Genomic DNA, 57,671 nt, shown 5'->3' on the forward strand with positions numbered 1-57,671 from the left:
GCGCCATGAACGCCCCCTCTGATCCGCAACTGGATTCCCTCCGTATTCCGCCGCACTCGATCGAAGCAGAACAATCCGTTATCGGTGGTCTGCTGCGCGACAATGCAGCGTATGACCGCATCGCCGACTTCATGCATGCGGAGGATTTCTATCGCTATGACCATCGCATCATCTTCGAGCAAATCGTCAAGATGGTTAACGCTTCCAAGCCAGCCGATGTCATTACTGTTTTTGAAACCCTGACCCAGCTCGGCAAGGCCGATGATGTGGGTGGACTCGCTTACCTGAACGCCATGGCGCAAAACACGCCATCGGCCGCGAACATCCGGCGCTACGCCGAGATCGTGCGCGACCGCGGCGTGCTGCGCAAACTCATCACCGTCGCCGACGATATCTCGGGCACGGCCTTCAGCCCGCAAGGCAAGGAAGTCAAGCAGATGCTTGACGAGGCCGAGTCGAAGATCTTCGCCATCGCCGAAGAAGGCGCGCGCGGCGCCCAGGGCTGGACCGCCATCCAGCCCCTGCTGACGCAAGTGGTCGAGCGCATCGACGAACTGTACAGCCGCGACAACCAGAGTGAAATCACGGGCGTGCCCACCGGTTTCATCGACCTCGATCGCATGACCTCCGGTCTGCAGCCGGGCGACCTGGTGATCGTGGCGGGCCGTCCATCGATGGGCAAGACGGCGTTTTCCGTCAACATCGGCGAAAACGTGGCCATCGACAGCGGCTTGCCCGTGGCCGTGTTCTCGATGGAGATGGGCGGCGCCCAGCTGGCCATGCGTATGCTGGGCTCCGTCGGCCAGCTGGACCAGCATCGTCTGCGCACGGGCCGCCTGAACGACGAAGACTGGCCGCGCCTGACGAATGCGATCCAGAAGATGAACGACGCCCAGTTGTACATCGATGAAACGCCGGCGCTCAACTCGATCGAATTGCGCGCCCGCTCGCGCCGCCTGTCGCGTCAATGCGGCAAGCTGGGCCTGATCATCGTCGATTACTTGCAGCTGATGTCGGCCAATACGCCGGGCGACAACCGCGCCACGGAGATTTCCGAGATTTCACGGGGCTTGAAAGGCCTGGCGAAAGAACTCGGCTGTCCCGTGATCGCCCTGTCCCAGCTGAACCGCTCGCTGGAACAACGCCCGAACAAGCGTCCCGTCATGTCCGACTTGCGCGAATCGGGCGCTATCGAGCAGGATGCCGACGTGATCCTGTTCATTTACCGCGACGAGGTGTATAACCCCGACTCGCCGGACAAGGGGACGGCCGAAATCATCATCGGTAAACAACGTAACGGTCCAATCGGCAGCATCCGCCTCACCTTCATGGGGCAGTACACCAAATTTGGCAATTACAGTGGTGGCCTGGCGCTTTACCAAGGCGACTAAGACTCAGCAGCACTGGCAATTCCATCGGCCGCCCCCGACAACGGGGCGGCTTTCTGTAGTAAATAACACGACTCAATGCTTAACGGAGAATGACATGTTTGGACGCTTGATGCCCACTGAGGGCAAGTTTTTTGAATTGTTTAACCAGCACGCGGAACTGTGCGTCAAGGGCGCCAAAGAGATGCTCGGCCTGATGACCAATTTCGACGACCTGGAAAACCGCGTACATGCGATCGAAAGCATCGAGAAACAGGCGGACAAAGTCACCTACGCCACCGTGGAAATGCTGCACAAGACCTTCATCACGCCGATCGACCGCGATGACATCCACCAGCTGATCACGCGCCAGGACGACATTCTGGACTTGCTGGAAGATGCGGCGCAAACCGTTTCGCTGTATGACCTGAAAGCCGTCACGCCGGAAGCCAAGCGCCTGGCCGAACTGGTGCTGGCCTGTACCGAGAAAGTACGCGACGCCGTCGCCATGCTGCACAACATGGACAACTCGCGCAAGATCGTCGCCATCTGCGAAGAGATCGACCGCCTGGAATCGGACGCCGACCACGTGATGCGCGCCGCCATGTCCAAACTGTTCCGCGACGAACCGGACGTGCGCAACCTGATCAAGCTGAAAGCGATCTACGAAATTCTGGAAACCGTGACCGACCGTTGCGAAGATGTGTCCAATATTATCGAAGGCATCATCGTCGAAAACGCGTAAGCGTTGGGCCTGTCCTGAACCAGAATCAGAAAAGAAACTACAATGACCATACAAATCAGCATCTACGTGCTAGGCCTGTTGATCGTCCTCGCGCTGCTGTTTGACTTCATGAACGGCTTCCACGATGCCGCCAACGCGATCGCCACGGTGGTCTCGACGGGCGTATTGAAACCGCAGACCGCGGTTGCCATGGCTGCCACTTTCAACTTCGTCGCCATTTTCGTGTTCCACCAGCTGACCGTGGCCGCCACGGTGGGCAAGGGCACCATCGACCCGGCGGTGATCGACCAGTACGTGATCTTCGGCGCGCTGATGGGCGCCATCTTCTGGAATTTGTTTACCTGGTACTACGGGATTCCTTCGTCGTCCTCGCACGCCCTGATCGGCGGCCTGGTGGGCGCGGCCGTCGCCAAGTCCGGTACGGGCGCGCTGGTCGCGGCCGGCCTGTGGAAAACGGTGGCCTTCATCGTCATCGCACCGGTGCTGGGCTTTGTGTTCGGTTCGATCATGATGCTGCTCGTGTCCTGGATCTTCGTGCGTTCGACGCCGCGCAAGGTCGACAAGTGGTTCCGCCGCCTGCAGCTGGTATCGGCAGCCGCCTACAGCCTGGGCCACGGCGGCAACGATGCGCAAAAAACCATCGGCATCATCTGGATGCTGCTGATCGCTGCCGGCTACTCGAGCGCGGCCGATGCCATGCCGCCGATGTGGGTCATCATCTCGTGCTACACGGCCATCAGCTTCGGCACCCTGTTCGGTGGCTGGCGCATCGTCAAGACCATGGGCCAGAAGATCACCAAGCTGAAACCGGTCGGCGGCTTCTGCGCCGAAACGGGCGGCGCCATCACCCTGTTCGTCTCGACGGCGCTGGGCATTCCCGTCTCGACCACGCACACCATCACGGGCGCCATCGTCGGCGTCGGCTCGTCGCAAAAAATGTCGGCCGTGCGCTGGGGCGTGGCAGGCAATATCGTGTGGGCCTGGATCTTCACGATCCCCGCTTCCGCGTTTGTCGCCGCAGTGGCATGGTGGATTGGCCACCACATCATGTAATGGATAGTCAACGCCAGTAAAAAGGGAGCCTTGCGGCTCCCTTTTTTATGCGCGGGCCAGTTCCACCGTCAGCCCCTCGTAGGCGAGGAACACCTGCAGGCCGGCCAGGCGGTCCGCATAGCGGCTCATCACGTCGGCAAACACGGCTTCCAGCTGTTCGTCGCTGCGCGTCGGTTCGTGGTGGGTGCAGTACAGGCGCCGCGCGCCGCAGCGCAGGGCCAGGTCGAAGGCGGCGTCGAAGGTGCCGTGGCCCCAGCCCTGCTTGCCCGGGTATTCCTCGCGCGTGTACGAGCAATCCATGATCAGCGCTTCGACGCCGGCGATCAAGGCGTCGATGCCCGCCTGGCGCTGCGCATTGCGCGCGGCGCAGTCCGCGTGCTCGGCATGGCCGGGCGGATGCAGGTTGTAGAACGGTTCATGGTCGCCGCTGAAGAACAGCGAGGCGCCGCCGCAGTCGATGCGGTAGCCGAGGTTGACGACGGGGTGGTTCATCTCCGCGCCGCGCACGCGTGCGCCGCCCACCTCGACGGCTTCGCCGGGCGCCAGGGTGCGGTACTCGATGCTGGCCGCCATGGCCGCTTCGCTGACGGGAAAATAGCTGTTTTGCAGCTGCACCGCCATCACGTGCTCGATGCCGCGCCCGCTGATGGCGTCCAGGGCGCCGTGCAGGCGCATGCGGTTGCCCGCCACGAACAGGGGGCTGAACATGGGCAAGCCGTGGATGTGGTCCCAATGGCTGTGCGTGATGAAGACGTGCGCGTCGACGGGCTGGCCCGGCGGCAGTTGCTGCGCCAGCGAGAATATGCCGCTGCCCGCGTCGAGGATGATCAGGCTGTCGTCGTCGGTGCGTACTTCGATGCACGTGGTGTTGCCGCCGTAGCGCGCCGTGCGCGGGCCGGGGGAGGGGATGGAGCCGCGCACGCCCCTGAACGTGAATTTCATTCAGTACCTTGTTACAGTGTAATTATTGTTGATTCTATTCTAATTAATGAAATTGGCGGCAACATTTGTGTGTGTTGCGATACGGAAAGTTATTTCATTTTGTTGCAAGTAAGTAATGTACAGTGCGCAGGGCGGCCGTTACACTGGCGCTTGCCGATTTCCCCATCCTTACCTGATTGCCACCAACATGCCTCAGTTGCACCCTGAGAAAATCGCCCACAGACTGGAGCAATTGACCGAACTCAGCGTCGCGCTGGGCCACGGCCTGGGCGGCGAGGGACACGATATCGGCGCGCTGCTGCAGCGCATCGTGCTGCTGGCAAAAAGCATGAGCGGGGCCGATGGCGCCACCCTGTACCGGCCCGCGCTTGAGGGCCGCCAGCTGGCGTTCGACATCAGCGTCAACGACAGCCTGGGCATCGCGCAGGGCGCCGACATGGGCTTGCCGGGCGTGCCCCTGTTCGACGAGGCGGGCCAGCCCAACCTGGCATCGGTGGCCGCATATGCGGCGAACCTGCGCCGCAGCGTGAACATCGCCGACGTGTACCGCGACGAGGACTTCAATTTTTCCGGCATGCGCGACTTCGACCGCCACCACGGCTACCACACGCAATCGATCCTGACGGTGCCCATGAGCGACCATGAGGGCGATCTGATCGGCGTGCTGCAGCTGGTCAATGCCAAGGATGGCGACACGGGCCAGGTGCGCGCCTTTTCCTCGACCGACCAGCGCTTCATCGAGGCGCTGGCCGCGCAGGCGGGCGTGGCGCTGACCAATCAGCTGCTCATATCGCAGCTGGAAGAGCTGCTCGAATCGCTGGTTACCCTGATCAATATCGGCATCGATGAAAAGTCGCCGTACACGGGGCGGCACTGCCAGTTCGTGCCCGAGCTGACGATGCTGCTGGCCGACGCCGCGCACGCCACGCAAACGGGGCCGCTGGCCGATTTCCGCCTCAGCGACAACGAACGCAAGCAACTGTGGCTGGCCGGCCTGCTGCACGATTGCGGCAAGATCACCACGCCCGTGCACGTGGTCGACAAGGCCACCAAGCTGGAGACGATTTTCGACCGCATCGCCCTGATCGACACGCGCTACGAAGTGCTGCTGCGCGACGCCGAGATTGCCGCCCTGCGCCAGCAGGCGGCGCAGCCGCAGCAGGCGGACGCCATCGGGCAGGCGCTGGAGCGGGAGCTGGCCGCGCTGCGCGCAGAGCGCGACTTCATCCGCAGGGTTAACATCGGCGGCGAGAGCATGGCGCAGGCCGACCAGGAAAGAGTGCGGCAGATCGCCAAGCGCCGCTGGCGCGCGGCGGACGGCCAGCTGCGCGATTTCCTCGACGCCGACGAGACGGAAAACCTGACCATCCGCGCGGGCACCCTGACGGCAGCCGAGCGGGCCATCGTCAACAACCATATCAGCGTGTCGATCCGCATGCTCGAGGCGCTGCCGTGGCCTAAGCACCTGCAGAAGGTGCCCGAATACGCGGGCGGCCACCACGAGCGCATGGACGGCAAGGGCTATCCGCGGGGACTGACGAAGGAGCAGATGTCGGTACCGGCGCGGCTGATGGCCATCGCCGATATTTTCGAGGCCCTGACGGCGCGCGACCGGCCCTATAAAAAGGGCAAGCCGCTGTCCGAATCCTTGCGCATCCTCGGCAACTTCAGCCTGAACGGGCATATCGATCCGGACCTGTTCGACGTTTTCATCCGCAGCAAGGTGTATTTGACCTTCGCTGAAAAACACATGCATCCGAGCCAGATCGATACCGTCGACGAGGCGGCCATTCCGGGCTACACGCCGTGATGCGGGCCTGGCGCGCGGCGCTGGCGCAGACCTTGCGCAAGCATGGGGCGCGCTTTTTGCTGGGCGTGCTCCTGAGCGCGGCGGCCGCCATCGCGTGCCTGGCCGGCAGTGACAATATCGCGCGGCTCGACGCCATGCTGGGCGACTGGCGCATGCGTGCCGAGACGCCGCAGCTGGACCGCCGCATCGTCATCGTCGACATCGACGAGCAAAGCCTGGCCCGGGTGGGCCGCTTCCCGTGGAGCCGCGATATCCAGGCGCGCCTCGTGCGCCAGCTCACCGCGCATTACGACGTCGCCGCGCTGGGCTTCGATATCTCGTTTCCCGAAGCGGACACCAGTTCCGGCTATGCCGTGCTGCAAGGCCTGGCGCGGGGCGAACTGGCTGGCGTGGCCGGCCTGCCGGCGCAGCTGGAAAAACTGCGTCCGGCCATGGACTACGATGGCCTGTTTGCCGAGGCCATGCGCGGCCAGCCCGTGGTGCTCGGCTACAGCGTCTCGGAACAGCAAAGAAAGGGCGTGCTGCCCAAGCCGGCCTTCACCGTGGCCGATTTGAACGGGCGCGCCGTCACGGCCTACGTGGCGCGCGGCTACGAAGCCAATATCGGGCCCCTGCAGGCGGCCGCGCAGGGCGCCGGCATCTTCACGGCGCTCACCGATGCGGACGGCGTGGTGCGTTCCTCGACCCTGTTGCAGCGCATCGGCGACGGCTATTATCCGTCGCTGTCGCTGGCCACGGTGGCCGTCTATCTGCAGGCGCGCGCCATCGCTCCCCGTTTCACGGGCACGGCCGATACCCTGTCGGCGCGCGAGCTGGCCAACGGCGGGCTCGAACACCTCATGCTGTTCACGCCGCGCGGCGCGATGACGATCCCCGTGGGCGAAGCGCTGACCGCCACGGTGCAGTACCGCGGCGCGGGCGGCCCAGCCGGCGGCGCCTTCCGCTATGTGTCGGCGTCCGACGTGCTGGCCGGCACGGTTGCGCCCGCGCTGCTGAAAGGGGCCATCGTGCTGGTGGGTACCACGGCGCCGGGCTTGAACGATATCCGCGCCACGCCCGTGAATGCGGAATACCCGGGCGTGGAAGTGCACGCCAACCTGATCAAGTCCATGCTCGACGGGCGCTTCAAGGCGCGCCCCGACTATGCGCTGGCGTTCGAGCTGGTGCAGATCGTGCTGTTTGGCCTGCTGCTGGCGGGCGCCCTGGCCGTGCTGCCGCCGGCCGGCGTGATGCTGGCCACCGTGGGCGCGCTGGCGGCCGCCATCGCCATCAACCTGTATCTGTACGCCGTGCACGACCTGGTGCTGGGCGGCGCCGTGCTGTTGCTGCTGATCGTCGCGCTGTTCATCGTCAACCTGGCGTGGGGCTACTTTTTCGAGGTGCGCAAGGGCCGCGCGCTGGTGGCGCGCTTCGGCGAATATGTGGCGCCCGAACTGGTGGCCGAGATGGCCGACGATCCGCAGCGCTACACCATGGAAGGCGAGAACCGCGAACTGACGGTGCTGTTTGCCGACGTGCGCGGTTTTACGGCCATTTCCGAGCAACTGGCGCCGGCGGTGCTGCGCGAATACATCAATCTGTACCTGACGGCCATGTCGGAAGATATCCGCGACAGCCATGGCGGCACCCTCGACAAATACATCGGCGACGCCGTGATGGCGTTCTGGGGCGCGCCCGTCGCCTTTGCCGACCACGCCAGCCGGGCCGTGGCCAGCGCCCTGCTGATGCAGCACAGCGCGGCGCGCCTGAACGGGGATTTCGCCGCGCGCGGCTGGCCGGCGCTGCGCATCGGCATCGGCATCAATACGGGCCCCATGCATGTGGGCGACATGGGCTCGCGCATCCGCCGCGCCTATACGGTGATGGGCGACAGCGTCAACCTGGCCGCGCGCCTGGAAGGGGCCAGCAAGCTGTATGGCGTGGGCATCGTCGTGGGCGCCGCCACGCGCGCCGCCGCGCCGGATTTCCTGTACCGCGAACTCGACCGCATAAGAGTGCTGGGCAAGCAGGAAGCGGTGGCCATCTTCGAGCCGCGCTGCCTGCTGGCCGACGCCGGCGAAGCGGAGTTGGCGCAGCTGGAGCGCTGGCACGGGGTGCTGGCCCTGCTGCGCGCGCGCGACTGGGCGGCCGCCAACGTGCAATTGGCGCAGTTGCAGGCGGACTTCCCCGACGATGGACTGTACCGCCAGTACGCGGTGCGCCTGCAGCGTTATCGCAGCGCGCCACCGCCTGCCGACTGGGATGGCGTGACGGAATTGAGCAGCAAGTAAACGTGCTCCTGCTGTCGAAAATATAAGGAATTGCGTCATTGTTCAGCATTGCGGCGCACCGTTTGTTGCGCTGCGATGAAAATCAGGGGAGTAATGTTAGAAATTTCTGACTGGAAACTAAAAGCCGTCTAAAATTTGTCTTCAATCCATTGCCGGACACGCTGGCGCCTGCGGGCGGCGCGCTGGTCCGGTTACACAAGAAATCCTTCACATGACATATCGTTTGGTGCACCTGCTTGCGGGTTCCGCGCTGCTGTTCGCCGTCGGCGCCGCCGGCGCTGCCGTTTCCATGGATGACGCTGCTCCTGCCCTGCAGGAGGACGGCGTGCCGCGCTTCGAAATCCGCCGCTTCGATGTCCAGGGCAATACCCTGCTCACGTCCGCGCAGGTGCAGGCCTTGCTGGCGCCTTTTACGGGTGTACAGCGCGATTTTTCCGACATTGCCCGCGCCGTCGAGGCGCTGGAAGGGGCTTACCGCGCGCGTGGCTACAGCGCCGTGCAGGTGCAGCTGCCCGAGCAGGAACTGGAACGGGGCGTGGTGCGCCTGAACGTGCTGCAAACGCCGCTGGGCAAGGTGGCCATCAGCGGCAATACCCATGTCGACGAAGCCAACGTGCGGCGCGCCTTGCCCGCCCTGCGCGAAGGCGAGACGCCGAACTTGCCGGCCCTGTCGCAAAGCCTGAAGCTGGCCAATGAAAATCCGGCGCGCAAGATCGAAGTGCGCCTGCAGGCCGACGAGCCGGCGGGCGCCATCGACGCCATCGTCGCGGTGGCCGATGAAAAGGCCTGGAAAGCCATGCTCAACGTGGACAACACGGGCAGTGCGCAGACGGGCAAGACGCATGTGGGCGTGGTGCTGCAGCACGCCAACCTGTTCGGCCGCGACCATGTCGCCAGCCTGCAATACACGAGCAGCCTGGAAAAGCCGGACAAGGTGGGCGTGTACGGCGCCGGCTACCACTTGCCGCTGTACGCGCTGGGCGACTCGATGGACTTCTTTGCCAGCTATTCGAACGTCGATTCGGGCAGCGTTTCGGCCGGCATCTTCGACCTGGCCGTCAGCGGCCAGGGCAGCATGGCCGGCATCCGCTACAACCAGAACTTTGCCCGCAGCGACGATTTCGAACCCAAGCTCGTGTACGGCATCGATTACAAGGCTTACCGCAACAGCGTGCAATTGTTCGGCATGGAACTGGGCGCCGACGTCACCGTGCATCCGCTCAGCGTCAGCTACATCGGCAACTGGACCTTGCCCACGGGCGAGACCAGCGTGGCCGTCACGTTCGCGCACAATATTCCCGGTGGCAAGCATGGCGCGCAAGCCGATTTCGACCGCGTGCGCGCGCATGCGAAAGCGGCCTACAACACCGTGCGCCTGAGCGCCAGTTCGGGCCGCGTGCTGGCCGGCGACTGGCAATGGCGCGCGCTGGTCAATGCGCAGGTCACGCCGGACGCGCTGGTGCCGGGCGAGCAGTTCGGCGCCGGCGGCGCCGCGTCCGTGCGGGGCTTTGCCGAACGCGAGGTGGCCAACGATTCGGGCGTCAACCTGAACCTGGAACTGTACACGCCGAACTGGTGCGGCCAGGCGCTGGGCTACCAATGCCGCGCGCTGGCTTTCTACGACACGGCCTGGCTGCGCCGCAACCATGCGCTGCCTGGCGAGAGCGCTTCGCAAGGCATCAGCAGCGGCGGGCTCGGCTTGCGTTTGCTGCTGAGCCGCTACGCCAATCTGCAACTCGATTACGCCCATGTCGTCAATGGCGGCGATACGGGACAGCGGGGCGCCAACCGCCTGCATTTCCGCCTCGCCTTGGCCTACTAGCATCAGGATGAACACCATGCACACTCACGTCCAGCACGCCTCCGTTTTCATCCTGACGCCACCCTTTGCGCCGCCCTCGCGCCGCACGGCGCTGGCGCTGCTGCTCGCCGGCTGCTTCGGCGCGGCGCAGGCCAATCCCGCCTTGCCGCAGGTGGTCAATGGACAGGCCACGTTCAACCAGCAGGGCAATGTGTTCTCGATCACGAACACGCCCAACACCATCATCAACTGGCAGAGCTTTTCCATCCATGCGGGCGAAATCACGCGCTTCATCCAGCAAAACGGCAATAGCGCCGTGCTCAACCGCATCACGGGACAAGACCCCAGCAAGATCCTGGGCAGCCTGGAATCGAACGGCAAGGTATTCCTGATCAATCCGAACGGCATCGTCTTCGGCCAGGGTGCGACAGTGAACGTGAACGGCCTGGTGGCGTCCAGCTTGGGCCTGTCGAACGAGGACTTCCTGGCCGGCAAGCGCCAGTTCACGGCGGGCAGCGTGGCCGGCAGCGTCGGCAATGCGGGCACCATCAACGGGGGCAAGGGCGGGCAAGTGCTGCTGATCGCGCCGAACGTGGAAAACACGGGCATCATCACGGCGCCGAACGGCGAAGTGATCCTGGCGGCCGGGCGCAGCGTGCAGCTGGCCGACCCCGGCAATCCGCAATTGCGCCTGCTGGTTTCGGCGCCAGCCGACCAGGCATTGAACCTGGGCCAGATCATCGCCCAGGGCGGCAGCATCGGCATGGCGGGCGCGCTGGTCAGCCAGCGCGGCGTGCTCAACGCGAACAGCGCCGTCGTCGGCGAGCATGGTCGCATCGTGCTCAAGGCCAGCGGCAAGGCGCTGCTCGAAGGGGGCAGCGTCACCAGCGCCACGGGCGCGGCCGGCAAGGGCGGCGAGATCCAGGTGCTGGGCGAGCAGGTGGGTTTGCTGGGCAATGCGCGCATCGATGCCAGCGGTGCCACGGGCGGCGGCACGGTCTTGCTGGGCGGCGACTACCAGGGCAAGAACGCGGCCGTGCAGAATGCGCGCCAGGTGCTCATCGGCAAGGATGCCACAGTGGCCGCCGATGCCACCGGTAACGGCAACGGCGGCAAGGTCATCGCCTGGGGCAATGAATCGGCGCAAGTGCACGGCAGCATTTCCGCACGCGGCGGCGCCCAGGGCGGCGACGGCGGCTTCGTGGAAACCTCGGGCCATTCCCTGGCCGTGGACGGCATCCGCGTCGATACGAGCGCGCGCCGCGGCAAGCGCGGCAGCTGGCTGCTCGATCCCTACGATATCGACGTGGTGCAGGGCGGCGGCGGCAGCCTCGGCGACGTGGACGAGTTTGCCGAAGGTCCGCCCTCCAGCAGCACCAGCATCGGCGCCGACGTGATTTCCAACGCCAACAGCAACGTGACCTTGCAGGCCCAGCACCGCATCAATTTCAGCAGCGCCGTCAATATGCTCAATCCCGGCATCGGCCTGAGCGCCACGGCGGGCGAGACGATCAATGTGTATGCGGCCATCAGCACCAACGGCGGCAATGTGACCTTGTCGGCCAACGACGCCAGCAGCGGCGGCGCGTATGGTCCCGGTTCGAATATCCACCTGAACGCGCCGATCACGACGAACGGCGGCAATGTGTCGCTGTCCGGCGCCAGCGTGGCGGGCAGTGGCGTGGTCAGCGTCGGCAGCGGCAACCTGTCCCTGCGCGCCAATTTCTCGGGCGGCGAAATCAACCTGACGGGCGGCGGCGCAAGGCTGACGGGCAGCGGCGCCGCCGGCCAGACGGTGACCTTGCAGGCAGACAGCATCAGCCTCGGCGGCACGCTGGATTTCGGCGGCACCGGCGGGCGCGCCAGCGTGGCGATCAAGCCCCTGAGCAGTTCGCGCCTCATCGACCTGGGCAGCAAGTCCGGCGGCGCCCTGGGCCTGGACGCGGCCGAGCTGGCCGGCATCTCGGCGTCCTCGCTGAGCATCGGCGACGGCAGCAACACGGGTGGCATGCGCATTTCGAATGCGATCAATCTGGCGGGCGACCTGCGCCTCAATTCAGCTTCCCCCATCACGGCCACGGGCGCCGTCACGGTCGGCGGCCTGTTTGCCCTCGACGGCGGCGCGTGGACGCAAAATGCCTCCGGCCTGGCCGCTTTCTCGGCCAGCCGCTTCGCCATCGCGCCGGGCGCCAGCTTCCTGCGCGTGAGCGGCGGCGACGGCAGCACGGCCGCGCCTTACCAGATCGTCGATATCTACGGCTTGCAAGGCATCGGCAGCCTGGGGCTGGGCAACAACTACCGGCTGATGGGCAATATCGACGCCAGCGGCACCGCCAGCTGGAACCAGGGCGCCGGTTTTGCGCCCATCGCCGGCGGCGACGGCGCAGGGTATGCGGGCATGTTCGACGGCGGCGGTTTTGCCATCAACGGCCTGTACATCAATGCCCTGAATCCGACCGTCAGCTCCGGCGTGGGCCTGTTCGGCAAGGTGCAGGGGGGGACGGTGCGCAAGCTGGACCTGCAGAATGGCAGCGTGGCGGGGGTGAACAATGTCGGCGCGCTGGTCGGCCTGAATGTGGGCGGAACGCTGGACACCGTGCGCAGCAGCGCCGCGGTCAGCGGCGCCAGCGCCGTCGGCGGCCTGGTCGGCAGCAACGGCGGCACGCTGCGCAATGCCGGCGCCAGCGGCAACGTCGCGGGCATCAATGCGGTCGATGGCGGCAGCATCGGCGGGCTGGTGGGGACAAACCTGGCCGGCGCCAGTATCGATGCCGCCTACGCCACGGGCGATGTGACGGGCGCGCGCGACAAGGTCGGTGGCCTGGTGGGGAACAATGACGGCGCCATTGCGCAGTCCTACGCCACGGGCAGCGCCCGCGGCGCGGCCAATATCGGTGGCCTGGCGGGACGCAATGGCGGCAGCATCAGCGACGCCTACGCCACCGGCGCCGTCGGCGTGTCGGCCGATGGCGACCCGGCGGTGCCCCGCGCAAACTTGGGCGGGCTGATCGGCTGGAGCGTGGCGGGCAGCAGCGCCAGCCACGTCTACAGCAGTGGCGCCGTGGCCGGCAGCGGCTTTGCGGGCGGCACGGTGGGCGGGCTGGTGGGCCGCGCCGATGTGGGCGCGGGCATCGCATTCGGTTTCTGGAACTATGAGACGGCCGGCATCCAGATGGACCAGGGCGGCGCCAGCGGCCGCACCACGGCGCAGATGCAGCAGCAGGGCAGCTTCAACGATTTCAATTTCAGCAGCGTCTGGCGCATCTACGATGGCTATACGACGCCGATGCTGAAGGCGCTCCTGAAGCCGCTGCAAGTGAACGTGTCGGACAATGCCAGCGGCAAGGTCTACGATGGCCAGCTGGCCGCCTTCCTGGGCACGATAGGCTACGTGGGATTGCTCGATGGCGACACGGGCGTCAATGGCAGCCTCGGCTATGGGAGCAATGCACGCAATGTGGGCACCTACGGCCTGTCGGGGTTGTGGTCGACCAAGTACGACATCACCCTGGGCGGCACGACCACCTATGCCATCACGCCGCGCATCCTGACGGTGGGCATCGGCGGCAATGGCAAGGTGTATGACGGCAACCTGGGCTATGACGGCGCCACCTTTGTGCTGGGCAATGTGGTCGCGGGCGATAACATCAGCATCAGCGGCAGCGCCGCCTTCCTCGACAAGAACGCGGGCAGCGGCAAGGCCGTGCATGCCAGCGGCCTGGCCCTGGGCGGCAATGAACTGGGCAACTACAGCCTGGCCGCAAGCACGCAGGACGGCACGGCGGACATCACGGCACGCGTGCTCAACTATGGCGTCACGGGCGCGCAAAGCCGCGTCTACGACGGCACGCTGCGAGCGGTCCTGGAGGGCTATTTTGAAGATCTGGTGGCGGGCGACCAGGTCGGCATGGCCGGCTTGCTGGGCAGCTTCCGCGACAAGAACGTGGGCAGCGGCAAGAGCGTCGACTACCAGGTGGCGACGGGCCACCTGACGGGCGCCGATGCGGGCAATTATGTGCTCAACGACTACACGGGCAGCACGACGGCCGATATCACGGCGCGCGTCCTGAACGTGAGCTTTAGCGGCGTCAACAAGACGTATGACGGCACGACGACCGCGCAAGTCGGCTTTGGCGACGACCGCATCCAGGGCGACGCCTTGAGCGTGAGCGGCAATGGCGCGTTTGGCAACAAGAATGCGGGAAGCGGCAAGGCCGTGAGTGTGACGAACGTGGCGTTGAGCGGCGGCGATGCGGGCAATTATGTGTTGAACAGCAATGCGGGCAGCACCACGGCCGATATCACGGCGCGCACCTTGCACGTGAGCTTCAACGGCGTCAACAAGACCTATGACGGCACGACGGGTGCGCAAGTCGGCTTCGGCGACGACCGGGTCAGCGGCGACAGCCTGACGGTGGCGGGCAGCGCCGCGTTTGGCGACAAGAACGCGGGGGCGGGAAAAACCGTTGCCGTGACGAATGTGGGACTCGATGGCGCCGATGCGGGCAATTATGTGTTGAGCGCTCATTCCGGCAGCACCACGGCCGACATCGGCGCGCGCACCTTGCACGTGAGCTTTAACGGCGTCAACAAGACCTATGACGGCACGACGGCCGCGCAGGTCGGCTTCGGCGACGACCGCATCCAAGGCGACAGCCTGACGGTGGCGGGCAGCGCCGCGTTTGGCAACAAGAACGCGGGGGCAGGAAAAACCGTCGCCGTGACGAATGTGGGCCTCGATGGCGCCGATGCGGGCAACTATGTGCTGAGCGCCCGCTCCGGCAGCACCACGGCCGACATCGGCGCGCGCGCGCTGAACCTGTCCGGCGTGGCGGGCAACAAGGTCTACGATGGCACGACGGGTGCCAGCCTGGTCCTCGGCGATGACCGTGTTGCCGGCGACAGCTTGACGGCTTCGGCGGTGGCCAACTTTGCGGACAAGAACGTGGGCACCGCCAAGGCCGTGCAGCTGAGCGGCGCGGCCTTGGCGGGCGCCGATGCGGGCAATTACTTTATCGTCTTGCCCACAGGCTTGCTGGCCAGCATTAGGCCCGCCAGCCTGACCCTGGCCGGCCTGAGCGCGGCCGGCAAGGTGTATGACGGTACGGTTTTCGCGACGGTCAGCGCGTCGGCAAACGGCGTGCTGGGCCAGGATGTGGTCAGCGTGGTGGGCGGCAGCGGCAGCTTTGCCGACAAGAACGCGGGCGCGGGCAAGCTCGTGACGGCCAGCGGCTTCCGCCTGGCGGGCGCCGATGCGGGCAACTATACCCTGGAAACGACGGGCGGCACGACGCAGGCAGCGATCGCCCAGAAGCAGATGTCCACGTGGATCGGCAGCGGCAACGGCTTGTGGAGCGACGCCGCCAACTGGGACGGCGGCGTGGTGCCGGAAGGCGCGAACGTGCTTGCTGTCGACTTCAGCAACAGCAAGGGCATCGTGACCTACAGCGCGGCGGCCGGCAATACCGTCCTGAAAAACCTGAACTCGGCATCGGGTTTGCTGTTGACGGGCGGCAGCCTGACTCTCGGCGAAAGCGCGCTCGACCGCTCCGTGCTGGGCGGCCTGGCCGGCCTGGAAATCAACGGCGGCAGCCTGCTGCTGAACGGCAGCCTGTCGGCCGACCGTTATGCGCAAGGCGGCGGAGTGTTGAGCGGCAACGGTAACTTGCTCGTCGCCAACAGCTTCCGCCAGACGGCCGGCGCCATCCGGCTGGCGGGCCAGCTGGCCATCACGCAGGCGAGCGGCGATTTGCGCTTTGCCAGCCTGGCGGCCAGCGAGGTGAAATTGAGTGCCTTGAACGGCGCCATAGGCCAGGACGGTGCGCTGCTTGCCGGCAGCCTGGCTGCGCAGGCGCAAAACGGCATCGTGCTGGGCAATGCGGGCAACCAGGTGGGCAGTTTTACTGCCAGCAACAGCGCAGGGGGCGGCATTGCGCTGAACAATACCTCGGCGCCGGGCAGCCTGGTCCTGGGAACCTTGGTCACGGGGGCGGGCAATATCGCCATCGACAACACGGGCGCCATCGCCGCTGGCAATATCAATGCGAACGGCGGCAACGTGAGCGTGACGGCGCACAGCCCCGTCACCGTCAACGGCAAGATCCAGGGCAACGATATTGCGCTCAATGCCAGCACGGACGTGGTGCTGGGCAATGGCGCGCAGCTGGCAGCGGCGCGCGACATCAGCCTGGCGGCTGGCGGCGACGTCCGCCTCGAAGGCAATGCCCAGGTTCTCGGCGGCGGCAATTTCAGCGTCAGCGCGGGCGCCAACGTGCGCTTTGCGGACACGGCAAGTGTCACCTTGCCGGCAGCGTCCGGCATGAGCGTACTGGCGAAAGCGGGCAGCATCACGGGCGCGCCGGGCGTGCGCATCAACCGCCAGCGCACCGGCGCGACCTTGCTGGCGCCGAATGGCGCGGTGAACATGGCGGACGCCATCTTCCTGCCGGCGACCACCGTCGACAAGCCCGTCATCGATGCCAGCGCCAGCGCCGCCATCGTTGACGCCTTGCGCATCATCAAGCAGGCCGACCGTACCGACGACCCGCTCGCTTCCGCGTCGCCAGCCAAGGATGATGACAAGAAGAAAGACAGCAAGGATGTTGCCGATGCCACAGATAAACCCACAGGATACAAATACGATGATGCCGCTAAAAAAATGTACTGCAATTAAGGCCTTGTTGTGGCTGGCCCTGATGTGCGCGGGCGCGCATGCCTGGGCGGGACAGGTGGCGGGCACGGTGATGCAGCTGAGTGGTCCGCTGATGGCCAAGAAGGCCGATGGCAAGGTGAAAATCCTGGCCATCAAGTCCGAAGTCGAGCAGGGCGATACCTTGCTGACAGAAAAGGAGACCTATGCCTTGATCAAGCTGATCGACAATAGCGAAATCACCCTGAAGCCGAATACCAGTTTCGTGATCGAGCAATTCAGCTATGTGGCCGAACAGCCCGATGGCGACCACGCCATCTTCAGCCTGCTCAAGGGGGGCTTGCGTTCCGTCACGGGCTTGCTGGGCAAGCGCAACAAGGAGCGTTTCGAGATGAAGACGCCGGCCGCCACCATCGGCATCCGCGGCACGACGTTTGTTGCCACCTATGTGCCGGCCTCGGCACCGACACCGGCACCGTCGGTGCCCACTGTGCCGCTACCGGGAGGGGGGGCGAGGGCGCCGGGCCTGTATGTCCAGGTGCTCGATGGCCTGATTCATGTGACCAATCCGGGCGGGACGCAAAATTTTGCTGCCGGGCAATTTGGTTTTACGCCCAGCTTCAAGCAGCCGCCCGTGATGCTGCCGGCCAATCCCGGCATCCCGTTCACGCCGCCGCCGGCGTTTTCGGCATCGCCGCTATCGAGCACGGGCGCCGCCAGCGGCAAGCCGGCCGCCATCGATTGCGTCGTGCGTTAAGCATCGCCAAACAAGCCCGGCACACCGTGCAAATAGGGCTTGACCTTCCCATCATGGGATAGCAGATCCTGACCCTATTCGTTACTCTTTCGTACAGGATCTGCCATGCACCAGACCACACTCGCTCCCGCCAATTCCAGTCCTCCTCCGCCGCCTTCTGCCGGTGCCGCGCATGCGCAGGCGCTGGCCATCGAAGGCATGAGCTGCGCCTCGTGCGTGGGCCGCGTGGAAAAGGCCCTGGCCGCCGTGCCCGGCGTGACCCAGGCCAGCGTCAACCTGGCCACGGAAATGGCCAAAGTCACGTCCAGCACGCCGATTCCCCTGGCCACCCTGCAGGCGGCAGTGGAAAAGGCCGGCTACACGGTGGCGCAGCGCGAGGTCGACCTCGATATCGCCGGCATGACGTGCGCCTCTTGCGTGGGGCGGGTGGAAAAAGCCTTGCTGAAGGTGCCGGGCGTGCTGGCCGCCAGCGTCAACCTGGCCACGGAAAGCGCGCGCATCACGGTGACGGGCGGCTTGGAAGCGGGCGCCCTGATCGCCGCCATCGGCAAGGCCGGCTATGACGCCACGGCACCCGCCGCCAGCCAGGCCAGCGCGCCCGCCGTGCTGCCCAACCGAGACGGCTTGAAAGTGGCGCTGGCCGCCATCCTCGCCTTTCCCCTGATGCTGCCCATGCTGCTCGAATGGGCGGGCATCCATCTGATGCTGCCCGGTGCTCTGCAATTCGCGCTGGCAACACCCGTGCAATTCTATTTTGGCGCGCGTTTCTACAAGGCGGGCTGGAAGGCGGCGCGCGCGGGCAGCGGCAATATGGACTTGCTGGTGGCGCTGGGCACGAGCGCCGCGTACGGCTTGTCCGTCTACCAGTGGCTGACGGCGGGCGAGATGCTGCCGCATCTGTACTTCGAAGCGTCGGCCGTCGTCATCACCCTGGTGTTGCTGGGCAAATGGCTGGAAAGCCGCGCCAAGCGCCAGACGGCCTCGGCCATTCGCGCGCTGCAAGTCTTGCGCCCGGAATCGGCCCGCGTGCGCCGCGATGGCATCGAGCTGGACTTGCCCGTGGAACAGGTCAAGGTGGGCGACCTGGTGGTGATCCGTCCCGGCGAACGGGTGGCCGTCGATGGCGTGGTGGTGGAAGGCGCCAGCCAGATCAACGAGTCGCTGATCACGGGTGAAAGCTTGCCTGTCGATAAGCATGTGGGCGACAAGGTCACGGGCGGCGCCATCAATGCGGACGGCTTGCTGCTGGTGCGCACGCAAGCCGTGGGCGGCGAGACGACCTTGTCGCGCATCATCCGCCTGGTGGAAGATGCGCAGGCGGCCAAGGCGCCCATCCAGCACCTGGTCGACAAGGTCAGCGCGATTTTCGTGCCCGTGGTGCTGGTGCTGGCGCTGCTGACCATGCTGGGCTGGTGGTTCGCCACGGGCGAGCTGGAAAACGCCATCATCAATGCCGTGGCCGTGCTCGTCATTGCCTGCCCCTGCGCGCTGGGCCTGGCCACGCCGACGGCCATCATGGCGGGCACGGGTGTTGCCGCCCGTTACGGCATCCTGATCAAGGATGCGGAAGCGCTGGAAGTGGCGCACGCCGTCAATACCGTCGTGTTCGACAAGACGGGCACCCTGACGGTGGGAAAACCTGCGCTGGCGGCCCTGCATGCGCACGGCATCGAGGAAACACGGCTGCTGCAACTGGCGGCCAGCATCCAGCGTGGCAGCGAGCACAGCCTGGCTACGGCCGTACTCGATGCTGCTGCCCTGCGCCACATCGAACCGTTGCCCGCCACGGCCCTGTCGGCCTTGCCTGGCCGGGGATTGGCGGCCAGTGTGGATGGTCTGGAATTGAAGCTGGGCAGCACGCGGCTGATGCAGGAGTTGCAGGTGGACATGACGCCGCTGGCGGCCCAGGCCTTGTCCCTGGAAGCCACGGGCAACACGATCTCGTGGCTGGCGACGGGCACGCAATTGCTGGGCCTGTTCGCCTTTTCCGACCAGGTCAAGCCCAACGCGCAGCAGGCGATTGCCCATCTGCACAGCCTGGGCATCCGCACGGTGATGCTGACGGGGGATAATCAGGGCAGCGCGGACGCCGTCGGCAAGGCCCTGGGCATCGACACGGTGGCAGCGAAAATGCTGCCGGCCGATAAAACCGCTAAAATCATCGCCTTGAAAGGCGAGGGCGCGAAGGTGGCCATGGTGGGCGACGGCATCAACGATGCGCCCGCGCTGGCGGCCGCCGACGTGGGCATCGCCATGTCGACGGGCACGGACGTGGCCATGCATGCGGCCGGCATTACCCTGATGCGCGGCGATCCGGCCCTGGTGGCGGACGCCATCGATATCTCGCGCCGCACGTACAGCAAGATACGGCAGAATCTGTTCTGGGCCTTCATTTATAACCTGATCGGCATTCCGCTGGCCGCGTTCGGCCTGCTCAACCCCATGGTGGCGGGCGCGGCGATGGCCTTCAGTTCCGTCAGCGTGATCAGCAATGCCCTGTTGCTGCGCCGCTGGAAGGCGCACAGTCATGCAGGTAGCGCGCAAACCAAGGAGTCATAGGATGAATATCGGCCAGGCAGCCAGCGAAACGGGCGTATCGGCGAAAATGATACGCTACTACGAGAGCATTTCCTTATTAAAACCCAGCGCCCGCAGCGACGCGGGTTACCGCATCTACACGCCGAACGACTTGCACGCCTTGCGCTTCATCAAGCGCGCGCGGGGCCTGGGGTTTTCGCTGGAACAGATCCGCGAGCTGCTGTCGCTGTGGCAAAACGACCAGCGCGCCAGCGCGGACGTGAAAGGCATCGCCCTGGCCCATGTGGCCGATTTGAATCAGCGCATCGCCGAACTGACGGAAATGCGCGATACCCTGGCCCACCTGGCGCAATCGTGCCACGGCGACGACAAGCCCGATTGTCCCATCCTGCAAAGCCTGGGCCTGGCAGGTGAAGCGGACGCGAAAGCATGTTGCCATTGATGTAAATCAACGGAGGTGTGTATGGCCTATGAACTGTACTACTGGCCCACGATCCAGGGACGCGGAGAATTCATCCGCCTGGCGCTGGAAGAGGCGGGTGCCGACTACCGCGACGTCGCCCGCTTGCCCGCACGCCCGGGACAGGGCGTGCCCGCCATGCTGGCCTGCCTCGATGGCGACAGCGTGCCCCATGCCGCCTACGCGCCGCCCGTGCTGCGCGACGGCGACTTGCTGATCGGCCAGACGCCGAACATCCTGCAGTACCTGGGCCGCCGCCTGGGCCTGGCGCCGCGCGCGGAAAGCGGCCGCTTGTGGCTGAACCAGCTGCAACTGACGATGGCCGACTGGCTGACGGAAGTGCACGACACGCACCACCCGCTGTCGATGAATCAATATTACGCAGAGCAAAAGCAGGCGGCCATGCTGCGCAGCGCGGATTTTCGCGAAACACGTTTGCCCAAGTTTCTTGATTATTTCACGCAAGTTTTGCTGAGCAATGGCAGCCGCGGCCAGTATCTGGTGGGTTCAAAACTCACGTATGGCGACCTGTCGCTGTTCCAGATGCTGGCGGGCCTGCGCTATGCGTTTCCGCAAGCCATGGCGCGCCTGGCGCCCCGGTACCCGGCCCTGTGCGCGCTGCACGACGCCGTGGCGGCGCGGCCGAATATCGCCCGCTATCTGCGGTCGAAGCGCCGCATCCCGTTCAACGAGGACGGCATCTTCCGCCATTACCCTGAACTGGACGGGTAAACAAAAACAGCCGGCGCATTGGCCGGCTGTCGTGTTGCTGCTGTTTATTGCGCGCTGGTGACGGGATAACCGGCATCGACGATGGCGGCGCTGATGGCGCCCAGTTCGGCCGGCGATTCCACCGTGACGCGCTTGCTGGCCAGGTCGATCTGCACCTGCGCTTGCGGATCGATGCTGTGCACCGCCTTCGTGACCGAGCCGACGCAATGGCCGCAGCTCATGTTTTCAACTTGTAACTGATACATGGCAAGCATTCCTTCAATGGTTAAGTGCTTCCACTGTAATCCTTGCCCCGGTGGTAAGGTCAAGCGGAAGCGGGATCGCGTACTTACGCGCACGTCAATGGCGCAGGCCATCAATGGAGCAGGTAGTCGTGTGCTTGCATGGGCGGCGGCAGGTTGTCGTCCTGCACGGATTCGCGCAAGCTGATCTCGATGGCGCGGCACATGGCCGACAGGGGCAGGTCGTTGGCGTCTTCGCCGAACGGTTCCTCGATCTCGTCGCCCAGGGCATCGAGGCCAAAGAAAGTGTAGGCGACGATGGCGACGACGAAAGGCGTCATGAAGCCCAGCGAATCGACCAGGCCGAAGGGCAGCAGGAAGCAGTACAGATATGCCGTGCGGTGCAGCAGCAGCGAGTACGAGAACGGAATCGGCGTGCTGCGGATGCGTTCGCACGAGGCGCCTGCCGCCACCATGGCCGAGACCGTGTTATCGATCTGCGTGGCGAGGATGCTGTCGATACGGCCCTGCTGTATGCAGCCGGCCAGGTCGTGGCCCATCTGCAGCATCAGGTAGTCGGACGGATTGGCGGCCTTGCAAGCGGCTTCCCATTCTGCCGGGCGCAGCAGCGGCTGCAACTCGTCCGGCCCGCGCGTGTCGCGCAGCTGGTGGCGCAGCGCGTGGCAAAAGGCGATGGTGCGGTAAATCATGCGCACGCGGACATCGTCCAGGCCCAGCCTGGCGTGGGCCGGCGTGTCGCTGCGTATCATGGTCTGGCATTGGCGCGAGAAATTTCGGCTGCGCAACACCAGTTCGCCCCACAGCTTGCGCGCTTCCCAGTAGCGGTCGTAGGCGGCCGTGTTGCGAAAGCCCAGGAAGATGGCCAGCGGCAAGCCGATCAGGGTGAACGGGATGGTGGTCAGGATGACCTTGTGGTCGAACAGGGTGCCGTGGCACCAGGTCACCAGGGTGGCGATCAGGGTGTTGACGATGAGGGTGGTGCGGATGCGGGGCAGGACGGAGCCGCGCACCACGAGGAACAGCCTTAGCGCCGATGGACGCTCGCGCACGATCATGATGGGCTCCCCGTCGGGGGCTGGGGTGGCGGGAGAAACCGCGCCCTGTTCTTGTTATGGAAAAACCATTGTGTGGAATGGCAGAGTGGCAATTGCCGGGAACAAAAAGCCCGCAGTGTGTGCGGGCTGAGCTGGGTGTGCATGGGACGCAGTGTAGGGGAGACGGCATGAGTATAGGCCGCCGTTCCGCTTCCGGCCAATTCACAGTGATAATGGGTCTTATTCATTTCATGAATGAATATTTCATTTGTAAGTTGATGTGTGAATTCAGTGGCCGGCATCCCGTCCTTGGCGCAGCTTCTTGCGGTGTTCTTCCTGCTGCCGTTTCAATGCGGCACTGGTTGCATAGTCGTTGCGGAACCACGTCCGGTGCTTGCTGCGGCCTGGCCAGCTGCAGTTGAGCACATTTACCACGTCGGCGCAGTCGCAGGCACAGTCGAGCAAGGGGATGTCGCAGTCGTAATACCCCGCCTGAGCCTGGCGGCGCGCACTGCGGCGTGCCGGTGGCGGCAGCGCCAGGTGCTGGCGGTGCCGTTCTCCGCAGGCGCGCAGGCGCCGTTGCAGCAAGGGCAAGCCTGTGCGCAAGCCATGGCGGGCGATGACCCGGTAGCCGTAGGCGGAACAGCTGTCGCGCCCTGTCAGCACGCGGTAGGCACAGGAAAAACCTTTCCATGGCGACAGGTAGCGCCGGTAGGCGCGAATGGCCCACAGGGCCAGGTTCTTGCCGCAAGTGTCGAGCGTGAGAATGATGCATCCTTTGCGATGGCCGTCAGGCAATGCTTCGAGCATACGACAGCTATGCCGAAATGCATAGCGCTGGGCCAGCATGAATTGTCAATGTGATAAATGGATAGAATTGCCCGGTCTGCGTCTGTTAGGCTGAATGAGCGATTTGGAAATATTTCCTAAAGCAAATACGTCATCCCGATAGCCGCCGCCAGGGGAGAGACCAAGCCTGTTTATCCTTCCTGTGAAAGTGATCTGCATGTTTAAAGTTTCCAGCATCTGTCTCGCCACCCTGATCCTGTTGCAAGCGCCTGCCGGCTGGGCCGGCCAGCCGGCGCCCCTGAGCCAGCAGCAGCAAGCGCTGGCCGCGCAAATCGACGCCAGCATCGCGCCGTATTACAAGGCCGGCGATCCCGGCGCCATCGTCATCGTCGTCAAGGATGGCCAGCCGCTGCTGCGCAAGGCGTATGGCCTGGCCAGCGTGCAGGAAGGCACGCCGCTGACGCCGGACATGACGCTGCGCCTGGGGTCGATTTCCAAGCAATTCACGGCCGTCGCCATCCTGCTGCTGGCCGACCAGGGCAAGCTGGCCATTACCGATGACATCACGACCTACCTGCCTGATTACCCGACCCACGGCAGGAAAATCACGATCGGGCAGCTGCTCGCGCACACGTCCGGCATCCACGATTACACGCGCAAGCCGGAATTCGTGCCCAACAGCACGAAAGACTTGAGCGTGGCGCAGATGATCGATTTCTTCAAGAACGATCCGCCCGATTTTGAACCGGGCACGCGGTGGAACTACAGCAGCTCCGGCTATTTCCTGCTGGGCGCGATCATTGAAAAAGCGTCGGGCCAGCCGTATGCCACGTTTGTGGAACAGCAGATCTTCGTGCCGCTGGGCATGAACGATACGGCCTATGAAGGCCACGAGCGCCAGCCTGCCAAGCGCGCGGCCGGGCATAGCCGTTCGGGCGAGGCCTATGTGCCGAACTTGCACCTGAGCATGACGCAGCCGTATGCGGCCGGCGCCCTCGTTTCCACCGTGGACGACCTGGCGCGCTGGGATGCGGCCATTTCGGATGGCAAGCTGCTCAAGGCCGCCACCTGGCAGCTGGCGTTCACGCCGGCCAGGCTGAACGATGGCAAGGCGACCCGTAACGGCCTGGGCTGGAAGGTGGGCACTTGGCAAAACACCCCCGTCATCCACCATAGCGGCGGCATCAATGGGTTTGCCACGTATGCGATGCGCTTGCCGAAGGAAAAAGTCTACGTGGCCGTGCTGGAAAACTCGGACACGGGCCTGGTCGACCCGGACGTGGTGGCCCGCAAGGCGGCCGCCATCGCCGTGGGCCGGCCTTATCCGGAGATCAAGGTCATCACGCTCAAGCCCGCCATCCTCGATGCATATGCGGGCGTGTATGCCATCAATGACAAGGCCGGCTACACGATCCGCAACTTCGAGGGCACCTTGCTGCTGCAGCGCACAGGACGCCCGGCGCAGCGCATGCTGGCCTACTCGCCCAATGGTTTTCTGATTGAAAACACGCTCACCACTGCCGAGTTCGAGCGGGGGCCGAAAGGCGAAGCCCAGCTGATCCTCAACGATGGCGGCGAGTCGAAGTCCGTGCATGAGCGGGCCAGCGCCGTCAAGCCGGCCCGGGCCGTGGTTGCCATGACGCCCGCGCAATTCGACGCCTACGTGGGCCGCTATGCGCTGGCGCCCGAGGTGTACCTGGAAGTGACGCGCGAAGGCGACAAGTTCTTTGCCCAGGTGACGGGTTTCCGCAAGTTGTCCATGCTGCCCATGAGCGAGACGGCCTTCTTCTCGAACGAAGTCGATGCGGAAGTGCGTTTCAGCAAGGGTGCCGATGGCAAGACCGAGCAACTGGTACTGCGCCAGGAAGGGCAGGACATGCCGGCCAAGCGGGTGAATTAAGCGTCTTTTGCAGGCATGAAAAAGCCCCGCCGGCATCGCTGCAGACGGGGCTTTTCAATGACTGAAGCGGCTGGTGCCGCCCGTTACAACTTACAGCACTTCGCTGGCGTGGTCGGCCAGGCGCGAACGCTCGCCGCGGGCCAGGGTGACGTGGCCGCTGTGGGTCCAGCCCTTGAAGCGGTCGACCACGTAGGTCAGGCCACTCGAGCCTTCCGTCAGGTACGGCGTGTCGATCTGGGCGATGTTGCCCAGGCACAGGATCTTCGTGCCGGGACCGGCGCGCGTGACCAGGGTCTTGACCTGTTTCGGCGTCAGGTTTTGCGCTTCGTCGATGATCAGGAACTTGTTGACGAAGGTGCGGCCGCGCATGAAGTTGAGCGACTTGATCTTGATGCGCGAGCGGATCAGGTCTTGCGTTGCCGCACGGCCCCATTCGCCGCCATCGGAGTCGGACTTGTTCAGCACTTCCAGGTTGTCGTCGAAGGCGCCCATCCATGGCGACATTTTTTCTTCTTCCGTGCCTGGCAGGAAACCGATGTCTTCGCCGACCGGCACCGTGACGCGGGTCACGATGATTTCATTGTAGAGCTTGGTTTCCAGCACTTGCGCCAGGCCGGCGGCCAGGGCCAGCAGGGTCTTGCCGGTACCGGCCTGGCCCAGCAGGGTGACGAAGTCGCATTCCGGGTTCATCAGCAGGTTCAGCGCGAAGTTCTGCTCGCGGTTGCGCGCCGTCACGCCCCACACATTGTTCTTCGTGTGGCTGAAGTCGCGCAGGGTTTGCAGCACGGCCGTCTTGCCGTTGATCTGTTTTACCTGGCCGTAGAACGGTGTTTCGCCGTTTTTCGGTTCCAGGTAGATGAACTGGTTGACCAGCAACGATGGAATGAACGGGCCCGTCACGCGGTAGAACGTGGAGCTGTAGCCATTCTTGCTTTCCTGCCACGATTCCATGTCCTTGCCGTGCTTGTTCCAGAAATCGTCCGGCAATTGCACGATGCCCGAGTACAGCAAGTCCGTGTCTTCCAGCACATGGTCGTTGAAGTAATCTTCGGCCGGCAAGCCCAGGGCGCGCGCCTTGATGCGCATGTTGATGTCCTTCGACACCAGCACGACGGGGCGGCCATCCTGTTCCGACTCGAGCGAGCGCACGACGGCCAGGATCTGGTTGTCTGCCTTGCCAACTGGCAAGCCAGCCGGCAGGTCGGCGCTTTGCAGGCGCGTCTGGAAGAACAAGCGGCCCTTGGCATCCTTGTTGCCCAGCTTGGACAGCGGGATGCCGTGCTCGATGGCGTCGTCATCCGTATTGCTGATCAGGGCATCGAGGGTACGCGAGACCTGGCGTGCATTGCGCGCCACTTCCGTCATGCCCTTCTTATGGTTGTCCAGCTCTTCCAGGGTCATCATCGGCAGGTACACATCGTGTTCCTCGAAGCGGAACAGCGACGATGGATCGTGCATCAGCACGTTGGTGTCGAGCACGAACAGCTTGCTGATGCCGCGCTGGTCGGCGGCGCGGCTGGCGGACGACTTGAGCTGCACTTCCACGGCCTTGTGCTTGGCCGGATGCGGCTGCTCGGCCTGCTTGACGGACTTGATCGGCGTGACCTTGCCTTTGGCGGCCGGCGAGGCTTTGGCTGGGGCGGCAGGCGCGGCAGCGGGGGCGGCCGCAGCCGGTGCTGGCTTGGCGACCATCAGGGCTGCCACTTGCTTGATCTTCGTGGCCGCATTGCGGACCGGCTTGGCAACTTCGGCGATCGCCGCTTCAATAATCGGTGCAGCCACTTTCTTGGCTGCCGGGGTTTTGGTGGCCGGGCGCGCTGCGCCTGCGGTTGGGTAATCTTGGGTGGCCAGGATGGTGGCTGGCTTGCTCGGTAATTTTGGCAGTGGCATCAGGATCTCAATCAAAAAATTTCTGGAATGAATCGCCCATGGGCAGCCAGCTTCTGGCGGCACTTCTCATGGGGTGGATGCGGGGGGAACAACAATGCTACAGGACGAATAACTGCCGGAAGGCCGGCGGCATGGCCGGTCATGGACGCCATCGGCGGGCTGCAGGCCCGCCTGGCGGAGTGGGTGGAGGCGCTTCGTTGACTCAAAATGGCGATAGGTACCGTGAACTGGACTGCGGTTGAACTAAGCTCGCTGTAAGCCGGCAACGCGCATGTGATCAAAAAAACCGATCAATTCAGACGCGCCACGAATTCCAGCACTTCTTCCACGTGAGTTGCGACCTTCACGCCTCTCCATTCTTTCACCAATCGGCCCTGGGCGTCAATCACAAACGTGCTGCGTTCGACGCCGCGGACCGTCTTGCCGTACATCTGTTTCATCTTCATGACGTTAAACAGCAGGCAAACGGCTTCGTCCGGGTCGGAAATGAGCTCGAACGGCAGGTCCAGCTTGGCTTTGAAGCTTTCGTGCGAGCGCAGGGAATCGCGGCTGATGCCGTAGATTTCCACGCCGGCGGCGGTAAATTGCGGATAGGCGTCACGGAAGGCGATGTTTTCAGTGGTGCAACCAGGAGTGTTGTCCTTCGGATAGAAAAACAGCACCGTGGCCTTGGCCGGGCGGCCCAGCAATTGAAAGGTCTTGCCGCTGGTCATGGCGGCGCTAAAGTCGGGTATGCTAACGAGGGATTGGCTATCAGCCACAGGTTCTCTCCTGAACGGTGATCATCAGCGCTGTTTTTTAATCTGGCAACGCATCCAGGTGCAACAATACAGCATTCAAGCCGCTTTGCCCTGCACAATCAGGCGTCCGGAACGTCCAGGCAACTCATCCCAGGTAACGGGGCAAACGGGCAAATCCGTATCTTTTATCTTTTCATAATAATCGCCCATCGCTGCAAACTGGTAGCCCTGGGCTTTCCAGCCAGCCAGCAGTTGTTCGAAAATGGGGGCGAGTTTCTGTCCTTCAAGTTCCGCATGCAAGGTATATACGTGATCGCGCGGGTTTTCCGCCGTCAGTGACAGGATATGCGCGGCGACATTGCCGGTGGTGATCAGTTTGCCGTCGATTTCGCAGCCCAGCAGCTCATCGAGGGTGGGCAGGGTGGTGGGCAATTGCACGCAGTTGAGTATCGTGTTGCCATTGCGCACGCGGTGCGGGCCATTCGTCGGATGCAGCATGGCGCCGCGCGCGTCGAGCATGGCGCGGCCATCGGAGGCAAAGCGGTAGCCGGCCGTATCGTGCTCGACAAAGGCGCTGACATTCATTTGCCAGCCGGCCGCGCCGTGCGTGTGCGGCGCCACGCCAAACACCTGCTCGTAGCGGTTGGCGGCCTTGCGCATCATGTTGATGGTCCAGGCAGCGTTGCGCCTAGCCACATTGTCTTGCCACAGGGTGTGATCCCAGGTGTGGATGCCGCACTCGAAACCGGCATCGCGCACGGCGCGCATTTGCGCCGCGCAGAGCTTGCCGATATCGGGTCCCGGCAACAGGGTGCCGTACATCAATGTTTTCAAGCCATAGTGCTCGACCACCGAAGTGCGCGACACCTTGCTGAAAAAACCGGGCTTCAAGGCGCGCCGCAAGGCCCACCCCGTGTGGTCGGGGCCCAGCGAGAACAGAAAGGTGGCCTTGGCCTGGTGCGCGGCCAGCATGCGCACCAGATTGCCCATGCCTTCGCGGGTGCCGCGATAGGTATCGACGTCGATCTTCAGGGTCAGGAACGGCTTGCTCAACATTAATCCATCAAGGCTTTGGCTTGGGCTACCTGGCTGCGGTAGGCGTCAAAGATATTGCGCAGGGAATCGGCCATGGTGGTAGTCGGCGCCCAGCCCAGTTCTTCGCAGGTATTCGTGATTTTCGGCACGCGGTTCTGCACGTCCTGGTAGCCGGCACCATAGTAGGCACCCGACGTCGTTTCCACGATTTTCACGTGTTTCGCGCCTTCGGCGTATTCCGGGTACTCGGCAGCCAGGGTCAGCATCATGCCGGCCAGGTCGCGGATCGAGTAATTGTTGACCGGATTGCCAATGTTGTAGATCTTGCCGCTGGCGATGCCATTCTTGTTGGCAATGATGCGGATCAATGCATCGATGCCGTCGTCGATATAGGTGAACGCGCGTTTCTGTGCGCCGCCGTCGACCAGCGAGATGTTTTCGCCGCGCACGATGTGGCCGAAGAATTGCGTCACCACGCGCGAGGAACCTTCTTTTGGCGTGTGGATCGAGTCCAGGCCGGCGCCGATCCAGTTGAACGGACGGAACAGGGTGAAGTTCAAGCCTTCCATGCCGTAGCCCCAGATCACGCGGTCCATCAGCTGCTTGGCGTTCGAATAGATCCAGCGCGGCTTGTTGATCGGGCCGCAGATCAGTTCCGAATTTTCCGGATCGAATTCTTCGTCGTGGCACATGCCATACACTTCCGAAGTCGACGGGAAGACCAGGTGCTTGCCGTATTTGGCGGCCGAGCGGACGATAGGCAGGTTGGCTTCGAAGTCCAGTTCGAACACGCGCAGCGGCTGCTTGACGTAGGTTGATGGCGTGGCGATGGCCACTAGCGGCAGGATCACATCGCATTTCTTGATGTGGTACTCGACCCATTCCTTGTTGATCGTGATGTCGCCTTCGAAGAAGTGCATGCGCGACTTGTAGTTGTCATCTTCCAGCAATTCCGTGATGCGGTCCGTGTTCATGTCCATGCCATACACATGCCAGTCGGTGGTTTCCAGGATGCGCTTGGACAGGTGGTGGCCGATGAAGCCGTTGACGCCTAAGATGAGGACTTTTTTCATATGAGATTCTCTTGTGTGATATCAGTGTGTGCTGACGCGGGCGGTCAGACTTGCTTGCAATTGCTGAGCCGAAACCGGCTCCCCGGCAGCCCTCAGCGCGGAAATGGCCAGCATGCGGCCGTCTCCGCAGACGCCAAAGATGCAATTATCCACTACCGCCAAGCCCGGTGGCAAACTTCCTGCGGAACGCTTGCTCAAACGGGCTTTTTCGATGATGTAAATGACATTATTGACTTCGGTAAAGGCGCCGGGATAGGGAGGCGCCACGGCCCGGTGCAGGTTGTACACCTGCTGCGCGGGTAACTTCCAGTCGACCCGGCCATCTTCCGGCTTGCGGCCGCCAAAATAGCCGCCCTGGCGCAAATCGTTCAACAACCGTGGCGCCGTGCCGTCCAGCAAGGCCGGCAGCACGCCCCACAGCGTTTGTTCCGCTGCCACGGTGACCTTGCCGAAGACTTCGAAAGCCGTGTCGTCGGGCAAGATGGGCACGGCCGTCTGCGCCACGATGGCGCCGGCGTCGGGCTTGACCGTCATTTCATGCAGGGTGGCGCCCGTCTCCGTGGCGCCATGCAGCACGGCCCAGTTGACGGGCGCGCGGCCGCGGAACTGCGGCAGCAGCGAGCCGTGCATATTGTAGGCAGGAGCGACTTCCAAGATGCTAGCGGGCAACATGTGGCGGTAGTAAAAACTGAACAGCATGTCCGGTGTTGCCGCCTGTACCTGCGCCAGCAGCTCGGGCGCGCGCGCGTCCGATGGCGTGATGTAGGGGATGCCTTCTTCCCGGCACAGGCTGGCGACGGATTCGAACCACAGGTTTTCCGTGGGGCTGTCTTCATGCGTGACGACCAGGGCGATGTCGACGCCGCCGGCCAGCAGCACCTTGATGCAGCGCACGCCCACATTGTGGTAGCCGAAGACGACGGCGCGCGGGGCGCCCATCAGCGGCCCACCTGGCGCTTTTCCAGGCGCACATACGACGGCGCCTCGGCTTCCGCCTGGGTCATGCCGTCCTGCAAGATGGTTTGCACCACATAGCGGGGACGGGCACGCACTTGCTGGAAGATGCGTCCCACGTATTCGCCCACCAGGCCGATGCCGAACAGGATCACGCCCATGAAGAAGAAGGCGATAGCAAACAGGGTGAACACGCCTTCGGCTTCCGCGCCCAGCAGGAAGCGGCGTACCAGCAGGAAGATCACCAGCAATGCCGAACCCAGCGACATCGCCATGCCCAGCATGGAAAAGATTTGCAGGGGAATCAGCGAAAAGCCCGTGACCAAGTCGAAATTGAGGCGGATCAGGCTGTACAGCGAGTATTTCGACTCGCCGGCCGACCGTTCCTCGTGCTCGACGGTAATTTCCGTAGGCTTGCGGGCAAACGTGTAGGCCAGGGCGGGTACGAAGGTATTGACTTCGGCGCACTGGTTGACGAGGTCGATGACATTGCGGCCATACGCGCGCAACATATTGCCCTGGTCGGTAATCTTGATGTTGGTGATGCGCTCGCGCAAGCGGTTCATCATCTTCGACGCCAGCGTGCGCCAGGCGGAATCCTGGCGCTTGCGGCGGATCGACCCCACGTAATCGTAGCCTTCGCGCATCTTCGCCACGAGGTTGCCGATTTCTTCGGGCGGATTCTGCAGGTCGGCATCGAGCGTGATCATGATCTGCCCGCGCGAGGCTTCAAAACCGGCCAGGATGGCCATGTGCTGGCCATAATTGCCGTTGAATAAGATCACGCGCGTGACGTCGGGGCGCTGGCGGAACTGTTCCGCCAGGATGGCCACCGAATTGTCGCGGCTGCCGTCATTGACGAAGAGGATCTCGTAGCTGGTCTGCAAGGCGTCCAGGGCCGGGTACAGGCGCGCGAACAGGCTAGCCAGGCCATCCTGCTCGTTGTAGATGGGAATAATAATGGACAGTTCAGGTTTCATCGGCGCGCTGCTCACTTGATGAGGATGGATTTGACGGTGGCGACGGCCCGCTCCACGTCCTGTGTCGTCATGGCGTAGAACATCGGCAAGGTCACGGTCAGGCGGCCGATCTTTTCCGAAACGGGGAACATGCCCTCGGTAAAGCCGCGTTCGCGGTACATGGTAAACAAGTGGATCGGTGCGTAATGATAGCCCGTTCCCACGTTTTGCTGCGCCATTTGCTGCATGAACGCGGCACGCGTGCCGGGGCCATTGTCGGGCAGGATGATCTGGAACAAATGCCAGTTGCTGTTCTCAAAATCCTGCACGGGCAGCTGCGCGCCGCTCAGCGCTTCGAAATCGCTGCCGAATTGCGCGAAATAGTGGCGTGCCAGCGCGCGGCGGTGGGCCGTGATCGCTTCGATATTGGCAAACTGGCCCAGGCCGATGGCAGCCATGATGTCGCTCATGTTGTACTTGCCGCCGAGCACATCGACGTCGATGCCGTCGACGCCGCTGCGCGTGACGCCTTGCAGCCGGTATTTCTCGGCCAGTTTCGCTTCTTCCAGGTTGTTCAGGACCAGCGCGCCGCCTTCGCCCGTGGTGATGTTCTTGTTGGCCTGGAAGCTGAACGAGACGAAGTCGCCAAATGAACCGATGCGCTTGCCTTTCCAGGTGGAGCCGAACGCTTGCGCCGCGTCTTCCACGACTCTCAATTTGTACTTGTCCGCAATCGCGTACAAACGGTCCATGTCGACGGGCAGGCCCGACAGGTAGACGGGAATGATGGCTTTCGTGCGGGGCGTGATGGCCGCTTCCAGCTTGTCGAGGTCGATATTGCGCGTGACGGGGTCGATATCGGCAAACACGGGCGTGGCGCCCACTTCGATGATGACGTTGGCCGTCGCTACCCATGACACGGGCGTGGTGATGACTTCGTCGCCGGGGCCGATGCCGGCGATGCGCAGCGCGATTTCCATGGTGCAGGTACCCGAATTGAAGGTGCGCACGGGGCGTCCGCCGAAATATTCGGACAGCTGGGCTTCGAAGGCTTGCACTTTCGGGCCGCTGGTGATCCAGCCCGAGCGCAGCACCTCGCCGACGGCGGCGATGGTCGCTTCATCGATGGTGGGTTTGGAAAAAGGCAAAAAGGGCAGGGTAGAGGTCATGGGCGCAGTTCTTGGGTCTGTATTTTGTCAGGGTATCGGTATCGCCAAGGCTGCCAGTACGGTCAGGGCCGCCGGCAGGCATGGCTATTTTATATCGTTAGTATGGTGGCGCAGCCCATTCAGCGGTGAAAAATCCTGCTGGTGCGGGGGCGGGGCAAAGCTGGCCGTGGGGCGCGAGCCGTACTGCCTCGCGCCCCAGTTACATATTTATTTGTTGGCAATGACCATGCGGCGCGCATCTTCGGCAATGACACGCATGGGCACGCCACGTTGCTGCAAATCCTTGTAACGGTTCAGGCTGATAATGGCCATGTCGTGCACGCCGGCATTGGCATCGCTGGTCCACTGCGTAATGAAGGGCTCGATGGTCGGCATCGACAGTTCGGGCTGCTGTTTCAGGCCAAACGTGAACTCATCCCAGTAATCGACGAGGATCACGGGCCGCTGCAGATAATAGGTCAGCGACTGTTCATAGATGCCTACCGAGTACAGCTTGGTATCGGCCGTCAGTTCCGCCTGGATCTGCGGCAGCATGTCCGTGCCGGCGCGGTTCTGGCCATACAGTTCGGAGCCGGCCAGGATGCAGTGCGTGGCCAGGAAGCCGGCACCGGCGATCGTCAGCACGGTCATGTCGCGGCGTAACTGGCGCGCATGCAGCAGGGCCAGGGCGCCGCCGGCCAGGGCGAAGAAGCCGGCCGCCATCAGCCAGGGCTGGTAGCCCTTGAGCGCGATCAGGGCTTGCGCATCGCGTGCGCTGGCCTTGCCGAACGCGATCGGTCCGCCGATCAGGATGGCCGCGCCCAGCACGCACAGCAGGCCGGCGGCCAGCATGCGCTGGCGGCGCGAGGCCGATTCCAGGTACAGCGCCACCATCAGCGCCAGCGCGGGGAAGATGGGCACGATGTAGCCGGGCAGCTTCGAGGTCGAATAGCTGAAGAAGAAGAAAATGAAGACGGCCCAGACCAGCAGCATCAAACGGGGCTGGAAAGCGCCATCCTGGCGCTTGAAGGCGGCGGCCAGGCTTTGCGGCAGCACGCCTATCCATGGCAGGATGCCGGGAATCAGCAGGACCAGGAAGTAGTACCAGGCGCCTTCGCGCTTGTGTCCCTTCATCAGGAAGCGCTGGAAGTGCTCGTGGATGAAGAAGAAATGCGGCTGTTCCGGATTGCGCAGGGCGACCAGCACGAACCATGGCGTGGCGATGGCAAAGAAGACGAGCAAGCCCTTGACCAGGTGCAAGCGCGTCCAGATGCGCCAGTCGCGCGCGCACAGCGAATACAGCACCAGCACGGCGCCCGGCAGCACGATGCCGATCAGCCCTTTTGCCAGCACGGCCAGCGCCATGCTGGCCCAGCAGGCCAGCATCCAGTTGCGCCGCTCGCGCGCCGTCGCCTCGTCGCGCTGGGCCACCAGCAGGCTGCCCAGGGTGAGCGTCATCATGCCCGACAGGCCCATGTCCAGCGAATTGATCTGGCCGGAAGCGAGCCAGAACAGGCTCGACGCCAGCACCAGGCCCGCATACAGGCCCACGCGGGGACCGAACACTTTCTTGCCCGCATACGCCGTCATGCATACGCCGATGATGCCGCACAGGCCAGTCCACAGGCGTGCCTGCCATTCGCCCAGGCCGAAGGCGGCAAAGGTCAGCGCATTCATCCACGTTTGCAGCGGCGGTTTTTCAAAGTATTTGATGCCGTTCAGGCGCGTGGTGATCCAGTCGCCCGTGACGAACATTTCGCGCGCCATCTCCGCGTAGCGGCCCTCGTCGGGCGGTACCAGGGTGCGCACGCCCAGCGCATACAGGGTGACGACGATGAAGATGCCCAGCAGGGACCACATCAGCACCCGCGACGAGTGCAGTTCGTTAATGTTGAGCTTCATGCAGCGCTGCCCGCGCCCGGGGCCAGGATCAGGGCCAGGGTGACCTTGCGGCCTTCGCCCATCAGGATGTTGTATGTGCGGCAAGCTGCCTGGCTATCCATGCATTCGACGCCGATGCGGCGCATGGTCAGCGCGGCCGTCAGTTTCGGATGCACGAAACGCTGGCGTTCGCCCGTGCCGAGGATGACCACGTCGGGGGCGTCGGCCAGGATCTGTGCGAAATGCGCCTCGTTCAGCTGCTCGAAACTGGCCACTTCCCACGCGCGTGGCGGCGTTTCCGGCATGACGATCAGGCTGTAGTTGTACGGCTGGGCATTGATCTCGACGCCGTTTTCGTCATAGCCGGTGACAGTCTGGTATTGTTGGGTGCTGCTGGCATGGAGTTTCATGGCGATATCGGGGGGCTGGTCGTGTCGGTTGATCGGTACGCGCGGGGCCAAACTGGGGGCCGCGGCCAAGGGCGTAAGCATGCCATAAATGACAGAAAAGAGCGACTAAAAAGCAACATCCTTTCCAAATCGCAATGTTCGGCGCCACAGCGGCAGTGCGTGCTTGTACCATGGTAATGGGGCAAGATTAAGGGAAGATGAAGAGGGCGCCCGCCCGCTTGCCGTTCAAATGGCCCGGCGTGGCAGAATCGGCGTCAAATGCGGCGGTTCACCATGTTTAATTTGATAAAATGGCCTGTTTTCGGCGAGAATGGTTGTTTTCGCCTTGCAGTCTTTCGCATTGCAGTTTCACGGGTTCACAGTTCTGGCGCGGCTACCATGCTGCAAGCTTGGTTCTCCGCGCCGCATCACGACAGGGATTTATTTTGCGACCGATTCAGAAATCGAATAAATTGGCGGACGTCTGCTATGACATCCGCGGCCCGGTCCTGGAAAAATCCAGGCAAATGGAAGAAGAAGGCCACAAGATCACCAAGCTCAATATCGGCAACCTGGCCGTATTCGGCTTCGATCCGCCCGACGAGATCGTGCGCGACATGATGCTCAACCTGCAGAATGCGGCCGGCTATACGGATTCGAAAGGCATGTTCGCGCCGCGCAAGGCCGTCATGCACTACACGCAGAGCAAGAATATCGCCGGCGTGACCATCGATGACATCTACCTGGGCAACGGCGCCTCGGAACTGATCGTCATGTCGATGAACGCGCTGCTCAACAGCGGCGACGAAGTGCTGGTGCCGGCGCCCGATTACCCGCTGTGGACGGCCGCCGTCAGCCTGTCGGGCGGCAATCCCGTGCATTATGTGTGCGACGAGCAGAACGAGTGGTATCCCGACATCGAGGACATGCGCCGCAAGATCACGCCGCACACCAAGGCCATCGTCGTCATCAACCCGAACAATCCCACGGGCGCGCTGTACCCGGTGTCCGTGCTGCTGCAGATCGTCGAACTGGCGCGCCAGCACCAATTGATCATTTTCGCCGACGAGATCTACGACAAGGTGCTGTACGACGAAGCCGAGCACGTGTCGATCGCCTCGCTGGCCGACGACGTGCTGTTCATCACCATGAACGGCCTGTCGAAGAATTACCGCTCCTGCGGCTACCGCTCCGGCTGGATGGTGGTCTCGGGCGAAAAGCGCCACGCCAAGGATTACATCGAAGGCCTCAACATGCTGGCCTCGATGCGGCTGTGCGCCAACGCGCCGGGGCAGTTTGCCATCCAGACGGCGCTGGGCGGCTACCAGAGCATACAAGACCTGGTGGGGCCGGGCGGGCGCCTGTTGAAACAGCGCGACCTGGCGCACAAGCTGCTGACCGATATTCCGGGCGTCACCTGTGTCAAGCCGAAGGCCGCGCTGTACATGTTCCCGCGCCTGGACCCGGAGATCTACCCGATTGCCGACGACCAGCAGTTTGCCTATGAATTGCTGGCCGAAGCGAAGGTCCTGATCGTGCAGGGCACGGGCTTCAACTGGATCGCGCCCGACCATTTCCGCGTCGTCTTCCTGCCCAATTCCGATGACCTGACCGAGGCCATGGGCCGCATTGCGCGCTTCCTCGAAGGTTACCGCAAGCGTCACAGCCGGGGCTGAGCCGGCCAGTAGCAATATCGATCAACCTGGCGCCGCACAACGGGGCGCCACTTATGAGCAGTCAAGCACACTATGAAATCCATCAAGATCGGCCTGCTGGGCCTGGGCAATGTTGGTTACGGCACGTTCAGCGTCCTGAAGCGCAACCAGGAAGAAATCAAGCGCCGCGCGGGCCGCGGCATCGAAGTCGTCGCCGTCGCCGTGCGCGACGTGGCGCGTGCCGAAGCCCTGGTCGCGGGCGCCTGCAAGGTCGTCAACGACCCGCACCTGATCGTCAACGATCCCGAGATCGACATCGTCGTCGAACTGATCGGCGGCTACGACCTGTCGAAAACCCTGGTGATGCAGGCGATCGCCAACGGCAAGCACGTGGTCACGGCCAACAAGGCGCTGCTGGCCGTGCACGGCAATGAAATCTTCGCCGCCGCCCAGGACAAGGGCGTGATGGTGGCCTTCGAAGCGGCCGTTGCGGGCGGCATCCCCATCATCAAGGCGCTGCGCGAAGGCTTGACGGCCAACCGCATCGAATGGATCGCCGGCATCATCAACGGCACCACCAATTTCATCCTGTCCGAGATGCGCGACAAGGGCCTCGATTTCGCCACCGTGCTGAAACAGGCGCAGGAACTGGGCTACGCGGAAGCCGACCCCACCTTCGACATCGAAGGCGTCGATGCCGCGCACAAGGCCACCATCATGTCGGCCATCGCCTTCGGCATCCCGGTGCAGTTCGACAAGGCCTATGTGGAAGGCATCAGCAACCTCAATGCCGTCGATATCCGCTACGCCGAGCAGCTGGGCTACCGCATCAAGCTGCTGGGCATCACCAAGCGCGCCACCGTCAATGGCGTGGAAGGCATCGAGCTGCGCGTGCATCCGACCCTGATCCCGGCCAAGCGCCTGATCGCCAATGTGGAAGGCGCCATGAATGCGGTGCTGGTGCATGGCGACGCCGTCGGCGCCAGCCTGTACTCGGGCCGCGGTGCGGGCGCCGAGCCGACTGCCTCGTCGGTGATCGCCGACCTGGTCGACATCACGCGCCTGGCCACGGCCGATCCGGAACACCGCGTGCCGCACCTGGCGTTCCAGCCGAACGCGATGACCGACATCGCCATCCTGCCGATGTCGGAAATCACGACCAGCTACTACCTGCGCATGCACGTGGCCGACCAGCCGGGCGTGCTGGCCGACCTGACGCGCATCCTGGCCGAGCGCAGCATCTCGATCGACGCCATGCTGCAAAAAGAGCCGGCCGAAGGCGAGACGCATACGGACATCATCATGCTGACGCACCAGACGCAGGAAAAGAACGTCACGGCCGCCATCGAAAAGATGGAAGCGCTCAACAGCGTGGTGGGCACGGTCACCAAGATCCGCCTGGAAAACCTCAGCTGACCGTTTGCGGCGATCCATGCAAAACGGCGCCCGCGGGCGCCGTTTTTTCATCCGATGACTGCCTTACAGCTGCGGCGCGGCGGGTGCGCCGACGGGGCCCACGTCCATGCCGTCATAGCTGGCCAGCTGGTTTTCCTGGGCGAACGCCATCAGTTCGCCATTGCGCGCGTGCAGGCTGTCGACGCCATGCACTTCGGCTTTTTCCACGTGCAGCACCCACACGGGCGGTGCCGCCGGGTCGTCGAGTTCCGGTTGGTACAGTTCCACGGGACGGTAGCCCTGGATGGCCAGCAGGGAGGCGGCCTGCTCCAGCGGTTCGGACGTGGGATTGGTGAAGTAATAGCCCCACAGCAGCGGCTGGGTCAAGTCCCACGGCGCGTTTTCGGCGATATTGGAGAACAGTTCGCTTACGTCTTCTTTGGTCATCATGGCAGTCTGCCTTCATTAAAATCTCAGGGCGCGATCTTAACATCGGCGCCCATGGCGCGCCATGCGCCCATAAAAAAACCGGCTTTGCAGCCGGTTTTTTTATCCGCCATTCAACCGGCCGGACATTCATTCACGCAAGCGCGAATCAGAACTTGTAGCGCAGGCCGATCGACAGCAGGTCGGCTTTCAGTTTGTCGCCGCCTTCGCTGGCAACTTTGCCGAAGTTTTCGTATTCCGCCACAGCCGACAGGTTTTTGCTGATGTTGTATGCTGCGCCGATACCAAAGATGGCGGACGTCTTGTTTTTCGATTCGCTACCGGTCGCATCGCTGATGCTGATTTTGGTGCGGTTTTGCGATACACCAGCTTTGGCGAACAGCGAGAACTGTTCGTTCAGCGGCAGGGTGCCGGTAGCGGCGGCGTAGAATGCATGGCTTTTTGCTTCCAGCGTCGTGCCGTCAATGGTGCGGTTTACCTTGCCGAAGTCGACGTAGCCGGCTTCTGCGCCGAAGTTTTGCGTGAAATCGTAGCCAGCGTAAGCTTTGTAGCCGGTGTTGCTCTTCTTGTTCGTACCTTCTTGGTCGATCGACAGTTTCAATTCCGAACGGCCGACGTTAGCGCCGATGTATGCGCCTTCAGCTTGGGCGAACAAAGGGAATGCCAGGGCGGCGCCTGCGACTACTGCAAACAATTGCTTTTTCATATTGATCCTAGGTAATTAATGCGGAGAGACTGTCTCGCCGCTTAATGGGAGCCGAATTGTATAGGGATGAATATGTTTATGTAAGGCAATTATTTAAAAAATATTAGAAATAAATCACGTGTTGTTTTTAGGCAACAGCTGCTATCGAAGAACTATCTGTGCGGGCCATCATGCGGCGCCGCCGAAATGCACGCTGACCTTCAATCCGTGGCCATTTGCCGCCGTCGCCAGCGTCAGGCGGGCGCCGTGCAGGGCGGCGATGTCGCGCACGATGGCCAGGCCCAGTCCGGCGCCGCCGGGGTTGCTCTCGAGCGCCGCGCCCACGCGGTAGAACGGCGTGAATACGCGCTCGCGTTCGGCCGGCGGGATGCCGGCGCCGCTGTCTTCCACTTCCAGCACCGTTTCAGTGCCGGCGCCATCCGTTTCCAGCACGCGCACGCGCAGGGTCACGTTGCCGCCGTGCGGCGTGTAGCGCAGCGCATTGTCGACCAGGTTGGCCACCAGTTCGTGCAGCAGCAGGGCCTGGCCATGCACGGGCGCTTCGTCGGGCGCTTCCAGCGACAGGTCGATATGCTTGCCGACGGCGGCCATGGCCATTTCCAGCCCTACCTGCTGCGCCACGTCGCGCAGCGGCACGGTATCCATGGCCAGGCTGTCGCCGCCATGCTCGATGCGGGCCAGGGTCAGCAGGCGGTTGGCCAGCAGCACGGTCGAATCGGTGGTGGCGGCGATCGAGCGCACGATGTCGCGCAGGGCGGCCATGTCGGCCGGCGCACCCGCCTGGCGGTCGCATTCGCGCATGGCCAGTTCGGCCTGGGTTTTCAGCACCGTCAGCGGCGTGCGCAGCTGGTGCGAGGCGTCGGCGATGAAACGGCGTTGGCTGGCGATCAGCTGCTGCAGGCGCGACATGGAGCCGTTCATGGCGCTCACCAGCGGGCGCATTTCGCGGTGCACGAGCGCGGGATCGACGTCGGACAGGTCGGACAGGGTGCGCGTCTCGACTTCCGTTTTCAGGCGCATCAGCGGCTGCAGCACCAGGCGCACGGCAAACCACACGAGGGCGCCCATCACCAGTATCATCGCTGCCTGCCAGCTCAGGGTATCGAACAGGATCTGGTTCGACAGGCCGCGCCGCGCGTCCAGCGTCTCGGCCACCTGGATCAGGGCGATGCCGCGCATCGAATCGTCATACACGGGTTGCAGCAGCGCCGCGATGCGGATCGGCTTGCCGTGGTAGTCGGCGTGGTAGAAGCGCACCAGGGCCGGATAGTTCTGCGAGCGGGGCACGTTCTTCGGCACGGGCGGCAGGTCGCCGTAGCCCGAGACCAGTTCGCCATTGATGCCCGTGACCTTGTAGTAGATGCGGCCCAGGGTGTCGGTCTCGAAGCTGTCGAGCGCCACGTAGGGTACTTCGGCCACCACCTTGCCGCCCACGATGGAGACGCGCTCGGCCAGCGCCCGCGTCGACGCCAGCAGGGAGCGGTCGTAGGCCATGTCGGCCGCGTCGAGCGCGTTGCGGTAGACGAACACGGCGTCCAGCAGCACCAGCATCACCAGCGGGATGAGCAGCCAGCGCAGCAACTGGCTGCGCAGGCTGCCCAGCGGCCGGCCCTGCGTCCAGCGCCGGCGCAGGCGCTCGAGCAGGGGCGGGCGCGGGTGCTGCATGGCGGCGCTCATTTCGGCGCGGCCGGCGCCATGGCGCTGCGCGGCTGCAGCAGGTAGCCGATGCCGCGCAGCGTGGTGATGACGGCGCCGTCGGGCGAGCCGCTTTCCACGCCGTTTTCGAGCTTCTTGCGCACGCGGTGGATGTACAGTTCGATGGCGTCCAGGTTGGCGTCGTCGGCCAGCGCGAAGACTTCGTCGAACAGTTTTTCCTTCGATACGGCGCGCCCGGAGCGCGTGATCAGCGCTTCGAGCACGGCGTGTTCGCGCGGCGTGAGCGCCAGCGCCGCGCCGCCATAGCTGAACATGCGCGTGACGGTATCGAAACTGAGGGCGCCGCAGGTGTGCACGAGCGCTTCGTTGCCCTGGCTGCGGCGCAGCAGGGCTTTCACGCGCGCTTCCAGTTCGGCCAGCTCGAACGGCTTGGCCATGTAGTCGTCGGCGCCCAGGTTCAGGCCCTGTACTTTTTCATCGAGGCCGCCGCGCGCCGTCAGTATCATGACGGGAGTCTTGCCGCGCGTGCCGCCGCGCGCGCGCAGGCGGCGCAGCACGTCCAGGCCGTCCATCTTCGGCAGGGTCAGGTCGAGCAGCACCAATGAGTATTCCTGCGTGTGCAGCAGGGCGTCGGCATCGGCGCCGTTGTGGGCGGTCTCCACCGTCAGGTGCGCGTCGCGCAGGGCCTTTGCCAGCCAGTGCGACAGCTCCAGATGGTCTTCCACTAATAATATGCGCATGGTCTCCGCCATTCGTTTGAATGGATGCAGTGTAAGCCTGCCGGCGCTGCGCCGACAGGGGCGGCAATGAATTTGTTGGTATTGCTTGTGGCTGGCCGGCGACACCTGTCAGTCTGAAAGCGAATTGAAAGGATCGCGCTCATATAGTGTGATCCTGATTCATGAAATTGATCAGGCATATCACTAATAACTATATCTAAGGGAGACACTCTACATGAAGAAAACTGCATTCTCGCTGGCCGCCATGGCGGTCCTCGCCGCTGCCGGCAGCGCCCAGGCCGAATCGAACGTCACCCTGTACGGCCGCCTGGACGCGGGCGTCAGCACCACCAGCAACGCCGGTCCGAACAAAAGCTCGATGACGCAAGTGAGCTCGGGCGGCATGAACACCTCGCGCTGGGGCATCCTGGGCAGCGAAGACCTGGGCGGCGGCCTGAAAGCCGTGTTCAATCTGGAAGGCGGCATCCTGGTCGACACGGGCGCTGCCGACGGCGCGCTGTTCAAGCGCCAGGCCAACGTGGGCCTGGAAGGCGCATTCGGCCGCGTCGTGCTGGGCCGCTCGTTCACCACCGTGTATGACTTCGTGCTGCCGTTCGATCCGATGGCGTATGCGCCGTACTACTCGTGGGCCACTTCGGGCAACGCGTCGGGCCCGAGCAAGTACGGCATGACGACGGCCTTCGACAACATGGTCAAGTACTCGGGCAAGACGGGCGATTTCAGCTACGGCGCATCGTACGGCTTCGGCGAACAGACGACGGGCGCCTCGGACAGCGCCAAGCTGTCGACCGCCGTCACCTACAAGGCGGGACCTGTCAGCCTGCTGGCCACGTATGAACAAGTCAACGGCAACGCCATCGCCGGCGGCGCGCGCGACAAGACCACCGTGTACCACCTGGGCGCCATGTATGACGACGGCCCGTGGAAAGTGCAGGCAGCAGCGCGCGACTACAAGCTCGATCCCGCTGCCGCCGGCAAGGCCGACGTGCGCGGCACCCTGTACTGGGGCGGCGTCAGCTACAAGACCACGCCGGTCATCACCCTGACGGGCGTGATCTACTACCAGGACGTGAAAAACGTGGCCGCCAACCTCGATGCCGATCCGATCATGTACGTGGCGCGCCTGCGCTATGCCCTGTCCAAGCGCACCGACCTGTATGTGGCCGGCGCCTACGCCAAGGCCAAGCACAACCAGCTGGTCAGCCTGTCGCGCGACGATGCCGGTTTCGGCGACACGCAGCGCGGCCTGATCGCCGGCATCCAGCACCGCTTCTAAGCCATGACGATGCTGCGCTCCCTGTTGCTGTCCTTGCTGTGCCTGCTGCCTGCCGTGGCGGGGGCGCAGGCGTCCGCACCGGTCGAGTGCGTGGTGCCGTCCAAACCGGGCGGCGCCATGGACCTGACCTGCAAGCTGGCGAAAAAAGGCCTGGCGCAGGAGGGCGCGGCAGCCGCCCTGGCGCCGATGCGCATCAGTTATCTGCCCGGCGGCATCGGTGCCGTGGCCTGGCATTCGATGGCATCGCAACGGCGCCGCGCGGAGCCGAACACCCTGGTGGCGTTTTCGGGCGGCTCGCTGCTCAATCTGGCCCAGGGCAAGTTCGGCAATGCCAAGGCGGGCGACGTGCGCTGGGTGGCGGCGCTGGGCGCCGACTACGGCATGATCGCCGTGCGCAGCGATTCGCCCTACAAGACGCTGGCCGACCTGATTGCCGCGCTGCGCCAGCATCCGGACAAGGTGCTGATCGGCGTCTCCGGTACCATCGGCAGCCAGGACTGGCTGAAGATGGCGCTGGTGGCGCGCCATGCGGGCATCGATCCGAAAGTGCTGCGCTTCGTCGCACTGGAAGGCGGCGGCGAAGTGTTCACGGCGATGCAGGCCGATTACGTGCAGGTGGTCTCGGGCGACACGTCCGAAGCCACCCTGAACGCCAGCGCCAACCATGCGCGCGTGCTGGCCGTGCTGGCGGAAAAGCGCCTGCCGGGCGTGCTGGCCGGCGTGCCGACGGCGCGCGAGCAGGGCGTCGACGTGGTCTGGCCCATCATCCGCGGCGTGTGGATGGGGCCGCAGGTGCCCGAGGCGGACTACCAGCGCTGGGTCGCCACGTTCGACCGCGCGATGGCCACGCCGCAGTTCGCCGAATGGCGCGCGCAGGCCGGCCTGTATCCGTTCGCCCTGACGGGACCGAAGCTGACCGCGTATGTCAGGAAGGCCGTCGACGAATATGCGCGGCAGGCCACGGAACTTGGACTCATGCGCTGAACGGCATCCCATTTTAAAAAAATCTATTTCACAGACGGAGACAACCCCATGCAAACCAAGACCCTGCTTCAAGCCGCCCTTGCCACCGCGTTTGCCAGCCTGGCCGGCGCCGCTTTCGCGCAAGTGCCGGCCGGCTATCCGGCCGACTACCAGAAGATCATCGATGCGGCCAAGAAGGAAGGCAAGGTCGTGATCTACAGCGCCACCGACAGCAAGGCCGCCGCGCCGCTGATCAAGGATTTCAGCGCCCTGTACCCGGGCATCACGGTCGAATACAACGACATGAATTCCACCGAAGTGTACAACCGCTTCATTTCCGAAGTGGCCGCCGGCGGCAACACGGCCGACGTGATGTGGTCGTCGGCGATGGACTTGCAGATGCGCCTGGCCTCCGATGGCTATGCACTGAAATACAAATCCGTGGAAGCGGCCAAGATTCCCGGCTGGGCCATGTGGGACGACCAGGCGTACGGCACCACGTTCGAGCCGGCCGCCATCGTCTACAACAAGCGACTGCTCGATCCGAAGGAAGTGCCGAAGAACCACGATGATTTCGTCAAGCTGATCGCCACGCCGAAATTCAAGGACAAGGTCACCACCTACGACATCGAGAAATCGGGCGTGGGCTTCATGTTCATGGCGCAGGATGCCAAGGAATACCCGCAATTCCTGGCGCTGCAAAACGCGTTCGGCACGGCCAAGGTGCGCGTGCAGTCGTCGACGGGCACCATGATGGAGCGCATCTCGTCCGGTGAAAACCTGATCGGCTACAACGTGCTCGGCTCCTATGCGCTGGTGCGCGCCAAGACCGATCCGTCGATCGGCGTGGTGCTGCCCAAGGATTACACCCTGATCCTGTCGCGCGTGCAGTTCATCAACAAGAACGCGAAGAACGTCAACGCCAGCAAGCTGTGGCTCGATTACGTGCTGTCGCACCGCGGCCAGACCATCATCGCCAACGGCGCCAAGCTGTTCGCCATCCGCGCCGATGTCACGGGCGAAACGACGTCGGCTGAACTGATCAAGGAAATCGGCGCGGCCAACGTCAAGCCGATTCCCGTGCACCCGATCATCCTGCAATTTTTGGGACCTGCCAAGCGCATGGCCTTCCTGAAGCAATGGAAAGAAACAGCCGGCAAAAAATAACGCCGACTTAGCCGCCCGCGAGCCTGGCTTGCGGGCGCACGCCGCACCCTTCATTCATTGGATTCATCATGCAAACTGCCATCCTGCCGCTGCCTGCACGGTCGCGCTCTCCCTTGTCGCGCCTGAACTGGCCGCGCGGCGTGGTCGTGACGATCACGCTGATCGCCATCTTCCTGCCGCTCTTCCTGATTTTTTACCAGAGCTTTTTGAACGCGCCGTTCTTCATGCCCGTGCGCGAATTCGGCTTTGATTCCTACCGTTTCATCTTCGATGATCCCGATTTCTCCATGGCCTTCAAGAATGGCCTGATGCTGGCCTTCGGCCTGACCGTCATCGCCGTGCCGCTGGGCGGCATGCTGGCCTTCCTGATGGTGCGCACCGACTTGCCGGGCCGCGGCTGGGTCGCGCCCATGCTGCTGGTGCCCATCTTCGTCTCGCCGATGGTGATGGGCTTCGGCTACGTCGTCTCGATGGGCCCCGTGGGCTTTTATTCGATCTGGGCCAAGGAGCTGCTCGGCTTCGTGCCCTGGAATATCTATTCGTTCACCAGCATCGTCATCATCGCCGGCCTGACGCACGTGCCGCACGTCTACCTGTATGCCTCGTCGGCCCTGAAAAGCCTGGGCTCGGACGTGGAAGAAGCGGCCCGCGTGGCCGGCGCCTCGCCCGTCCAGGTGATGCTCAATGTGTCGCTGCCGATGATCATGCCGGCGCTCGCGTATGCGGGCGTGCTGGTATTCTTCCTCGGCTTCGAAGTGTTCGGCCTGGTGCTGGTGCTGGGCGACCCGGAAGGCCACCTGGTGCTGCCGACCTATCTGTACAAATTGACGAACAAGCTGGGCACGCCGTCGTACCACCTGATGGCAGCCGTCGCCGTCTGCCTGGTGATGGTGACCATGCCGCTGGTGATGATACAGCGCTGGCTGCTCAAGTCCGCCAATAAATACGTGTCGATCAAGGGCAAGGGCGCACGCAGCAAGGCCATGCCGCTGGGCCGCTGGAAGTGGCTGGCGTTCGCCTTGCTGGCGGGCTGGCTGATCTTCACCATCATCCTGCCGTTGACGGGCATCGTGCTGCGCTCCTTCGTGCAGTACTGGGGCGAGGGCGTGCACCTGGCCGACGTGCTGACCTTGCAGCATTTCCGCGATATCTTCGACCAGCCCTCGCTGGTGCGCGGCATCGTCAACACCATCCTGATCGGCGTCGTCGGCGGCGCCCTGGCCGTGGGCTGCTACAGCTTCATCGCGCTGGCCATGCACCGCAAGCAGGACGGCATCACGCGCCTGCTCGACTACAGCGTGCTGGTGCCGCGCGCCGTGCCGGGCCTGCTGGCCGGCCTGTCCTTCCTGTGGGTGTTCCTGTTCGTGCCGGCCTGGCTCGACGGCATGCTCAAGGGCATGGACAACGGCGTGGCCCTGTGGCTCAGCGGCCATGTGATCCCCGTGCTGCGCGAACTGCGCTCGACGATCTTCGCCCTGTGGCTCGCATATTCGGTGGTGTGGATGGCCTACGGCATGCGCCTCATTTCCACCGCGCTGCTGCAGGTGGGGCCGGAGCTGGAAGAGGCGGCGCGCGCCGTCGGCGCCAGCCGCGGCCAGGTGACGCGCGACGTGACCCTGCCGCTGATCAAGTACGGTTTGCTGGGCGCCTGGCTGATGGTCTTCCTGATCTTCGAGCGCGAATATTCGACGGGCGTGTACCTGCTCTCGCCGGGCACGGAAGTGATCGGCGCCATGCTGGTGTCGCTGTGGGCAGGCGGTTCGACCGACTTGGTGGCGGCGCTGTCCTTCATCAACATCACCCTGGTGGCCATCGGCCTGGGCATCGCGCTGCGCTTTGGCGTCAAGTTACACAACTGAGTTGCACAACTAAATACAAGAACTGAGACCACATCATGAATGAACTGACCGTCAATGAGCTGTACCTGGACTACGGCACCGGCGCTTCCGCCAACCAGATCCTGAAGGGGGTCTCGATGCACCTGAAAAAGGGCGAAGTGGTCGCCTTGCTGGGGCCTTCGGGCAGCGGCAAGACCACCTTGCTGCGCGCCGTCGCGGGGCTGGAAAGCCCGAAGGCGGGCACCATCCAGATCGGCGAGCGCAATGTCTACGAGGGCGCGAAACACTTCGAGATGCCGGCCGAGCACCGCAACCTGGGCCTGGTGTTCCAGTCGTACGCGCTGTGGCCGCACAAGACGGTGTTCGACAACGTCGCCTATGGCCTCAAATTGCGCAAGATGGGCAGCACGGAAATCGCCGCGCGCATCAAGGAAGTGCTGACGCAGCTGGGCCTGGGGCACCTGGGCGAACGCTATCCGCACCAGTTGTCCGGCGGCCAGCAGCAGCGCGTGGCGATCGCCAGGGCGCTGGTGTACAACCCGCCCGTGATCCTGCTCGACGAACCGCTGTCGAACCTCGACGCCAAGCTGCGCGAGGAAGCGCGCGCCTTCCTGCGCGAACTGATCGTGCGCCTGGGCCTGTCGGCCCTGATGGTGACGCATGACCAGGGCGAGGCGATGGCCATTTCCGACCGCATTTTGCTGCTCAATAACGGCAAGATCGAGCAGCAGGGCACGCCGCAAAGCATGTATGAAACGCCGGACACGCTGTTTACGGCCGAATTCATGGGCAGTAACAACCGCCTGCCCGGCAAGGTGGTGCAGCGCGAAGGCAACCAGGTGCGCCTGCTGGTCGACGGCGCCTCCATGCAGGGCGTGGCGCGCGGCGCCAACGTGGGCACGGAGGTGACGACCATGATACGCGTCGAGGAAGTGAAGATCAGTGCCACGCAGGTGGACAATGCCATCGAGCTGCCGCTACTGACCTGCATGTACCTGGGCGACCGCTGGGAATGCCTGTTCGAGCGCGGCGGCGCCGAGAACATCAGCCTGCGCGCCTATTCGCGCCACAAGCTTGAAGCGGGCAAGTACTGGCTGCATATGCCGGCCGACAAGCTCTGGGTGTTTTAACGGTGCCGTGGTGGCCACGCTGGCGCGCCGTCGGCGCCGCGCTGGCCGCCGGCCTGGCGGGCGCCGCCATCTGCCTGTGGCTGCACACGCCGCTGCCGTGGATGATCGGCCCCCTGTTTGCCACGGCGGGGCTGCGCCTGGCGGGGCGCGAACTGGCTTGCCCCGTGCGCGTGCGCGAGGCGGGCCAGTGGGCCATCGGCACGGCGCTGGGCCTGTATTTCACGGCGCCCGTGCTGGTCGTGCTGCTCGACTACACGCCGTGGATCGCCGGCGCCGTGCTGTTCGCGCTGGCGCTGGGCGCTGCGGGCGCCATGCTGCTGCGGCGCCTGTCCGGCGTCGACCACGCCACCGCCTTTTTTGCCATGGCCGTCGGTGGTGCGTCCGAGATGGCGGTGCAGAGCGAGCGCCATGGCGCCGACGTGGGCAAGGTGGCCGCCGCGCACAGCCTGCGCATGATGCTGGTGGTGGCGACCATCCCGTTCGGCGTGCGCTACTGGGGCAGCCACGGGCTGGAAGCGGGACATGAAAGCTTCGTGCCCGGCGCCGCGCTGGTTGATTATGGCGGGCTGGCGCTGCTGATACTCGTCACCGTATCGGGCGCTCTCGCATGCAAACGGGGCCGGCTGCCCAATGCCTGGGTCATCGGCCCGCTGCTGGCGGCACTGCTGCTGACGGCCTGCGGCATCCATCTGTCGCGCCTGCCCGAGTGGATGATACGCGCGGGCCAGCTGTTCATCGGCATAGCGCTGGGCACGCGCTTCAGCCCCGCCTTCCTCCATGCGGCCCCCCGCTACCTGGCCAGCGTGGCCCTGTGCGCCATGCTCATGCTGTTGCTGGCGGCCGCCTTCGGACTGGGCCTGTCGCACTGGCTGGCCATCCATCCCGGCACGGCCATCCTGGCCACTTCGCCCGGCGGCATCGCGGAGATGTCGCTGACGGCCAAGACCCTGCACCTGGGCGTGCCCATCGTCACGGCCTTTCACGTGGCGCGCATGGTGGTGCTGGTATTGCTGATCGGCCCGCTGTTTCGCCTGCTGCAGCGGTTCTAATTTCCCCGCACCACGATTTCCTGTATCTGCGGCTCGCGCTGGCGCATGAAGCGCACGATGGAGTCCACGGTGACGACGTCGATCTGGCGCGTCATGCGGCGCTCGAACGGATGGTCGTCGAAGGCGATATTGGCGCGGAACATGCGCGCGCCCAGGCGCGTGGCGGCGGGTATGCTGAGCGTTTGCGGCGCATAGCTGGCGCTGCGCAGCCAGCCTTGCGCTTCGGCCCGCGTTTCGATCTTGCCCGGCTCGTTGCTGGCGGCAGCCAAGGTTTCCAGCACCCACTGGTTCGAGTTCTGGTACTTGGTGGAAAACGGGTAGGCCAGCATATTGTAGTGCGGCTCATGCAGGCGCTTCGGCGTGTTGCTGGTCAGCAGGCGCACCAGTTGCTGCTGCGTATCCTGGCCCGGGACCAGGATCAGCGTTTCATACATGAACACGTCATCCATGAAGAAATTGCCCAAGCCTTCGTTGTACAGCGATGATTGCGCCGTGCCGCATTCATTGAGTTCATGCACGACCAGCCAGCGCCCTTTCGGGTGGTCGCGCCAGGCCAGCGCCATGTGCGAATAGCGCAGATTGTATTTCGACAGGTCCTGCCCGGCGCGCGCCACCAGCGCCACCTGCGCGCCCGAGCCATCGAGCGCTTGCAGGGTCTTTTGCGCCAGGTCCATCGACTTGACGAGGGTGGATGCATCCGTTTGCTTTTCCTCGCACGAGCGCCCCGCATGGGCGCCGCCGGCCAGGGCCAGGCTGATGACAATCACGGTCAGGCGTTTCATGGGGTTCACGCTTTCGAATGGTGGAGGATGGCCTGGCCGGCTGCATTCGGCACATAGGCGATGGTCTTGCCCGACAGCACCAGCATGTGGCCCGTGGAGACGGCCACCACGTTGACGACGGTGCCGGCCGCCAGCGACAGGCCTTGCATGGCCTTCTGGCTCAGCTTGACGGAAGCCGTGGCGGCGGAAGACGCGCCCCTGGCTGCGCTCCTCAGCACCAGCACGCTGCCGTCGGCCACATCTTCCACCTTGTCGACGACCACTTCACCGGCGGCGGCCAGTACCGACATGGAACCGACCAGCACGATGGCCGAGGCCATGCTGGCGTTGTCGGACGCGTTGGTGGTGTCGGAATTGGCGGCCTGGGCCAGCGGCGCCAGGGTGGTGGCGCACAGCAGGGCGGTGGCGAGCAGATGTTTCATGGGATGTCTATTCTTCATTGTTGATGGTTACACTTTGGAGTGGTGCAGCAGTGCCTTGCCCAGTTCGTTGGGGATGAAGGCGATGGCCTTGCCGGACAGCACCAGCATATGGCCGGTGGACAGCGCCACCACATTGACCACCGTGCCGGCAGCCAGCGACAGGCCCTTGGCCGCTTGCGTGCTCATCTGGATGGAAGCGCCGCCCGCTTCGGAAGCACCCTTGAGCACGATGACGATGCCTTCGCCTACCGTCTCCACGCTGGCGACCACCACCTGGCCGGATGCGACCAGCATCGACATGGAACCGGCGACAACGATGGCGGAACCCTGGCTCAGGTTTTGCGAGCCTTTCGACAGGTTCTCGGACGCGGCAGCGTGCGCCAGGCCGGGGGCGGCCATGGAGAACGTCAGCAGCGACAGGGACAGGCAGAGGGGCAGCAGGCGTTTCATGTGTTTCTCCTTCAAGTGTGCCAAGTGGCAACGCCATCATTGTAGACTGTGGGCAATTGGTCAATGAAAACGCTACTCGTAGCGGGCAGGCATACCGCAGGTAGCGTATTGTGCTACTTTTTTGCCGCTTGAACCGATGCTATTTTTATAAAGGAAGTGCATGCCGCAAACCCACGCCCTGATCGAAGCCTTGAAACGCCTGCTGAAGGCGCGCGCCGTCACCTATGCCGAGCTGGCCCAGCGCATCGGCGTCTCCGAAGCCAGCGTCAAGCGGATGTTTTCGCAGAAGCAATTTACGCTGCAGCGCCTGGACCAGATCCTGGTGGCCATCGGCAGCGATTTCCAGCAGTTGGCGCAGGCCGTGCAGACGGCGCAGGCCGCGCCCACCCTGATCACGGGGCTGACGTATGCGCAGGAAAAGGAAATCATCGAAGACACCCGGCTGTTCGTGGTGGCCGTCTCCGCCCTGAACTTGCTGCCGCTGGAACAGATCGTTGCCATCTACGACATCAGCGAAGCGCAAGCCGTCAAATATCTGCTGCGGCTCGACAAGATCGGTTTTCTGGAACTGCTGCCGAATAACCGGGTCAAACTGCTGGTGGCGCGCACGTTTGCGTGGATACCGAACGGCCCCATCCACACGTATTTCAAGCAGGAGGCGTATGGCGACTATTTGAATTCCCAATTCGATGGCGAGACGGAATTGCTGCGCCTGGTGAACGTGATGCTGTCGAAGAAGTCCACGGCGGCCTTGCTGGAGCGCCTGAAGCAAGTGGCAGTGGAGTTTTCGCAGCAACACCAGGAAGACGCGCGCCTGCCTGGCGATGAACGCCTGGCCATCAGCTTCATGCTGGCGGCGCGTCCCTGGATGCCGCAGACGTTTAAGGCGCTGCTGCGGCATACGGTTGCGCCAGTCGGCCAGTCGGCCAGTTAGTCAGTCAGCCTAGTCGGCCAGTAAGCTAGTCAGTCAGCAAGCCAGTTAGCAGGCGCTTCCTGGCCGCTAGCCGTGCTGCTTGCCGCCGTCCGTTTTCTCCTGGTCGGCTTGTTCCTGGCCCGCTTGTTCCGGATCCGTTTGCTCCTGTTTCATCTGGGTCAGCAAGCGCCAGGCAAAAAAGCCCAGTACGCCCACGCCCAGCAGCAGGGCGCCCCACAGCGCGGCCAGGCGCCACGGTGCTGCGCCCTGGCTGGCGACGGGCGCGGGCGCCTTGCTTCCGTTGGCCTGGAGCGGTCCCGTGCTGGCCGTTTTGAGGGCCAGCAATTCATCGGCCTGGAAGCCGGGCGCCACCTGCGACAGCGGCTGCGCCACGGCTGCCGCATCGCTCTTGCCGAATGCCAGTTGATAGGGCGGCTTGCCGCTGGCCAGCAATACCATGGTGGCCGGTGTCCAGCCCAGGCGCAAGGCGGGCGCATTGCCGGCGGAGAGCGGGTGTTCAGTCGGCGTCTGCATGACCCACAGCGCCGTCTGCGTCACGGGCATGGCAAGGTCGCCCGAAATCCTTTCCTTGCCATCGAGGCCGATGCGGTAAAACGTGGTGCTCAGCAAGGCATCAAAATACGGGCCTTTTACCGGTTGCGTCTGCTGGCGCAGGTGCAGGCGGTGCCGGGGAACGTAGCTGTTCTGGCGATACACGCCCAGGGTCACGGGCAAGACCACGTTGCTTTGCGTAAATTGCAGGGCGATGCTGTCGGCGGGAATGGCGATGGGCGCGGGATAGCGCCATTCATGGTCCTGCTGGCCGGGCACGCCTTGCAGCACGATGGCGGCGCGCGGCGCGGCGACTTCCGTTTCGCTGACGGCTTGCGCCGCGATCGCCGCAAAGGCCCGCGGTTCGCCCGCTTGCCAGCTCAGGCGTGCATAGCGGAACGCGCGCGGCGCGAAGGCGATGCTGTCGTTGGCCAGGGTTTGCGTGTCGTTGTTGCTGAGCCAATTCAGGGTAGTGGTGCCGATGGCGTCCCATTGCTTCAGGTCGTCGCTTACTTCCAGCAGCACTTGCGCACTGTAATTGTCCGTGCGGGCCGGCGCCGTGAAGCGCAGGGCGGCGATGCGGCTGCCTTGCGCCTGCTTGCCCAGGTCGAGGATCAGCGCCTGCAGCGCGACCGTGCCGGCCGTCGTGCCGGCCCGCGTGCTGACCGACAGCAGCCGGCCATCGTCCGCCGTGTGGATATCGATGCCCTGTACGCCAAGGCTGGACGTGCCCGTCACGGGAAAGATACGCGCGGCAATATTTGTCCGCTGCGTGGCCGATTGCGCGGAAGGCGCGACCATGGCATAGGCCAGGCGCTTGCCGTCGCCGTCGAACAGGCGCACGTCGGCCAGGCTGGCTGAACTGGCGTGCAGGTAGACTTCCCGGGGCAGGGGCAGCTGGACGATGCCTGCGCCAGCGGGCACATGCACGGGCATGCTCCAGCCATAGTCATGTGGCCGGTCCGGCGCCTGGCCCGTTGGCGCGGCCAGCGCGGCACCCATGACCAGCACGCTGCAAAAGAGGAGTGACGATTTCATGCGGCTCCTTGCTGTGGTGCGGCCGGCGCGGCCGGTGCGGCAGCCTTGGGGAAAGGCGCCAGGTAGCCGATCAACACCATCAGCAAGCCCACGCCTACGAAGGACACGATGCGTTCGATGCCGCCCACGTTCGACAGGTCGATGGCGAACAGTTTCAGTACGACCAGCCCCAGCAGCACGGCGCCCAGGCTCCACTGCTGGCGCCGCTGCTGGCGGGCCGCGTGGCGCATCAGCAGCAGGGCCGTGACGCTCCATACCAGCGACAGCATCGCTTGCACGAACTGCGAGGCCAGCATGGCATCGAAGGTGTAGGGCACGCCCAGGTAGTGCGAGACCGTACGCAGCAGCATCAAGTTGAACCAGACATACACGCAGCAGGCGGCCACGGCGGGCAAACGTGCTTGCCACAGGGCGGGCAGGGGGACCTGGCTTGCTGGCAACAAACGGTAGCTGGCTATGGCCAGCAGGATGGCAAAGCCCGTGCTCAGGTCCAGCGGATTGAGCAGCGGCAAATAGGGCAGGGGCGCCATGGCGCCGTCGTCGACGATATTCCACGCGGCGATCAGCAGCAGCGACCACAGCGCGCCCAGCGGTATCAGGGTGCGCTGGTACCACGCCGCAATCGGTGCCACGGGCCAGGCGCCCGTGCGGCAACGGCGGATCAGCCAGGCCAGGGCCAGCATCATGGCCCAGGCCGGCAAGTAGCGGGCCCAGGCGGGGCTGACATTGCCGGCATGGCCCGCCAGCCAGGCGTTCACGTGCATGGCACCCACGGGCCACAGCATCAGCCATGGCGCTGCCGTGCGCAGCGTATGCAGCAGGCGCAGCGCGCGCGCATCGAGTTGCCAGCCCGCTTGCGGCCAGGCCCGCAGCAGGTATTCGCCGGCCGCCAGGGCACTGGCCAGGGCCAGCCAGCTCAAGCCGCCGGGCAGGTAGTCGCGCAGGTACAGCGCCAGCAGCAGGTTGGCGCTCCACAGGCCCAGGCCGAGCCAGGCGGCCACGCTGAACCAGCGCAGCTGCGGCCAGTCCAGGCGCCGCGCCAGGATGGCGAACACGGGTGTCGTGACGCACACGGCAATCAGGTACAGCGCCAGCCAGTGCTCGCCCGCATGCGGCTGCAGGGACAGGTCGCCGTCGATCAGGCGCAGCAGCCAGCTGACGAGCGGCACGAGGATGGCGGCAAACCATAGCAAGCCGCTCCAGGCCAGCAGGGGGCGCGCGACCAGGGCCAGCAGCTCGTCGCCGCCGCGCGCGCGCAGCGCAAGGAAGCGGGCGCTGGCAAAGGCGGCGGCGCCCAGCAGCAGTGCGCTGAGGAAGGAGCCGCCGAACAGGCTGGCCGGATGCTGGTCCCAGAACCAGCTGGCGCGGCTGAGCATGATCATGCCGGCCAGTACCTGCACGGCCAGCAGCAGCGCGCGCGGCGCATGCCATTGCTCGCGCCGCGCCAGCCACGCCAGCAGCGCGGCCACGGCCAGCGCGCTGACGGTGAGCAGGTTCAGCTGCGTGGCGGCTTCCGTGCGCAGCAGGATTTCGCTCCAGATGCCGCCCAGCAGCCAGGCCGTGGCGGCCGTCAGGAACAGCACGGACAGGCCGCTCATGAACTCGGGATGCAAGTGGCTGCCGTGGCGGCGGAAATTGTAGGCCATCACCAGCGCGGCGGCGGCCAGCAGCGCGCAGCCCAGCCAGATGTTGGCGTGCAGGGCCGCTGCCGTATCGAGTTCCACCATGGCGCCGAGGAAGGCAAGCCAGGCGGCTCCCTGGACCAGCAGGCCGAAAGCCCAGGCCAGGGTCTGGCGCTGGCGCAAGCCGACCCAGACGATGCCCGCGCCTTCCAGCGCCCAAGCGGCCGATGTCCAGCGGCCGTCGAGGGCGAACGGGATGGCCAGGGTGCCGAAGACGATGCCCAGCGCGAGGAAGGCTTCGGCCAGCAGCTTGAAGCCATTCCTGCGCCACAGCGCCACGGCCAGTCCCGTGTAGCACAGGCCGGCAATCAGCGCGGAAAACGCCAGGCCGAAGTCAAAGTGCCGCACCAGGCCGTACTGCAGGCCCATGGCCGCCAGCGGCGTGCCGAAGACGAGGGTGCCATCCACGTAGTGCTTGAGGCGCGGCGCCTGGCGCGCGCAGTAGGCGATGGCGATGCCGACATAGAACAGCACGAACAGGATCAGGAACAGCTGCGTCGACAGGTAGTGCTCGGGCGTGTAGCGCAGCAGGCCCCAGGTGGTGGCGACGACAAAGGTGAAGCCAAAGCTCAGCACATTCAGGACGCGCCAGGCGCGTCGCAGGGCGATGGCGAAGACGCCCGCATTGAGCAGCGCGTAATAGCTGAACAGGCCGATATGGTTGCCGCTGCCCGTCGACACGAGCAAGGGCACGGCAAAGCCGCCCACGATGCCGAAGACGGCCAGCCAGACGGCGTTCTGCAGCACGGCCAGCAGGCAGGTGAACGCCGTCAGCACGAACAGCATGGCAAACGCCAGGCCGGCCGGGATCAGCTCATACAGGCGGAAGGCGCCAAACGTCACCAGCATCAATATCGCCAGCGCCGTGCCCTGCAGCGGCAGGCTGATGCCGGGGCGTTTGAGGCGGATGCGCCAGGCCCAGGCCAGCAGGGCGATGTCGGCCAGCGCAATGCCGGCCAGGCGCAGTTCGATGGGCACGGTCACCTGCGCCGACACATACTTGAGCAGGAAGCTGACGCCGAGGAAGAGGATCAGCAAGCCCAGCTTGGCCACCAGGTTGCCCGTGAATAGCCAGTTCTTCGCCTTGGCAACGAGGCCATCGGGGCGGGCGATCCAGGACGGGGTATTCGGCGCGGCAGGGGCGGGCCTGGCGGGCGGCGGCGCCGATGGCGCCGGGGCGGAGGGGGCGGCTGGCGCGGCCTTTGCCAGTGCGACGGGCTCGCTCACGGCCGCTTGCGGCACGGGAGCGGCAGGCGGCGCCGGCGCAGGCACCGGCGGGGCAACCGCAACAGGCGCCGGTACTGGTATTGGCAATGGTGCCGGCAGCGGCGCCGCGCTCACTACGGCGGGCGCGGCAGCAGCGGGCGCTTCGCCTGGGCCTTCCAGCGCCCGCAGGCGCTGCTGGATGCCGTCGACTTCCTTGCGCAGGCGCGCCGTCAGCAATTCCAGATCCGCCACCTTGCGGCGGTATTGCAGCACCAGCACGAAGGCGGTAATGAGCAAGCCTAGGATGAACAGCGTGATCAATCCAAACATGGGGCAGCTTTCCTGAAAGGGCAGGGCGAAGGCGCCCGATGTATGCGCACATTACCTTATTATCAAGAAACAAGCGATTTCTCTCGTGTCGGGGCAAGTGCCAGGAAGTGTGTCCGGAGGCAAGGCAGGCATGGGACAGGAGCGGGCTTTTCATATTGATGCCAAGCAAGATGACGACATTCAGATTGTCGTGCGCAAGATAGTGCTGTATTTTAGCAATTCCTTAATAGCCAGTCCCCATGCCATGAGTCAAAGCAGCCAGTTTTCCTTATTGTCGCAGCGCCGTTTCGGGCCCTTCTTCTGGACCCAGTTCTTTGGCGCCTTCAACGACAATCTGTTCAAGACGGCCCTGATGGTGATCCTCGCCTACGATGCGCTGAGCTGGACCACGCTCGACCCGTCCACCATCACCAACCTGATCCCCGGCCTTTTCATCCTGCCCTACGTCGTGTTTTCGGCTACGGCGGGCCAGCTGGCCGACAAGTTTGAAAAGGCGGGCCTGGCCCGTTTCGTCAAATGGATGGAACTGGCCATCATGGCCGTGGCGGCCGCCGGCTGGATGACGCATACGCTGTGGCTGCTGGTGGCTGCCGTGGTGGGCATGGGCGTGCACTCGACCCTGTTCGGTCCCGTCAAGTATGCGTACCTGCCGCAGCAGCTCAAGCCTGAAGAATTGGTTGGCGGCAATGGCTTGATCGAGATGGGCACGTTTGTCGGCATTCTATTGGGTGAAATTCTCGGCGCCGTCCTGATCGTGCACAAGCCGCTGGGCGTGGAACTGGTGGCGGGCGCGACCATCGCCGTGGCCGTGTTCGGCCTGATCGCCAGCTACCGCGTGCCGCGCACGCCCGCGCCCGAGCCGGACTTGAAGGTGAGCCTGAACTTCGTGGCCGAATCGTTCCGCAACCTGAATTTCTCGCGCAAGAACCGTCCCGTCTTCCTGGCCATGCTGGGCAACTCCTGGTTCTGGTTTTACGGCGCCCTGATCCTGGCCCAGTTCCCCGTGTATTCGAAGGATTTCCTACATGGCGACCACAGCGTGTTCGTGCTGCTGCTGACCGTGTTTTCCGTCGGCATCGGCACGGGTTCTTTGCTGTGCGAACGCTTGTCCGGCCA

44 protein-coding genes (1 of these 44 only partly in view) are annotated in these 57,671 nt (G+C 64.0%); 22 read left to right on the top strand and 22 right to left on the bottom strand.

The window, feature by feature from the left end:
• The first annotated feature begins 5 nt into the window (after positions 1-5).
• The 3 genes from VPH41_RS05855 (at position 6) to VPH41_RS05865 (ending at position 3,165) form a co-directional block, all read left to right on the top strand.
• On the top strand, positions 6-1,391 hold the full coding sequence (locus tag VPH41_RS05855; RefSeq protein WP_034750488.1) for a replicative DNA helicase: 1,386 nt from the start codon (positions 6-8) through the stop codon (positions 1,389-1,391).
• A gap of 94 nt (positions 1,392-1,485) precedes the next feature.
• On the top strand, positions 1,486-2,112 hold the full coding sequence (locus VPH41_RS05860; protein WP_010400015.1) for a DUF47 domain-containing protein: 627 nt from the start codon (positions 1,486-1,488) through the stop codon (positions 2,110-2,112).
• Between the two features lie 42 nt (positions 2,113-2,154).
• Complete coding sequence (locus VPH41_RS05865) at positions 2,155-3,165, top strand: inorganic phosphate transporter (protein WP_034783457.1); 1,011 nt, start codon at positions 2,155-2,157, stop codon at positions 3,163-3,165.
• Between the two features lie 45 nt (positions 3,166-3,210).
• Here the strand turns inward: VPH41_RS05865 and VPH41_RS05870 are convergent, their stop codons facing one another.
• Positions 3,211-4,107 (bottom strand): MBL fold metallo-hydrolase, encoded by an 897-nt coding sequence (locus VPH41_RS05870; RefSeq protein ID WP_328569267.1) that lies wholly within the window; start codon positions 4,105-4,107, stop codon positions 3,211-3,213.
• 187 nt (positions 4,108-4,294) lie between these two features.
• Between VPH41_RS05870 and VPH41_RS05875 the strand changes: the two genes are divergently transcribed.
• From VPH41_RS05875 to VPH41_RS05910, 8 genes are all read left to right on the top strand, one after another.
• Positions 4,295-5,917 carry a GAF and HD-GYP domain-containing protein gene (locus VPH41_RS05875; protein ID WP_328569268.1) on the top strand — a complete coding sequence of 541 codons (1,623 nt, stop codon included), beginning with the start codon at positions 4,295-4,297 and terminating at the stop codon, positions 5,915-5,917.
• Complete coding sequence (locus VPH41_RS05880) at positions 5,917-8,187, top strand: CHASE2 domain-containing protein (protein ID WP_328569621.1); 2,271 nt, start codon at positions 5,917-5,919, stop codon at positions 8,185-8,187. Before VPH41_RS05875 ends, VPH41_RS05880 begins: the two co-directional genes overlap by 1 nt.
• Positions 8,188-8,398: 211 nt before the next feature.
• The gene (locus VPH41_RS05885; RefSeq protein WP_328569269.1) at positions 8,399-10,009 is read left to right on the top strand and encodes a ShlB/FhaC/HecB family hemolysin secretion/activation protein; all 1,611 of its coding nucleotides are present in this window, start codon (positions 8,399-8,401) and stop codon (positions 10,007-10,009) included.
• A 16-nt stretch (positions 10,010-10,025) separates the two neighbouring features.
• Positions 10,026-16,661 carry a YDG domain-containing protein gene (locus VPH41_RS05890; RefSeq protein WP_328569270.1) on the top strand — a complete coding sequence of 2,212 codons (6,636 nt, stop codon included), beginning with the start codon at positions 10,026-10,028 and terminating at the stop codon, positions 16,659-16,661.
• Between the two features lie 4 nt (positions 16,662-16,665).
• Complete coding sequence (locus tag VPH41_RS05895; protein WP_328569271.1) at positions 16,666-17,394, top strand: FecR family protein; 729 nt, start codon at positions 16,666-16,668, stop codon at positions 17,392-17,394.
• Positions 17,395-17,499: 105 nt separating this feature from the next.
• On the top strand, positions 17,500-19,953 hold the full coding sequence (locus tag VPH41_RS05900; RefSeq protein WP_328569272.1) for a heavy metal translocating P-type ATPase: 2,454 nt from the start codon (positions 17,500-17,502) through the stop codon (positions 19,951-19,953).
• A gap of 1 nt (position 19,954) precedes the next feature.
• Positions 19,955-20,374 (top strand): Cu(I)-responsive transcriptional regulator, encoded by a 420-nt coding sequence (gene cueR / locus VPH41_RS05905; RefSeq protein ID WP_152281201.1) that lies wholly within the window; start codon positions 19,955-19,957, stop codon positions 20,372-20,374.
• A 21-nt stretch (positions 20,375-20,395) separates the two neighbouring features.
• A complete protein-coding gene (locus VPH41_RS05910; RefSeq protein WP_328569273.1) occupies positions 20,396-21,124 on the top strand; it encodes a glutathione S-transferase in 729 nt (242 codons plus the stop codon).
• A 44-nt stretch (positions 21,125-21,168) separates the two neighbouring features.
• Here VPH41_RS05910 and VPH41_RS05915 read toward each other — a convergent pair whose 3' ends face one another.
• The 3 genes from VPH41_RS05915 to yidD form a co-directional block, all read right to left on the bottom strand.
• Positions 21,169-21,369, bottom strand: coding sequence for a heavy-metal-associated domain-containing protein (locus tag VPH41_RS05915; protein WP_152256893.1), 201 nt, complete (start codon positions 21,367-21,369; stop codon positions 21,169-21,171).
• 110 nt (positions 21,370-21,479) lie between these two features.
• Positions 21,480-22,421, bottom strand: a complete 942-nt coding sequence (locus VPH41_RS05920; protein ID WP_328569274.1) for a bestrophin family protein — start codon at positions 22,419-22,421, stop codon at positions 21,480-21,482.
• 267 nt (positions 22,422-22,688) lie between these two features.
• On the bottom strand, positions 22,689-23,210 hold the full coding sequence (gene yidD / locus VPH41_RS05925) for a membrane protein insertion efficiency factor YidD (RefSeq protein ID WP_328569275.1): 522 nt from the start codon (positions 23,208-23,210) through the stop codon (positions 22,689-22,691).
• Between the two features lie 196 nt (positions 23,211-23,406).
• On the opposite strand from yidD, the gene VPH41_RS05930 reads away from it, so the two are divergent.
• Positions 23,407-25,089 (top strand): serine hydrolase, encoded by a 1,683-nt coding sequence (locus VPH41_RS05930; protein WP_328569276.1) that lies wholly within the window; start codon positions 23,407-23,409, stop codon positions 25,087-25,089.
• A gap of 90 nt (positions 25,090-25,179) precedes the next feature.
• On the opposite strand, the gene VPH41_RS05935 is transcribed toward VPH41_RS05930, so the two are convergent.
• The 9 genes from VPH41_RS05935 to VPH41_RS05975 all read right to left on the bottom strand — a co-directional run bounded on the left by VPH41_RS05935 (position 25,180) and on the right by VPH41_RS05975 (position 35,179).
• Positions 25,180-26,979 carry a PhoH family protein gene (locus tag VPH41_RS05935; RefSeq protein WP_328569277.1) on the bottom strand — a complete coding sequence of 600 codons (1,800 nt, stop codon included), beginning with the start codon at positions 26,977-26,979 and terminating at the stop codon, positions 25,180-25,182.
• A 290-nt stretch (positions 26,980-27,269) separates the two neighbouring features.
• Complete coding sequence (locus tag VPH41_RS05940) at positions 27,270-27,740, bottom strand: peroxiredoxin (RefSeq protein WP_152256888.1); 471 nt, start codon at positions 27,738-27,740, stop codon at positions 27,270-27,272.
• Positions 27,741-27,815: 75 nt separating this feature from the next.
• On the bottom strand, positions 27,816-28,775 hold the full coding sequence (locus VPH41_RS05945) for a polysaccharide deacetylase family protein (protein WP_152281193.1): 960 nt from the start codon (positions 28,773-28,775) through the stop codon (positions 27,816-27,818).
• Positions 28,775-29,827 carry a bifunctional UDP-4-keto-pentose/UDP-xylose synthase gene (locus tag VPH41_RS05950; RefSeq protein ID WP_287779128.1) on the bottom strand — a complete coding sequence of 351 codons (1,053 nt, stop codon included), beginning with the start codon at positions 29,825-29,827 and terminating at the stop codon, positions 28,775-28,777. Before VPH41_RS05950 ends, VPH41_RS05945 begins: the two co-directional genes overlap by 1 nt.
• A 21-nt stretch (positions 29,828-29,848) precedes the next feature.
• Positions 29,849-30,766, bottom strand: a complete 918-nt coding sequence (locus VPH41_RS05955) for a formyltransferase (RefSeq protein ID WP_152281191.1) — start codon at positions 30,764-30,766, stop codon at positions 29,849-29,851.
• Positions 30,766-31,761 carry a glycosyltransferase gene (locus tag VPH41_RS05960; RefSeq protein ID WP_152281190.1) on the bottom strand — a complete coding sequence of 332 codons (996 nt, stop codon included), beginning with the start codon at positions 31,759-31,761 and terminating at the stop codon, positions 30,766-30,768. Before VPH41_RS05960 ends, VPH41_RS05955 begins: the two co-directional genes overlap by 1 nt.
• A gap of 11 nt (positions 31,762-31,772) precedes the next feature.
• Entirely contained in the window at positions 31,773-32,909 is a 1,137-nt protein-coding gene (locus VPH41_RS05965) for a DegT/DnrJ/EryC1/StrS family aminotransferase (protein WP_328569278.1), read from the bottom strand.
• A 207-nt stretch (positions 32,910-33,116) separates the two neighbouring features.
• The gene (locus VPH41_RS05970; RefSeq protein ID WP_328569279.1) at positions 33,117-34,790 is read right to left on the bottom strand and encodes a glycosyltransferase family 39 protein; all 1,674 of its coding nucleotides are present in this window, start codon (positions 34,788-34,790) and stop codon (positions 33,117-33,119) included.
• Positions 34,787-35,179 (bottom strand): Mth938-like domain-containing protein, encoded by a 393-nt coding sequence (locus VPH41_RS05975; protein WP_152256882.1) that lies wholly within the window; start codon positions 35,177-35,179, stop codon positions 34,787-34,789. Before VPH41_RS05975 ends, VPH41_RS05970 begins: the two co-directional genes overlap by 4 nt.
• Positions 35,180-35,604: 425 nt before the next feature.
• Here VPH41_RS05975 and VPH41_RS05980 point away from each other — a divergent pair, with 425 nt between their 5' ends.
• A complete protein-coding gene (locus tag VPH41_RS05980) occupies positions 35,605-36,834 on the top strand; it encodes a pyridoxal phosphate-dependent aminotransferase (protein WP_152281188.1) in 1,230 nt (409 codons plus the stop codon).
• 72 nt (positions 36,835-36,906) lie between these two features.
• A complete protein-coding gene (locus tag VPH41_RS05985; RefSeq protein WP_152281187.1) occupies positions 36,907-38,229 on the top strand; it encodes a homoserine dehydrogenase in 1,323 nt (440 codons plus the stop codon).
• Between the two features lie 63 nt (positions 38,230-38,292).
• Here VPH41_RS05985 and VPH41_RS05990 read toward each other — a convergent pair whose 3' ends face one another.
• The 4 genes from VPH41_RS05990 to VPH41_RS06005 form a co-directional block, all read right to left on the bottom strand.
• The gene (locus tag VPH41_RS05990; RefSeq protein ID WP_328569280.1) at positions 38,293-38,658 is read right to left on the bottom strand and encodes a ribonuclease E inhibitor RraB; all 366 of its coding nucleotides are present in this window, start codon (positions 38,656-38,658) and stop codon (positions 38,293-38,295) included.
• Between the two features lie 145 nt (positions 38,659-38,803).
• Positions 38,804-39,361, bottom strand: a complete 558-nt coding sequence (locus VPH41_RS05995; protein ID WP_328569281.1) for an outer membrane beta-barrel protein — start codon at positions 39,359-39,361, stop codon at positions 38,804-38,806.
• A 168-nt stretch (positions 39,362-39,529) separates the two neighbouring features.
• Complete coding sequence (locus VPH41_RS06000; RefSeq protein WP_328569282.1) at positions 39,530-41,026, bottom strand: sensor histidine kinase; 1,497 nt, start codon at positions 41,024-41,026, stop codon at positions 39,530-39,532.
• An 8-nt stretch (positions 41,027-41,034) separates the two neighbouring features.
• Entirely contained in the window at positions 41,035-41,757 is a 723-nt protein-coding gene (locus VPH41_RS06005; protein WP_035827948.1) for a response regulator, read from the bottom strand.
• A gap of 214 nt (positions 41,758-41,971) precedes the next feature.
• On the opposite strand from VPH41_RS06005, the gene VPH41_RS06010 reads away from it, so the two are divergent.
• From VPH41_RS06010 to VPH41_RS06035, 6 genes are all read left to right on the top strand, one after another.
• Complete coding sequence (locus VPH41_RS06010; protein ID WP_328569283.1) at positions 41,972-43,033, top strand: porin; 1,062 nt, start codon at positions 41,972-41,974, stop codon at positions 43,031-43,033.
• Positions 43,034-43,036: 3 nt separating this feature from the next.
• Complete coding sequence (locus VPH41_RS06015; protein WP_328569284.1) at positions 43,037-44,017, top strand: Bug family tripartite tricarboxylate transporter substrate binding protein; 981 nt, start codon at positions 43,037-43,039, stop codon at positions 44,015-44,017.
• Positions 44,018-44,065: 48 nt separating this feature from the next.
• A complete protein-coding gene (locus tag VPH41_RS06020) occupies positions 44,066-45,163 on the top strand; it encodes an ABC transporter substrate-binding protein (RefSeq protein WP_152281183.1) in 1,098 nt (365 codons plus the stop codon).
• 68 nt (positions 45,164-45,231) lie between these two features.
• A complete protein-coding gene (locus VPH41_RS06025) occupies positions 45,232-47,022 on the top strand; it encodes an ABC transporter permease (RefSeq protein ID WP_152281182.1) in 1,791 nt (596 codons plus the stop codon).
• Positions 47,023-47,057: 35 nt separating this feature from the next.
• Positions 47,058-48,131 carry an ABC transporter ATP-binding protein gene (locus VPH41_RS06030; RefSeq protein ID WP_328569285.1) on the top strand — a complete coding sequence of 358 codons (1,074 nt, stop codon included), beginning with the start codon at positions 47,058-47,060 and terminating at the stop codon, positions 48,129-48,131.
• A 2-nt stretch (positions 48,132-48,133) separates the two neighbouring features.
• On the top strand, positions 48,134-49,180 hold the full coding sequence (locus VPH41_RS06035) for an AbrB family transcriptional regulator (protein WP_328569286.1): 1,047 nt from the start codon (positions 48,134-48,136) through the stop codon (positions 49,178-49,180).
• Here VPH41_RS06035 and VPH41_RS06040 read toward each other — a convergent pair.
• Genes VPH41_RS06040 through VPH41_RS06050 form a run of 3 tightly spaced genes read right to left on the bottom strand, consistent with a single transcriptional unit; the run spans position 49,177 to position 50,834 of the window.
• Entirely contained in the window at positions 49,177-49,962 is a 786-nt protein-coding gene (locus VPH41_RS06040) for a DUF2145 domain-containing protein (protein WP_328569287.1), read from the bottom strand. The genes VPH41_RS06035 and VPH41_RS06040 overlap by 4 nt on opposite strands.
• A 5-nt stretch (positions 49,963-49,967) precedes the next feature.
• Positions 49,968-50,384, bottom strand: a complete 417-nt coding sequence (locus tag VPH41_RS06045) for a hypothetical protein (RefSeq protein ID WP_328569288.1) — start codon at positions 50,382-50,384, stop codon at positions 49,968-49,970.
• Positions 50,385-50,411: 27 nt separating this feature from the next.
• Complete coding sequence (locus VPH41_RS06050) at positions 50,412-50,834, bottom strand: hypothetical protein (RefSeq protein ID WP_152256869.1); 423 nt, start codon at positions 50,832-50,834, stop codon at positions 50,412-50,414.
• A gap of 160 nt (positions 50,835-50,994) precedes the next feature.
• On the opposite strand from VPH41_RS06050, the gene VPH41_RS06055 reads away from it, so the two are divergent.
• A complete protein-coding gene (locus VPH41_RS06055; protein WP_328569289.1) occupies positions 50,995-51,768 on the top strand; it encodes a helix-turn-helix domain-containing protein in 774 nt (257 codons plus the stop codon).
• A 66-nt stretch (positions 51,769-51,834) separates the two neighbouring features.
• Here VPH41_RS06055 and VPH41_RS06060 read toward each other — a convergent pair whose 3' ends face one another.
• Positions 51,835-53,337 carry a DUF3999 family protein gene (locus tag VPH41_RS06060; protein ID WP_328569290.1) on the bottom strand — a complete coding sequence of 501 codons (1,503 nt, stop codon included), beginning with the start codon at positions 53,335-53,337 and terminating at the stop codon, positions 51,835-51,837.
• Positions 53,334-56,555: a DUF2339 domain-containing protein gene (locus tag VPH41_RS06065; RefSeq protein ID WP_328569291.1), complete on the bottom strand. Its 3,222-nt coding sequence runs from the start codon at positions 56,553-56,555 to the stop codon at positions 53,334-53,336. Before VPH41_RS06065 ends, VPH41_RS06060 begins: the two co-directional genes overlap by 4 nt.
• Before the next feature lie 244 nt (positions 56,556-56,799).
• Between VPH41_RS06065 and VPH41_RS06070 the strand changes: the two genes are divergently transcribed.
• Positions 56,800-57,671: the 5' end (the start) of an MFS transporter gene (locus tag VPH41_RS06070; protein WP_152281157.1), read on the top strand. 1,015 nt of this gene lie beyond the right edge of the window; 872 of the gene's 1,887 nt are visible here — the first part of the coding sequence; it begins with the start codon at positions 56,800-56,802; the stop codon falls past the right edge of the window.

This window comes from Janthinobacterium sp. P210006 (assembly GCF_036231885.1).
GTDB classification, from domain to species: Bacteria; Pseudomonadota; Gammaproteobacteria; order Burkholderiales; family Burkholderiaceae_D; genus Janthinobacterium; species Janthinobacterium violaceinigrum.

Bases quoted from the DNA above. Each gene is read 5' to 3' on its own strand.
- VPH41_RS05855 (WP_034750488.1), top strand. From the start codon at position 6: ATGAACGCCCCCTCTGATCCGCAACTGGATTCCCTCCGTATTCCGCCG.
- VPH41_RS05860 (WP_010400015.1), top strand. From the start codon at position 1,486: ATGTTTGGACGCTTGATGCCCACTGAGGGCAAGTTTTTTGAATTGTTT.
- VPH41_RS05865 (WP_034783457.1), top strand. From the start codon at position 2,155: ATGACCATACAAATCAGCATCTACGTGCTAGGCCTGTTGATCGTCCTC.
- VPH41_RS05870 (WP_328569267.1), bottom strand. From the start codon at position 4,107: ATGAAATTCACGTTCAGGGGCGTGCGCGGCTCCATCCCCTCCCCCGGC.
- VPH41_RS05875 (WP_328569268.1), top strand. From the start codon at position 4,295: ATGCCTCAGTTGCACCCTGAGAAAATCGCCCACAGACTGGAGCAATTG.
- VPH41_RS05880 (WP_328569621.1), top strand. From the start codon at position 5,917: ATGCGGGCCTGGCGCGCGGCGCTGGCGCAGACCTTGCGCAAGCATGGG.
- VPH41_RS05885 (WP_328569269.1), top strand. From the start codon at position 8,399: ATGACATATCGTTTGGTGCACCTGCTTGCGGGTTCCGCGCTGCTGTTC.
- VPH41_RS05890 (WP_328569270.1), top strand. From the start codon at position 10,026: ATGCACACTCACGTCCAGCACGCCTCCGTTTTCATCCTGACGCCACCC.
- VPH41_RS05900 (WP_328569272.1), top strand. From the start codon at position 17,500: ATGCACCAGACCACACTCGCTCCCGCCAATTCCAGTCCTCCTCCGCCG.
- cueR (WP_152281201.1), top strand. From the start codon at position 19,955: ATGAATATCGGCCAGGCAGCCAGCGAAACGGGCGTATCGGCGAAAATG.
- VPH41_RS05910 (WP_328569273.1), top strand. From the start codon at position 20,396: ATGGCCTATGAACTGTACTACTGGCCCACGATCCAGGGACGCGGAGAA.
- VPH41_RS05915 (WP_152256893.1), bottom strand. From the start codon at position 21,369: ATGTATCAGTTACAAGTTGAAAACATGAGCTGCGGCCATTGCGTCGGC.
- VPH41_RS05920 (WP_328569274.1), bottom strand. From the start codon at position 22,421: ATGATCGTGCGCGAGCGTCCATCGGCGCTAAGGCTGTTCCTCGTGGTG.
- yidD (WP_328569275.1), bottom strand. From the start codon at position 23,210: ATGCTCGAAGCATTGCCTGACGGCCATCGCAAAGGATGCATCATTCTC.
- VPH41_RS05930 (WP_328569276.1), top strand. From the start codon at position 23,407: ATGTTTAAAGTTTCCAGCATCTGTCTCGCCACCCTGATCCTGTTGCAA.
- VPH41_RS05935 (WP_328569277.1), bottom strand. From the start codon at position 26,979: ATGCCACTGCCAAAATTACCGAGCAAGCCAGCCACCATCCTGGCCACC.
- VPH41_RS05945 (WP_152281193.1), bottom strand. From the start codon at position 28,775: ATGTTGAGCAAGCCGTTCCTGACCCTGAAGATCGACGTCGATACCTAT.
- VPH41_RS05950 (WP_287779128.1), bottom strand. From the start codon at position 29,827: ATGAAAAAAGTCCTCATCTTAGGCGTCAACGGCTTCATCGGCCACCAC.
- VPH41_RS05955 (WP_152281191.1), bottom strand. From the start codon at position 30,766: ATGGGCGCCCCGCGCGCCGTCGTCTTCGGCTACCACAATGTGGGCGTG.
- VPH41_RS05960 (WP_152281190.1), bottom strand. From the start codon at position 31,761: ATGAAACCTGAACTGTCCATTATTATTCCCATCTACAACGAGCAGGAT.
- VPH41_RS05965 (WP_328569278.1), bottom strand. From the start codon at position 32,909: ATGACCTCTACCCTGCCCTTTTTGCCTTTTTCCAAACCCACCATCGAT.
- VPH41_RS05970 (WP_328569279.1), bottom strand. From the start codon at position 34,790: ATGAAGCTCAACATTAACGAACTGCACTCGTCGCGGGTGCTGATGTGG.
- VPH41_RS05975 (WP_152256882.1), bottom strand. From the start codon at position 35,179: ATGAAACTCCATGCCAGCAGCACCCAACAATACCAGACTGTCACCGGC.
- VPH41_RS05985 (WP_152281187.1), top strand. From the start codon at position 36,907: ATGAAATCCATCAAGATCGGCCTGCTGGGCCTGGGCAATGTTGGTTAC.
- VPH41_RS05990 (WP_328569280.1), bottom strand. From the start codon at position 38,658: ATGATGACCAAAGAAGACGTAAGCGAACTGTTCTCCAATATCGCCGAA.
- VPH41_RS05995 (WP_328569281.1), bottom strand. From the start codon at position 39,361: ATGAAAAAGCAATTGTTTGCAGTAGTCGCAGGCGCCGCCCTGGCATTC.
- VPH41_RS06000 (WP_328569282.1), bottom strand. From the start codon at position 41,026: ATGCAGCACCCGCGCCCGCCCCTGCTCGAGCGCCTGCGCCGGCGCTGG.
- VPH41_RS06005 (WP_035827948.1), bottom strand. From the start codon at position 41,757: ATGCGCATATTATTAGTGGAAGACCATCTGGAGCTGTCGCACTGGCTG.
- VPH41_RS06010 (WP_328569283.1), top strand. From the start codon at position 41,972: ATGAAGAAAACTGCATTCTCGCTGGCCGCCATGGCGGTCCTCGCCGCT.
- VPH41_RS06015 (WP_328569284.1), top strand. From the start codon at position 43,037: ATGACGATGCTGCGCTCCCTGTTGCTGTCCTTGCTGTGCCTGCTGCCT.
- VPH41_RS06020 (WP_152281183.1), top strand. From the start codon at position 44,066: ATGCAAACCAAGACCCTGCTTCAAGCCGCCCTTGCCACCGCGTTTGCC.
- VPH41_RS06025 (WP_152281182.1), top strand. From the start codon at position 45,232: ATGCAAACTGCCATCCTGCCGCTGCCTGCACGGTCGCGCTCTCCCTTG.
- VPH41_RS06030 (WP_328569285.1), top strand. From the start codon at position 47,058: ATGAATGAACTGACCGTCAATGAGCTGTACCTGGACTACGGCACCGGC.
- VPH41_RS06040 (WP_328569287.1), bottom strand. From the start codon at position 49,962: ATGAAACGCCTGACCGTGATTGTCATCAGCCTGGCCCTGGCCGGCGGC.
- VPH41_RS06045 (WP_328569288.1), bottom strand. From the start codon at position 50,384: ATGAAACATCTGCTCGCCACCGCCCTGCTGTGCGCCACCACCCTGGCG.
- VPH41_RS06050 (WP_152256869.1), bottom strand. From the start codon at position 50,834: ATGAAACGCCTGCTGCCCCTCTGCCTGTCCCTGTCGCTGCTGACGTTC.
- VPH41_RS06055 (WP_328569289.1), top strand. From the start codon at position 50,995: ATGCCGCAAACCCACGCCCTGATCGAAGCCTTGAAACGCCTGCTGAAG.
- VPH41_RS06060 (WP_328569290.1), bottom strand. From the start codon at position 53,337: ATGAAATCGTCACTCCTCTTTTGCAGCGTGCTGGTCATGGGTGCCGCG.
- VPH41_RS06065 (WP_328569291.1), bottom strand. From the start codon at position 56,555: ATGTTTGGATTGATCACGCTGTTCATCCTAGGCTTGCTCATTACCGCC.